The sequence below is a fragment of the Bacillus sp. R86525 genome (assembly GCF_042466195.1).
Classification (GTDB): domain Bacteria; phylum Bacillota; class Bacilli; order Bacillales; family Bacillaceae_G; genus Bacillus_A; species Bacillus_A nitratireducens.
On record NZ_JAXHPX010000007.1, the window covers coordinates 4,491,660 to 4,549,330 of the forward strand.

Annotated in this window: 45 protein-coding genes, 1 pseudogene and 1 riboswitch (2 of these 47 cut by a window edge); of the genes and pseudogenes, 15 read left to right on the plus strand and 31 right to left on the minus strand. The window is 35.8% G+C overall.

The features are described from left to right. On the minus strand, positions 1–675 hold the 5' portion of the coding sequence (locus tag SJY24_RS25900) for a M42 family metallopeptidase (protein ID WP_377866693.1). It extends 375 nt beyond the left edge of the window; 675 of the gene's 1,050 nt are visible here — the first part of the coding sequence; it begins with the start codon at positions 673–675; its stop codon lies off the left edge, out of view. Between the two features lie 127 nt (positions 676–802). Here SJY24_RS25900 and SJY24_RS25905 point away from each other — a divergent pair, with 127 nt between their 5' ends. After that, a complete protein-coding gene (locus tag SJY24_RS25905) occupies positions 803–982 on the plus strand; it encodes a hypothetical protein (protein WP_377866694.1) in 180 nt (59 codons plus the stop codon). A 20-nt stretch (positions 983–1,002) separates the two neighbouring features. On the opposite strand, the gene SJY24_RS25910 is transcribed toward SJY24_RS25905, so the two are convergent. The 3 genes from SJY24_RS25910 to SJY24_RS25920 all read right to left on the minus strand — a co-directional run bounded on the left by SJY24_RS25910 (position 1,003) and on the right by SJY24_RS25920 (position 2,593). Then, positions 1,003–1,329 carry a nucleoside triphosphate pyrophosphohydrolase gene (locus tag SJY24_RS25910; RefSeq protein WP_098765947.1) on the minus strand — a complete coding sequence of 109 codons (327 nt, stop codon included), beginning with the start codon at positions 1,327–1,329 and terminating at the stop codon, positions 1,003–1,005. 17 nt (positions 1,330–1,346) lie between these two features. Then, a complete protein-coding gene (locus SJY24_RS25915; RefSeq protein ID WP_000720157.1) occupies positions 1,347–1,667 on the minus strand; it encodes a hypothetical protein in 321 nt (106 codons plus the stop codon). A gap of 137 nt (positions 1,668–1,804) precedes the next feature. Then, positions 1,805–2,593 (minus strand): enoyl-CoA hydratase, encoded by a 789-nt coding sequence (locus tag SJY24_RS25920; RefSeq protein WP_002150258.1) that lies wholly within the window; start codon positions 2,591–2,593, stop codon positions 1,805–1,807. A gap of 330 nt (positions 2,594–2,923) precedes the next feature. Between SJY24_RS25920 and SJY24_RS25925 the strand changes: the two genes are divergently transcribed. Further along, positions 2,924–4,318 carry an O-antigen ligase family protein gene (locus tag SJY24_RS25925; protein WP_377866695.1) on the plus strand — a complete coding sequence of 465 codons (1,395 nt, stop codon included), beginning with the start codon at positions 2,924–2,926 and terminating at the stop codon, positions 4,316–4,318. On the opposite strand, the gene SJY24_RS25930 is transcribed toward SJY24_RS25925, so the two are convergent. From SJY24_RS25930 to SJY24_RS25945, 4 genes are all read right to left on the minus strand, one after another. Continuing rightward, positions 4,288–4,566 (minus strand): putative quinol monooxygenase, encoded by a 279-nt coding sequence (locus tag SJY24_RS25930; RefSeq protein ID WP_377866696.1) that lies wholly within the window; start codon positions 4,564–4,566, stop codon positions 4,288–4,290. The genes SJY24_RS25925 and SJY24_RS25930 overlap by 31 nt on opposite strands. Continuing rightward, on the minus strand, positions 4,538–4,675 hold the full coding sequence (locus tag SJY24_RS25935) for a hypothetical protein (RefSeq protein WP_377866697.1): 138 nt from the start codon (positions 4,673–4,675) through the stop codon (positions 4,538–4,540). The genes SJY24_RS25930 and SJY24_RS25935 overlap by 29 nt, the downstream gene beginning before the upstream one ends. A gap of 126 nt (positions 4,676–4,801) precedes the next feature. Then, positions 4,802–5,833, minus strand: coding sequence for a hypothetical protein (locus SJY24_RS25940; RefSeq protein WP_377866698.1), 1,032 nt, complete (start codon positions 5,831–5,833; stop codon positions 4,802–4,804). Between the two features lie 9 nt (positions 5,834–5,842). Further along, positions 5,843–7,300 (minus strand): MBOAT family O-acyltransferase, encoded by a 1,458-nt coding sequence (locus SJY24_RS25945; RefSeq protein WP_377866699.1) that lies wholly within the window; start codon positions 7,298–7,300, stop codon positions 5,843–5,845. Positions 7,301–7,528: 228 nt separating this feature from the next. Here SJY24_RS25945 and SJY24_RS25950 point away from each other — a divergent pair, with 228 nt between their 5' ends. Both SJY24_RS25950 and patB1 read left to right on the plus strand, forming a co-directional pair. Beyond that, entirely contained in the window at positions 7,529–8,944 is a 1,416-nt protein-coding gene (locus SJY24_RS25950) for an MBOAT family O-acyltransferase (protein WP_377866700.1), read from the plus strand. A 176-nt stretch (positions 8,945–9,120) separates the two neighbouring features. Then, positions 9,121–10,311, plus strand: coding sequence for a secondary cell wall polysaccharide O-acetyltransferase PatB1 (gene patB1 / locus SJY24_RS25955; RefSeq protein ID WP_377866701.1), 1,191 nt, complete (start codon positions 9,121–9,123; stop codon positions 10,309–10,311). 105 nt (positions 10,312–10,416) lie between these two features. Here the strand turns inward: patB1 and SJY24_RS25960 are convergent, their stop codons facing one another. The 4 genes from SJY24_RS25960 to SJY24_RS25975 form a co-directional block, all read right to left on the minus strand. Beyond that, the gene (locus SJY24_RS25960; RefSeq protein WP_377866702.1) at positions 10,417–13,014 is read right to left on the minus strand and encodes an S-layer homology domain-containing protein; all 2,598 of its coding nucleotides are present in this window, start codon (positions 13,012–13,014) and stop codon (positions 10,417–10,419) included. 710 nt (positions 13,015–13,724) lie between these two features. Next, positions 13,725–16,175 carry an S-layer homology domain-containing protein gene (locus SJY24_RS25965; protein ID WP_377866703.1) on the minus strand — a complete coding sequence of 817 codons (2,451 nt, stop codon included), beginning with the start codon at positions 16,173–16,175 and terminating at the stop codon, positions 13,725–13,727. A gap of 745 nt (positions 16,176–16,920) precedes the next feature. Continuing rightward, positions 16,921–18,024 (minus strand): polysaccharide pyruvyl transferase CsaB, encoded by a 1,104-nt coding sequence (gene csaB, locus SJY24_RS25970; RefSeq protein ID WP_377866704.1) that lies wholly within the window; start codon positions 18,022–18,024, stop codon positions 16,921–16,923. A 164-nt stretch (positions 18,025–18,188) separates the two neighbouring features. Then, positions 18,189–19,709, minus strand: coding sequence for a putative polysaccharide biosynthesis protein (locus tag SJY24_RS25975; RefSeq protein ID WP_377866705.1), 1,521 nt, complete (start codon positions 19,707–19,709; stop codon positions 18,189–18,191). Positions 19,710–19,978: 269 nt separating this feature from the next. On the opposite strand from SJY24_RS25975, the gene secA2 reads away from it, so the two are divergent. Then, the gene (gene secA2, locus SJY24_RS25980) at positions 19,979–22,348 is read left to right on the plus strand and encodes an accessory Sec system translocase SecA2 (RefSeq protein WP_377866706.1); all 2,370 of its coding nucleotides are present in this window, start codon (positions 19,979–19,981) and stop codon (positions 22,346–22,348) included. Between the two features lie 11 nt (positions 22,349–22,359). Then, positions 22,360–23,241, plus strand: coding sequence for an accessory Sec system S-layer assembly protein (locus SJY24_RS25985; RefSeq protein ID WP_377866707.1), 882 nt, complete (start codon positions 22,360–22,362; stop codon positions 23,239–23,241). A gap of 69 nt (positions 23,242–23,310) precedes the next feature. On the opposite strand, the gene SJY24_RS25990 is transcribed toward SJY24_RS25985, so the two are convergent. Together SJY24_RS25990 and SJY24_RS25995 are read right to left on the minus strand one after the other, a co-directional pair. Beyond that, positions 23,311–23,682 (minus strand): hypothetical protein, encoded by a 372-nt coding sequence (locus tag SJY24_RS25990; protein ID WP_377866708.1) that lies wholly within the window; start codon positions 23,680–23,682, stop codon positions 23,311–23,313. 234 nt (positions 23,683–23,916) lie between these two features. Further along, positions 23,917–25,395: a SulP family inorganic anion transporter gene (locus SJY24_RS25995; RefSeq protein ID WP_377866709.1), complete on the minus strand. Its 1,479-nt coding sequence runs from the start codon at positions 25,393–25,395 to the stop codon at positions 23,917–23,919. 314 nt (positions 25,396–25,709) lie between these two features. On the opposite strand from SJY24_RS25995, the gene SJY24_RS26000 reads away from it, so the two are divergent. Continuing rightward, positions 25,710–26,180 (plus strand): hypothetical protein, encoded by a 471-nt coding sequence (locus tag SJY24_RS26000; protein WP_016119669.1) that lies wholly within the window; start codon positions 25,710–25,712, stop codon positions 26,178–26,180. Positions 26,181–26,315: 135 nt separating this feature from the next. On the opposite strand, the gene SJY24_RS26005 is transcribed toward SJY24_RS26000, so the two are convergent. Continuing rightward, positions 26,316–27,143 carry a MerR family transcriptional regulator gene (locus SJY24_RS26005; protein ID WP_377866710.1) on the minus strand — a complete coding sequence of 276 codons (828 nt, stop codon included), beginning with the start codon at positions 27,141–27,143 and terminating at the stop codon, positions 26,316–26,318. Positions 27,144–27,222: 79 nt separating this feature from the next. Here SJY24_RS26005 and SJY24_RS26010 point away from each other — a divergent pair, with 79 nt between their 5' ends. Beyond that, positions 27,223–27,855 (plus strand): GNAT family N-acetyltransferase, encoded by a 633-nt coding sequence (locus SJY24_RS26010; RefSeq protein WP_377866711.1) that lies wholly within the window; start codon positions 27,223–27,225, stop codon positions 27,853–27,855. Positions 27,856–28,031: 176 nt separating this feature from the next. Continuing rightward, a complete protein-coding gene (locus SJY24_RS26015; protein WP_377866712.1) occupies positions 28,032–28,637 on the plus strand; it encodes a DedA family protein in 606 nt (201 codons plus the stop codon). Between the two features lie 157 nt (positions 28,638–28,794). Here SJY24_RS26015 and SJY24_RS26020 read toward each other — a convergent pair whose 3' ends face one another. The 4 genes from SJY24_RS26020 to SJY24_RS26035 all read right to left on the minus strand — a co-directional run bounded on the left by SJY24_RS26020 (position 28,795) and on the right by SJY24_RS26035 (position 37,381). Beyond that, positions 28,795–30,351 (minus strand): fatty acid--CoA ligase, encoded by a 1,557-nt coding sequence (locus SJY24_RS26020; protein ID WP_377866713.1) that lies wholly within the window; start codon positions 30,349–30,351, stop codon positions 28,795–28,797. Positions 30,352–30,599: 248 nt separating this feature from the next. Then, on the minus strand, positions 30,600–32,090 hold the full coding sequence (locus SJY24_RS26025) for a coproporphyrinogen III oxidase (protein WP_377866714.1): 1,491 nt from the start codon (positions 32,088–32,090) through the stop codon (positions 30,600–30,602). A gap of 141 nt (positions 32,091–32,231) precedes the next feature. Next, entirely contained in the window at positions 32,232–36,113 is a 3,882-nt protein-coding gene (locus tag SJY24_RS26030; RefSeq protein WP_377866715.1) for a SpaA isopeptide-forming pilin-related protein, read from the minus strand. A gap of 395 nt (positions 36,114–36,508) precedes the next feature. Next, positions 36,509–37,381, minus strand: coding sequence for a Cof-type HAD-IIB family hydrolase (locus tag SJY24_RS26035; protein ID WP_377866716.1), 873 nt, complete (start codon positions 37,379–37,381; stop codon positions 36,509–36,511). A gap of 134 nt (positions 37,382–37,515) precedes the next feature. Between SJY24_RS26035 and SJY24_RS26040 the strand changes: the two genes are divergently transcribed. After that, a complete protein-coding gene (locus SJY24_RS26040; RefSeq protein WP_377866717.1) occupies positions 37,516–38,130 on the plus strand; it encodes a DNA-3-methyladenine glycosylase in 615 nt (204 codons plus the stop codon). Between the two features lie 179 nt (positions 38,131–38,309). Here the strand turns inward: SJY24_RS26040 and SJY24_RS26045 are convergent, their stop codons facing one another. The 6 genes and pseudogenes from SJY24_RS26045 to SJY24_RS26070 form a co-directional block, all read right to left on the minus strand. Continuing rightward, positions 38,310–39,419: a glycosyltransferase gene (locus SJY24_RS26045; RefSeq protein ID WP_377866718.1), complete on the minus strand. Its 1,110-nt coding sequence runs from the start codon at positions 39,417–39,419 to the stop codon at positions 38,310–38,312. A 50-nt stretch (positions 39,420–39,469) separates the two neighbouring features. Then, a pseudogene (locus SJY24_RS26050) lies at positions 39,470–40,549 on the minus strand (tetratricopeptide repeat-containing glycosyltransferase family 2 protein). 203 nt (positions 40,550–40,752) lie between these two features. Beyond that, positions 40,753–41,511 (minus strand): alpha-acetolactate decarboxylase, encoded by a 759-nt coding sequence (gene alsD / locus SJY24_RS26055; RefSeq protein ID WP_377866719.1) that lies wholly within the window; start codon positions 41,509–41,511, stop codon positions 40,753–40,755. Between the two features lie 16 nt (positions 41,512–41,527). Continuing rightward, on the minus strand, positions 41,528–43,216 hold the full coding sequence (alsS, locus tag SJY24_RS26060; protein WP_377866720.1) for an acetolactate synthase AlsS: 1,689 nt from the start codon (positions 43,214–43,216) through the stop codon (positions 41,528–41,530). A gap of 222 nt (positions 43,217–43,438) precedes the next feature. Continuing rightward, the gene (locus SJY24_RS26065) at positions 43,439–43,795 is read right to left on the minus strand and encodes a YlbF/YmcA family competence regulator (RefSeq protein WP_377866721.1); all 357 of its coding nucleotides are present in this window, start codon (positions 43,793–43,795) and stop codon (positions 43,439–43,441) included. 143 nt (positions 43,796–43,938) lie between these two features. Beyond that, positions 43,939–45,075, minus strand: a complete 1,137-nt coding sequence (locus SJY24_RS26070; protein WP_377866722.1) for a DUF445 domain-containing protein — start codon at positions 45,073–45,075, stop codon at positions 43,939–43,941. A gap of 134 nt (positions 45,076–45,209) precedes the next feature. On the opposite strand from SJY24_RS26070, the gene SJY24_RS26075 reads away from it, so the two are divergent. Together SJY24_RS26075 and SJY24_RS26080 are read left to right on the plus strand one after the other, a co-directional pair. Further along, positions 45,210–46,262, plus strand: a complete 1,053-nt coding sequence (locus SJY24_RS26075; RefSeq protein ID WP_377866723.1) for a YheC/YheD family protein — start codon at positions 45,210–45,212, stop codon at positions 46,260–46,262. Between the two features lie 19 nt (positions 46,263–46,281). Further along, complete coding sequence (locus SJY24_RS26080; RefSeq protein ID WP_377866724.1) at positions 46,282–47,742, plus strand: YheC/YheD family endospore coat-associated protein; 1,461 nt, start codon at positions 46,282–46,284, stop codon at positions 47,740–47,742. Between the two features lie 16 nt (positions 47,743–47,758). Here SJY24_RS26080 and SJY24_RS26085 read toward each other — a convergent pair whose 3' ends face one another. Beyond that, the gene (locus SJY24_RS26085) at positions 47,759–48,004 is read right to left on the minus strand and encodes a hypothetical protein (protein WP_000510461.1); all 246 of its coding nucleotides are present in this window, start codon (positions 48,002–48,004) and stop codon (positions 47,759–47,761) included. 426 nt (positions 48,005–48,430) lie between these two features. Between SJY24_RS26085 and sasP the strand changes: the two genes are divergently transcribed. Continuing rightward, on the plus strand, positions 48,431–48,634 hold the full coding sequence (gene sasP, locus SJY24_RS26090; RefSeq protein WP_000013349.1) for a small acid-soluble spore protein, SasP family: 204 nt from the start codon (positions 48,431–48,433) through the stop codon (positions 48,632–48,634). A 51-nt stretch (positions 48,635–48,685) separates the two neighbouring features. Here sasP and SJY24_RS26095 read toward each other — a convergent pair whose 3' ends face one another. From SJY24_RS26095 to SJY24_RS26115, 5 genes are all read right to left on the minus strand, one after another. Then, a complete protein-coding gene (locus SJY24_RS26095; protein ID WP_097809523.1) occupies positions 48,686–49,420 on the minus strand; it encodes an amino acid ABC transporter ATP-binding protein in 735 nt (244 codons plus the stop codon). A gap of 28 nt (positions 49,421–49,448) precedes the next feature. Then, a complete protein-coding gene (locus SJY24_RS26100; RefSeq protein WP_215574467.1) occupies positions 49,449–50,147 on the minus strand; it encodes an amino acid ABC transporter permease in 699 nt (232 codons plus the stop codon). Next, positions 50,134–50,931, minus strand: a complete 798-nt coding sequence (locus SJY24_RS26105; RefSeq protein WP_000732862.1) for an amino acid ABC transporter substrate-binding protein — start codon at positions 50,929–50,931, stop codon at positions 50,134–50,136. The genes SJY24_RS26100 and SJY24_RS26105 overlap by 14 nt, the downstream gene beginning before the upstream one ends. A gap of 307 nt (positions 50,932–51,238) precedes the next feature. Then, complete coding sequence (locus SJY24_RS26110; protein ID WP_377866725.1) at positions 51,239–53,239, minus strand: ABC transporter ATP-binding protein; 2,001 nt, start codon at positions 53,237–53,239, stop codon at positions 51,239–51,241. Further along, the gene (locus SJY24_RS26115; protein ID WP_377866726.1) at positions 53,236–54,996 is read right to left on the minus strand and encodes an ABC transporter ATP-binding protein; all 1,761 of its coding nucleotides are present in this window, start codon (positions 54,994–54,996) and stop codon (positions 53,236–53,238) included. The genes SJY24_RS26110 and SJY24_RS26115 overlap by 4 nt, the downstream gene beginning before the upstream one ends. A gap of 645 nt (positions 54,997–55,641) precedes the next feature. Here SJY24_RS26115 and gapN point away from each other — a divergent pair. Further along, on the plus strand, positions 55,642–57,081 hold the full coding sequence (gapN, locus tag SJY24_RS26120; protein WP_377866728.1) for an NADP-dependent glyceraldehyde-3-phosphate dehydrogenase: 1,440 nt from the start codon (positions 55,642–55,644) through the stop codon (positions 57,079–57,081). 178 nt (positions 57,082–57,259) lie between these two features. After that, a riboswitch (Lysine riboswitch) is annotated at positions 57,260–57,441 on the plus strand. Positions 57,442–57,587: 146 nt separating this feature from the next. Continuing rightward, positions 57,588–57,671, plus strand: partial view of an amino acid permease gene (locus SJY24_RS26125; RefSeq protein ID WP_377866729.1) — the 5' end (the start) only. 1,341 nt of this gene lie beyond the right edge of the window; 84 of the gene's 1,425 nt are visible here — the first part of the coding sequence; it begins with the start codon at positions 57,588–57,590; its stop codon lies off the right edge, out of view.

A 57,671-nucleotide genomic window follows, 5' to 3' on the forward strand; every position in this document is an offset into this window, starting at 1 on the left:
ACCGTACCCAATCTCTTCATTATTAGAAATTAAGAAATGTGTTGTATACGGTAATGTTGCCTTTTCATCTTGCAATCTTTTAATTAATTTTAATAGAATCGCAACACTTACTTTATCGTCTAAATGACGTGATTTTATGTATCCACTCTCTGTAATTTGAACGCGTGGATCAAATGAAACGAAGTCTCCTACTTCAATTCCTAACTCACGTACTGCATCTGCTGAAAAGACACGCTCATCAATACGCACTTCAATATTTTTCTCATCGCGCTTCGCTTCCCCTGCATCTTTGTACACATGGACAGAAGTTTGATGCATTAAAATTGTACCTGTATACTTCTTACCGCTTGACGTTTCAATTTCGCAATATTCCCCTTCTACAGAGTTCCAGCGAAATCCACCAATCATAGATAGACGAAGACGACCGTCAGGCTTAATTTCTTTCACCATCGCACCTAACGTATCAACATGTGCAGTTAATAAACGATGCTGATCATCATTCTTTCCTTTAACCGTTAAAATAAGAGCGCCTTTATTATTGCGCTTCGTCTCTACATTCCACTCACTTACATAGTTTTCAATAAAATTAATAATTTTCGCCGTGTTTCCAGATGGACTTGGAATAGAGACAAGCTCCTTAATAAGTTCCATCGTTTCTTTCGTATGATGTGCCATTGTCGTTTCCTCCTCATTTTCTCTACTATTTAGTATAGCGAAATTACGATAAAACCTCTACTCATATATTCTAATTTTCTAAATTATAGTAAAATTTAGTTTAGTAAGTGAAAAGGTGATAACAAAAATGAATGTAACGAAAAAACATGTACATATTGCACTTATTTGGCTTTTATCATCTTTATTCTATTTACAAGTCTCTTATGTCGTTCACACTACTACTTCTATTACAATCGGCTGGACATTAACAGTTATCTTCTTAATCGTTAGCCTAATTGCAGGAAAAAAGCACAGCGCTACTAAGTAAGCTGTGCTTTTTCTATAAAACTACTCTTCCGAAACGTCCATCAAATAAATTCCTCTTGTAAATCCGCCGCGCTCTTCTTCTTTTTGCTTACGAATACGCTCTATATCTTCAATTGTTGCACCTTCCGCACGCGCTAATGAAATGATAACTTCAAGTGCATCTGCAAGTGAATCTAGTGCATGTTCACGCTCTTTCATTGAAGCAAATTCACGAATTTCTTCTGTACCAATTTTCGCTAACGCCTGTATGTAAGCTTGTCCTGTTAATTTTTGTGCTGTATATGTTTTTCCAGACATTAAAATTTTCTCCGGGACACGGTCTCTTACTAATTTGTTATAAGTTGACATCACTGTTCCTCCTATTTTTAATAACACCCAAGCTCTGCCTTATAGAAAAACCACTCTTTTTCCACACAAGCACTTAACATATCAATTCCCGATCCGTGCGCCCTTACTACCGGAAAGAAGTAATGCTCTGGTTCTTCTTTCTTATCGCCATATAAGGTCCGGTACTCATCAGGAATCGCCTCTTTTTTCACATCCCGTTCTTTTTTCACTTCACCAGAGAAAGCAACAGTTGGATGTCCCTCAAAGAATAATGCAGTCCGTACCGCAAGAGATGGTGTACTATGCAAAGCATAATATGTAAGTAAAATCATAACGATAACACCGATAATTTTCTTCATTTATTACTCCTAAAAAAAGTGCTAACACAATTATACTAAAATGTGTTAGCACTTTCTTCCCTTTATCTCGAATTAACGGGCAGTAAAACTAATAATCCGCGGGGGATAAACAAATCCCCACGGATTACAGCTTCACTTTATTCCCCTTTAAATGCTGGTAAACGTTTTTCTAGAAAAGCAGCAATACCTTCTTTATGGTCCGCTGTTTGTCTCATCGCATATTGACCACGCTTTTCAAGCTGAAGCGTTTGTTCTAAATTAGAACGATTGACTTCACATAAAATTTGTTTCGTTTGAATCATCGCCTTGATTGGTTTGTGTAACCATTCATTAATTTTTTGCTTCACAGCCGTTTGGAAATCCTCACCGATTACTTCATCAATTAAACCGATATCTAGCGCTTCTGTCGCTGATAATTTCTTCCCTTCCCAAATGATTTTCTTCGTCATATTTTCACCGACGCGCTTTTGAAGGAAGAAATGACCACCACCGTCTGGAATTAAAGCGATTCCAATAAAGTTCATCGCAATAACTGATGATATATCTGCCATAACATAATCAGCTGTTAATGCAATACTTAATCCCAGTCCAGCAGTTGGTCCATGAATTGCACTAATAACAAGCTTTGGCATCGTATATAACGTCACCACGATTTCAGAAATTGTATTCATGATACCTTCAAACTTACTTTCATCATTACTTGAAAGCATTGATTTAATATCTCCACCCGCAGAAAAACCACGGCCACTGCCGCATAACACAACAACGTGAACAGAACTCTCCGCCACTTCTTTCAACTTTTGTAATAACTCTTTTAACGTTGGTTCATCTAATGCATTTAAAACCTCTGGGCGATTGACCATAACCGTTGCTACGCGCCCTTCATATTTCACAACAACAGATTCTGTTTTACTTGTTACTTCCATTATATATACCCCTCTTTTCTACATAAAGATTATACTTCTATAATTATAGAAAGCATGTTAAAAACCCTTCTTTTTTCTTAATTTTCTGTCTAATATTCTCGTAATTTGTATATATATCCGTATAAAACATACAATTTCGTTAAAAAATATAGAAATTAAAGTCGGTTTATCATTGCTTTTCATCTATTTACCATTGCAATGAAATGGTGTATTCTTAAGTTTGATGCAAAAAACAAACATTGAAATTCATTCACCTTACTATGCCAAAAAAAGGCTTTTATACCCATCTCTCGGGTGTTGAAATAAAGGAATGAAGAAATGGAGGAACATATGGTTACTAAGTTGAAACAAACGGATAACTACTTCCCGCATTTCCTATTGCTATTCATTGTGTTTCAACCAATTTTAGATTTATTAACGTCTTTTTCAATCTATGTATTACACATGAGCGCAACAGTTGGAATCGTAGTCCGTTTCGCCTTTATGCTTCTTGCATTAGGTTATCTACTTCTTCATAGAAAACAACATGGAGCGAAAAAGTACATTCTCTATTTATGCCTACTCGGGATCGTACTAGCAATTGGTCTTGTAAATAATATGATGGTCAAATCTCCAGTTTCATTTGGCGAAGAAGTGAAATTTATTTTAAAAAGCATATATCCAATTGTGCTACTGTTTGGATATATTATCGTCTTTAAAGAGTTAAAAAATAAAGACTATACGTTTCATAAAATCATTACATATTTCTTATATGCAACTTTAATTTTCAGCATCACACTGATTGTTGCAATGCAAACTAGTACAGATTTCCCAAGTTACCCTCACTCAAAGATCGGTTCAAGAGGTTGGTTCTTTGCTGGAAATGATTTAAGTTCTATTTTTGCAATTATGTTCCCAATCTTAGTGTTATATTCGATTCATAAAACAACTTCTTTCTCGAAAATCTATTACTGGATTCCAACAATACTTGCGATGTATGCAAGTATTATGGTCGGAACGAAAGTAGGATATGGTGCAATTGTTCTAACGCTTGGCGTGGCACTTTTATTCTCATTCATTGAATATATGATTCATCGCAAAAAAGAAGGAAAAGGATCCACATATCTCGTAAATACAGTTGTTGCCGCTATTGTCTTAGGAGGTTTAATCGCACTTACACCGCATACTCCTATTGCAAAAAATATGGGCATCCATATGCAAATATACGAATACAAAAAATCAGTACAAGAAGAAAAAGATAGAAAAGAAGGAAAAGTAATTAAAGAAGATCCAGACGCAGAGAAAAAACATGCAAAAGGTGAGCTAACAGACTCTGAGGTCAAAAGTTTAATTTACAGTGATCGCGATAAGTTTTTAAAAGTATACAAACAATACTATAAAGACGCACCACTATCACAAAAACTATTCGGAATGGGCTACGCTGGTAACTATACGGTTAAAATTAAATTAATCGAAATGGACTTCCACGACCTATTCTTTGCATTCGGAATCGTCGGTTTCCTTATTTACTTAATACCGCTTCTATACTTCGGTATTAAATTATTCATTCGCATCATAACAAACTTTAAGAAAATAATAACCGTGAAATATATGCTATTAGCTAGCACCGTTGTACTCTCACTTGGAATCGGCTTTATGTCCGGACATGTATTAACAGCGCCATCCGTTAGTATTTTCTTCGTTGTTATACTCGCTTACTTAATTGTTGATTTAGAGGCGGAATAAATGAATAAAAAAACGCTTAGAGAAATAATGCTCTGAGCGTTTTTTTGTCCTAACACTCCCTTACCACCTCTAGTATTCAAAGTACTAATTCTTTCTGCTCCAGTAATAAGTGGTTTTTCTCTTTTAATTAAATTTTGCGTAGACTCTAAAGTTAAAGATGCCTGGTGCGCATCTTCGCTATCCCATACCTCAAAAACATACACAGCATTCGGTTCATCATCAGAAGTACTTACAATATACACCCTCACACGTGTCCAAGGACTTCATCGATTCCGCCGCCTCTAACAAAATATCCACTAATACATCTCGATTACTTTCTTCTACAGTGAATTTTCCATACAACCCGAATTTACTCATTTTTTCTCCTCCTTAATTCTGCCACTCCCTTACCCAAACTAATATTTCTACGTCATTATGTATGTTTCCTGTAAAAAAAGACCGAATCACATTATGTTTCGGTCTTTGAAGCAAAACTATTTCTTTCTATTGAAAAGACGCCCGAATCTCCTCCAACACCTCATCAATATTATCCTTCGTAATAACAATACCGAAGTCTTTCGGGACGTTGCTATCTTCCTCATTTACAACTTTATGCGCAATCAACTTTCCAACTTCCGGTCTGAAATGATGCCCATCCATATAGTTATCTAAATTCGTTGTAACGGAATTAAGATACATGAAATGGTGCACTTCTCCAAATACATCTACAGCGTCATGAAGCCATCTTTTATAATCTTCCCATCGCCCTGATTGAATCATCGTACGGAACAGAGGCTCTGAAACAGGCGTTGTAAAAATATAAAACTTCGTGTTCGGATTATGAGCCTTTACTGTTCCTAATATTTCTTTCATATTTTGATACTCATAATTCCCGCCATAAATCTCTTTACTAAACTTATCTACTTGCGCCGCTATTTGCGCATCACGTTCTTCTTTCGTATAATCGCGCATCGATTTTATATTCTCTCGATTGTACCGGTCAAGATTCGTACTATGATGGGTGGAATTTGCAATTGTATTCTTTGAATAAGTAATCCCGTCCATACTTACATACGATTTAATCGGATACAATAAACTTTGCGCCTGCTTAATATACGCTTCTGGTTTATCAAAACCAATTTCCCTATTTTTGTTCGTTCCAAGGAAATCTAAACCAAGTACAATAGACTCGAGTCCACTACCTTTTTGTTCTTTTGCATATTCAATATATGCATCATACTCACGCGGATCTGTACTGCTTACCGCATAATTAAATGCGTTTAACCCGGTGAAGTCATTCTCGTTAATAAAAGTCGTTCTACTACTTCCAAGTATAACCCCATCATATGTAAACGGACGGTACGTTATATAATTCGTTTTCTGTTGTCTCTCGTTAAACCCGTACTGCACATCATTCCACTTATTTTTATGCGGGAATAGCCAAAGAGAATCTATATAGCTATTAAATATCCCGACACCTGCCAGAGGAACAAAAACACATACAAAAACGAAAATAAGCCAATGTTTGTTTTTCATATTCTCCACCTAGAAATTAAAGTATAAAAACTCACTAATACTCGTTAAATGTAACACGCTATATACGACCAATATTGCAGTAAATAAAGCAGTCCACACATTTGGACGGAATGAATCTTTTAACTGAATTGAATTTTTTAAGAAGAAACTAATACATAACGCCCCGAAAATATACGCTACCATTTTCGGATCTAATAAAGAGACATGGTACCCTTCTGTAAATGAAACACCGTACTCTTTTAAAAATTGTAACTTCTCTATTATAAATGCTGGGAATACACTATTTGCTAATTCGATTCCATTTAGTCCGAACATTCCTTTTAACACTTTCACCGCATCATGCATAGATGTTGCCCTAAAGAATACCCACGTTATATTAATGAAGAAAAACGTAACGAGCCAACCAGCAAAGGCCGGCATACGCCCTCCTGCTTTACTCCATAAACGGTGAATAACAGAAGCCAAACCGTGCAAGAATCCCCAAAAAACAAATGTCCAACCAGCTCCATGCCAAAGTCCACTTATTAGAAATACAATCATAATATTTACGTATGTACGCGTAATCCCTTTTCGATTTCCTCCTAAAGAAATGTATACATACTTCGTTAAAAACTGGCTAAGCGTCATATGCCAACGATGCCAAAAATCTTGTATATTCACTGCTTTATACGGTGAATTAAAGTTTTGAGGTAATTTAATATTAAACATTAAAGCGATTCCAATTGCCATATCACTATATCCACTAAAATCAAAATACAATTGGAACGTAAACGCTAACGACGTAAGCCACGCTTCAACAAATGTTAATGAGTGCTGCACATCAAACCCTTCATGTACAAGGGGGGATAATACATCTGCAATACCTACCTTCTTGAAAATACCAACTGCAAATACGAAAATACCAAGAACGATATACTTCGATTGCCAGCGCTTTTTACTATCGTCAGCAAACTGCGGCATAATTTGCGCATGATGTACAATCGGCCCTGCAATAAGCTGCGGGAAAAATGTTACAAACAATGCGTAATCAAGAAAATGACATGCCTTCGTTTCCCCACGATACGTATCTACTAAAAATGCAATCTTTTGAAACGTATAGAAACTAATCGCAAGTGGTAACGTTAAAGATAATAATGTAAAATGAGTTCCAAATAATGAATTCACATTTTGTAAGAAGAAATCATAATACTTGAAATAACTAAGCATTCCTATATTAAATATTAATCCTACCGTTAAAAGAAGTTTACTCTTATGTTTTACGAGCCTCATTCCGATAAAGTAGTTCACAATGAGCGACACTAACATAAGCGGTAAATATTTCACATTCCAATAACTATAGAAAAATAAAGAGGCTGCAACGAGCCAAGCTTTCGCTAATGTAGCATGTCCAAATTTATTTAATAGAAAATATAAAAGAAATGCTATCGGTAAAAATAAAAAAATAAACTCAAATGAGTTAAATAACACACCATCTCTTCCCTTCTAAACAAATCACACCTTATTCATCTTATCTTATCCAAATAGTGAGTGTCAAAAGGATTCCGCTCCCCTTTTCTTCTATTATATATAATAATCATTTTAATCGAATTATTAACATGATAAAATATTAAAGGCGCTTTTATTTAAAAGAATATATAATAGAAATGTCGGTTTTTTTGCACGAAATGTATTTTTGAAAAAAGTGAGGAGAGTCCTTTGGTATTTAGTAGTTCTGTTTTCTTATTTATCTTTTTACCTCTCGTATTATTTTTCTATTTTATAGTGCGTGCCGAGCTACGTAATTTCGTATTACTTGCATTTAGTTTAATTTTCTATGCATGGGGAGAACCACGTTTCGTTCTTTTAATGCTCGTTTCTATTGTATTAAACTACTGCTTCGGCCTACTCGTGCATCATTATGATAAACGAAAAAATATGAAAGTCACATTTTTAATTATGGCTGTGGTCGGAAATATTTTATTACTTTCTTATTTTAAGTATATTTCCTTTTTCACAGATATTTTGAATCAAACTTTACATTTATCTATTCATGTGGAACCTATTCCACTACCAATTGGAATTTCATTCTATACGTTCCAAGCGATGTCATACGTCATCGATATATACCGTAAAGATGGCGCAGTTCAAAAGAATCCACTTAACTTAGCACTATATATATCAATTTTCCCGCAGCTTATTGCCGGACCAATCGTTCGTTACAATATCGTTGCTGATCAAATTAAAACGCGCATCCATTCTTTTGAACGATTTACAGAAGGTATCCAAATTTTCGTTTTAGGATTAGCGAAAAAAATGTTAATCGCCAATCAAGTTGGATTTGTCGCAGATAAAATCTTTGCCTTACCACCATCTGAAATGAGCGCTGGAACGGCTTGGATTGGTATTATCGCCTATACACTTCAAATCTATTTCGATTTCTCAGGATACTCTGATATGGCAATTGGACTTGGAAAAATGTTCGGATTTGATTTCCCGAAAAACTTCAATTATCCGTACATCTCAAAATCTATTTCAGAATTTTGGAGAAGATGGCACATTACACTAGGCTCTTGGTTCCGCGACTATATATACATTCCGCTCGGCGGAAATCGTGTTTCCAAACTAGCAAATTACCGTAACCTCTTCATCGTATGGGGATTAACCGGTTTATGGCACGGAGCAAGCTGGACATTTATCGCCTGGGGATTATATTACGGCTTTATTATCTCGATTGAAAAAGCTGGATTCGAGAAAATATTAAATAAGCTATGGAAGCCGCTACAACATGCATATGTACTAATCATCGTTATGATCGGTTGGGTCTTCTTCCGAGCTGATAACTTCGCCTACTCGTTCCAATATTTAAAAGCGATGTTTGGCATGCAAAGGCACTCTTTCATTGATGACAATACAATGCTATATATACATGAATACATTGTCATATTTATCATTGCCTTTATCGCAGCGACACCAATTTTGAAACGTGTTAAAAACATATTAGAACTTGCACCAAAAATGTATATATTCACGATGCAAGTTGCACGTCCTATATTATTACTAACGTTATTTATGATTTCGATTATGTATTTAATTAATTCGACGTATAATCCATTTATTTACTTCAGGTTTTAACTTATCCCGCTATTTGCCGGGCAGTAAGACCCCCACCTCAAAATTCAGCGAAAGCAAAGAAGTTAGGTGGGGGCGGGCTGCCCGTAAAAGCCCGATTGGTTCAACTAATCATCAGTGGAGATGAACAAAACCCCCACTGATTAAAGTTTCACTTTATGTAGGAAGGAAAAGTTATTATGAAAAAATTGGGGAACATCGTCCTATTTATCGGTTTTCTCACCATTATCTTTTCATTTGGCATATTATCGCTTCTCAAAACTGACCGAGCAGTTTCGCCCGTTGAAAATCGTCCGCTCGCTCAAAAACCAGCTCTTACAAAAGAAGCTCTCGCAAACGGTAGTTTCTTTAAAGACTTTGAGACATATACAAACGATCAATTAATCGGAAGAGATGATCTCATAAAAAACTATACACTTACCCAAATTAAAATGGGCAAGTCTCTCATTAACGATATTATTCTAACTGATGATAAATGGCTTCTAAAAAATCCTGCTTGGACTACAAAATATAATGAAATTGACCAATCCATGCCAGCTATAAACGACTTATCTCAGTTTTTAAAAGAACAAAATATTGAGTTTTACTTTGCCTTACCACCGTCCAAAACGAATGCATTATCATTTAAATTACCTTCTCATATTCATACATATGCACAGGAAAATTTAAATTATTTTCTAAATAAACTTCCAGCTGACGTAAAACCAATAAAACTCATGGAACACTTTAAGAAAAACTATACAAATGAAGAAATACAAAGTATGTACTTTAAAACAGACCATCACTGGAATATGGATGGTGCCTTCTTAGGCTATCAATATATAATGAACACAATCGCGCAACAATCTTCTATATATAAAGGAAAAGAAATAAAAAAAGAAGATTACACTCGTACGTGCGCTCCAAATAAACATCTAGTCGGAAGCTTTAACAACCAGCTATACCAACTAATCGATGCAACTGGAGAAAAACTATGCTACTACACACCGAAAGACGGTTTCAACTTTACGAGCGTAGCCGCAAAAGATGTAAACGGTACTGTATATCGCACATTAGATGAACTATATGGCGTAGAAAAACAAAAAGACACAACATCATACGCCGGCTATTACACAAACGACTATCCAGAAATCGTCATCGAAAATAACAATGCACCAAATGATGTACGAGCTCTAGTCCTAAAAGACTCATTCGCAAACGCAATCGTGCCTCATTTAGCACAAAACTTCAATCACACATCCATCCTTGACCTTCGTCACTATCACGAAAAGGATGTATATCAATACATTAAAGACAACAACATTAACATGGTATTGTTCGTGTATAGTGATTCGAATTTGAGCGGTGAGATGTTTAAGTTTAAACAATAAAAGAAGCCTCTTGTAATTTTTACAAGAGGCTTTTTCTCGCTATTTGCGGCAAAAAAATCAGTGGGAGTTCATTCCCACTGATTTTCCACTCTATCTATAATCAACTTATAGATTTGGGTTGTTAAGAACGTTCACTTGTACAGCTTGTGAACCAATTTCACTTGTTACTACGTTCTTATCTTTTAATACTTTGAATACTAATGTACCTTTGTCAGTATACTTAGTTGTTAAAGTATTATAGATATCAGCGTTGAAGTTATTGAATACTGAATCACTTGATGCAGTTACTGTTACATCACCAAGTTTTACATCGCCAGCATTAAATTCAGCATCGCCGTTTCTATCTAGGTAAATTTTACCTTGGTTGTCACCTGATTTCACAACACGTACTTTATGTTGTGTTTCTTTCGTTAAGTTAATACCTTTTACAACATCATCAAGGTTACTTCCTTCAAGTTGTAATACAGTACCAACGTTAATTTTCTTCTCAACGAAGTTTTCTGTTTGAACTGGCTTGAAGTTCACAGACTTAATTTCGATTTTCTCTTGAACGATTTCAAGTGTTGCTTTACCAGCAGTTGCACCATTTTTCGTTAAGTGGATATCAACTTTACCTGGTTGTAAACCTTTAACAACAACTTTATTTCCAACAAGTTTTGCTTCAGCTACTGCTGGGTTTTTAGATTCAACTACATAACCGTTACCTTCTAAGATTTCAGCATCAGAGTATACGCGATCTGAAGTGTACTTAGATAATTGATACTCAACTGTATCAGAAACATTTAGGTCAAGTTTTGAATCAGGTGATTCACCGTATCTACCTAATTTAGATACAAGTTCAAAGTTTTTAAATGCAACGTTACCTTCTGTTACGTTCACATATAATGAACCTAAAGTCTCGCCGTTAAGGTTTTGGAAGTGGATTGTACCTTCTCCAACTTCATTACCTGTAATTTGGAATGTCTTAGTACCAATTGAACCCGCATCAGTTGTAGTTACATTTAATCCACCTTCTGCAACTACACCAGTTTTAGGAAGAACTTCTTTAATTACATCTTCATCTGCACCAAACGGATCGCCATATTGGTCAGTTGTTACAAATGTAACAGGTAATGCTTTATCTTGAACAACTTGTAATTTATCTGGATTAGATTTCACAGATTTTAATTGACGTTTTTCTTTAGCAACAGTGAATTTAACTGTTTTCGTTACATCGCCCACTTTAACAGTAAGCGTTGCTTCACCACTTGCTTCAGCAGTAATAATACGGTTATTTACTACAGAAATAATACCGTTATTTGAAGAATTAATACTAATTGAAGCTGGATCAACTACTTTATCTTCCCCAGCAATTGTAGCAACTAATTTATTAAGAGATGCTTTTTCACCAACAACTAAAGTTTGGCTATTTAAAGCAAAATCTTTACCAGAAAGCTTGCTACCATAATTTACAACACCATCTTTATCTGCATCTACTGCAAATACAACATTTTTAATTGCAGAAGCTGGTGTATCAAGGTTTTTCACTGTAATAATACCAGTGTTAGAAACTGTTAAACCACCACGTTTTGTAACTTGTACTTCTACTTTGTAGTCACCGTGCTTAATGCCAACAGCTAGTTTACCTGTAGTAGAAGTAGCTTCTCCACCTTCAAAGATGTTTGCTGGTGAACCATCTAAGTTATTTGCTACAAATTTGACGTCATGGTTTGCTAAGTTTAAGTACTCAACATCAGCGTTACCTTTTTCGTCGTTTAATTTGAAGACAATTGCTTGACCAGCACGATCATCATCAAATGTTAATTTTTCTACAGCTAATTTTTTAACTTCGTATACGAATTTCGTTACGAATGATTGATTTTTCACTTTAACAGTAAGATCTTTATTTGGAGCAACTTTACCACCAAGTGTTACAGTTGCAGATTTACCGTCAGCACTTGCTTCAATCGCAACTGCTTTGTCACCTTCAAGAGTTACATCATCAGCAGAAAGGTTATTTAAACCAGTTCCTGTTAATGTTAATTTCGTAGGTTCAGAAATCTTCACATCAGTTACATATGCTTGTGTGCTATCTGGTTTTGCGAATTTTTTATCTGTTAATGCGATAAATTGAGCTGCTTCTGCACGAGATACAGATTTATTTGGCTCCCATTTGTCGCCAGTACCTACAGAGATTCCAAGGTTAATTAGGATGTTAGCTTTTTCTTCACCCCAATGTTTTCTTAAATCATCAAATGTTGTAACTAACTCGCCGTTAACTTTATCTTTTAAGTTATAAGCACTTACTAACATAGATGCGAATGAAGCACGGTCAATCTTTCCTTCTGGATAGAAGTTTTCTTTTCCATCACCTTTAACGATACCTGCTTTTTCTACTGCTGCGATATATTTAGCAGCCCATGTATTTTTAGCATCTTTGAAAGATGGCTGAGCATTTTCATCAACTGGTAAACCTAAAATTTTAGTGAAAATAACAGCTGCAGAAGAACGATCGATTGACTCGTTCGGACCATATGTACCGTCTGGTTTACCTGTAATTGCGCCTTTTTCTACTAAGTAGTTAATAGAACCTTCTGCCCAATGACCGGCTGGAACGTCTGGGAATGATTTACCTGCTGCTGCTACTGGAGATACAACTCCTGCTACCATTGCTGCTGTCATTGTACCTGCGATTACTTTTTTGTAAGAGTTAGTCTTTGCCATTTTATTATTTTCCTCCTTCAGGAATATGCTACTAGTTTCATATCATATGTAATTTGAAAACTAGCTAGTTAGAAAAGCCATAAAACAATAAAAAACATAAAATACCATAAGAAAAGTAGTTCACATAATAAAATGATATAAACTGAAGAATGTAAATATAAGGTTTAAATACCATTTTTTGAAACAAGTTCATCATACTATACAAAACTATTCGTTATCAAGAACTTTCTCAAAAGAAGATTCGACAAATTCTGATAATTCAGTCTTTTAATCGTATTATTAAGATATCAATAATACTCGAATATAGAAATGAACAAACTGTTTTCATATAAACTACTCTCACTGCGCTTCGTATATTTTTCATATCGAATACACAATTGGAATTATAGCACATATTTCCACTTCATCACCTAAATGTTTTTTACAATAAATACAATTTTCAGACTACATTCGACTAAAATTATTGTGATTCGACATTTTTTTCTTCTTTTCGAATGTTTTTTTAACGAGAAAAGGTGTGGATTTACAAAATATTTACATATTAATGGGGTGTTTTTCTATTTTTGAAAACGTTGTCATTTTATTTCTCAATAAACTAACTATCAATCTTCAAAATATGATCTATTTCTCAGAGATGAGTTTATATAAGAATTAAACCATAAAAAAAGAGCCCACATAGTGTGGACTCTTTCTATTGAAATAAATTTCAATTAGCGAGCTGCTGTTACTGGTTTGAAAGCAACAAGTTTGTTGCCTGCTTGGTCAGCAGTTGTGAATACATGAGGAGCATTCTCTGCACCTTGCTTAGCTTTAACTGTTACTGTACCAGTTGCTAAGTTAATATTTGATGGTTCTGTAACTTTAAGCACTACTTCTTTAGCCACTTTATCATCAGCTGTTGTTGTTAACGCTACGCCATTTAAGTCGATTGCGAAGTCATTTGCATCAACTTTTACAGCTTCAGAGAATGTTAAAGTAATTTCTTTAGCGTCAACTTTTGTAATTTTAGCTGACTGGAATTCAGGAGCTTTTGTATCTACAACGTTTAATAATAGGTTTTTCGTACCCATTTTCACTCCGTCTTTGTTTGCAACATTAGCTACTGTAAATTTAACTGTTTCTGATTTTTCGAAAGTAAATGTAGATGGTAACTCAATAACTGCATTTGTACCGTCTAATACGATTAGAGCACCTTCTGGTAATTTAGCACCAGCTAATGTGTAATTGTTTACATTAGAAGCTGACTCAGCTACTTGGCCACCTTTTACTTCTTTATCAAAGTTTACTGTAATTTTATTTGTAGCTTTATCAAAAGCCACGCCTGTTACTGCTGGAGCTACTTTATCTGTTTCTTTTTCAGATTCTTTTTCTACAACTTTCACTTCTTTAGTAAATGCTGCAGACTCATTACCAGCTGCATCTTTTACAAGACCTTTTGTAGCAGCTACTTTGTAGTTACCTTTTGCTGGGAATGTTAATGTAATACCTTTGCTGTTGTCTTTAGCTGCTTCGATTGTCACTTCACCAGTTACATCTCTGCTTGTATCTAAATTGATTACACGAATTTTTCCGTCTTGTTTAGTTACATCTTTATCAAAAGTAAATGTAGCTTCTTTATTTTGATCTGCCACAACTTTAACTAAGTTAGGAGCTACAACATCTTTTGTAACTTTTACTGCTTTAGATACTTTAGTACCTACATTGTTTGCTAAATCTTTGTAGCCAACAAATTCAACTGTAAGATCTGCAGCTGTTTCTTTATCTGTAAGAGCACCCGGTACTGTAACAAGCGCTTTTGTTTTATCTTGATCAAGAGCAATTGTAGCCTCTTTTACTACTGTATTACCTTTTTTTACAACTACTGTACCTTGTGCAGAAAGTTCTTCTGTAAATGTAGCTTCTAATGTAGCTGTGCCATTAGCAAGGTCTTTTACTTTAATTTCTTTTACTTCTGGAGCTGTAACATCTTTTTCTACTTTGTAAGTAGCTTTGCCTTCGTACATTTCCATAGTGTTCTCAGATAAATCTGTAGCACCAGTTACGATGATTGAGAATTCTTTACCGTTCTCAAGATTTAAAGCTTTATTAGAAGTGAAAGTATTATTTTCAACTTTACCTTCTACTTTTTGACCGTTAACAATTACAGTTACAGCTTTTGCTGTATCTAATTTTTCACTAAATACTACTTTAACTTTTCCGTCTGGAGTAGATACTGTAGATACAGTTGGAGCTACTTCATCATTAAAGAAGATAACTTCTAATGCTTTTGGAATTTCTTTACCATCAGCAGCTTTTAAGCCTTCAACAGTTAGAACGTAAGCTTCTTTATTTTTAAGTTTTGCATCTCCATCTAAAGTTAAGATTACAGATTTTTTATCTTCACCGATTTTTGCAGTAACTGCTGTTGCATTAGTTCCTTGAGAAAGAGTGAATTTCGCGTTCTTCACATCTTCTTCTTTCACTGTAGCACCAAGTTTAACTTCGATCTCTTTAGCATTGATTGCTTTAATAGACTCAACTTTAGCTTCTTCTTTTTGTCCGAACTGCTTGTCAGTCTTAGCAATAAATTGAGCTGCTTCTGCTTTAGTTACAGATTTATTTGGCTCCCATTTGCCGCCAGTACCTACAGAGATTCCTAATTCAACTAGGATATTAGCTTTGTCTTTACCCCAGCTATCTTGTAAGTCGTCGAATTTAGTTTCTGGAGTACCAGTTACTTTAGTGTCTAATTTGAAAGCTGGTACAAGCATTGCTGCCATAGAAACGCGGTCGATTTTTCCGTTAGGATCGAATATGCCGTTACCTTTACCTTTAACTACACCAGCTTTTTCTACAGCTGCGATAATTGGAGCAGCCCAGCCCTCTTGAGCGTCAGTGTAAGATGGTTTAGCATTTGGATCGATTGGTAAGTTTAAGATTTTAGCCATCATTGTAGCCGCTTCTGCACGAGTGATTTCTTTTTCAGGCTCGAACATTCCTGTGCCATTACCTGCAATTGCGCCTTTTTCTGCTAAGTAGTTAATAGAATCAATTCCCCAATGATCAGCTGGAACGTCTGGGAATGATTTACCTGCTGCTGCTACTGGAGAAACAACACCTGCTACCATTGCTGCTGTCATTGTACCAGCGATTAATTTTTTGTAAGAGTTAGTCTTTGCCATTTTATATATTTCCTCCTTCAGGAATGTAATACTAGTTCCATAATGTTTTAAATAGATATTCTATTTAATGTTGAAACTAGTAAATATAAATGTAGTTAAGATCCTATATATAGAAATGATTCCACAATATAGAATAATAAACATATTACACCATTTTTACCCGAATTTAAATCCTTAAATTCGACAAAAAAGTGAATTTTCATAATTCTAACGTTCATTTTATTCGACTTTTATTTTAAATAACCAGATTATAAAATCAGAATATTTAAAATGTACGAAACGATGCGTCAGAACTACATTTGTACAATATTTATATAACCATTTACAACTATAGCAGAAAAACGCTTGCAATTTCAATATCTAGTTATAAAGATATTACGACATTAATCGACACAAACTTTCTATAAGTTTCGACAACATTCTTAAATTCATTTTTTTGAACAAAAACCACCTAGTGGTCCAAGTTTTTTTGTATAAAACGCTTTATATCAATATTCCTTATATACTAATGTTAAGATTTTAAGATAATAAAACCTTAAAAACATACATATTCAGGAAAAACAAAACTCAAATCTTTTGTTTTTTTCGACATTATTCTACATTTTTATATTTTTTGTCGACATTTTATTTTTCCTTTCATACGCTTCTCTTTCAAATTCTTACTTACATAGCAAAAAAAAGAACAGGTGATCCCTGTTCTTTTTTCTACTCAATTATTGAATTAAAAGAGGAATGGCCTCTCCTACTAAGATTCCATTCCTCTTTTTATAGACTCTTTTGCATGTAAGTCATTAATAATATATTTGGACGCTATGGAAATTTGCTCTCGCAATTCCTCTACCCTTTGTCCTAACGTTTCTTGTACATATTCTGTTTGCTCTAATTGTTTAATCGCCATACTATGTAATGTTTCTGTCGTCCAGTCTCCATCAACATTCCCAATAATCGGCTGATTTACTTGTTGTAAAAACGAATCGATCTTTGGATCATATGAAATTCCAATCATAGGCGTGTTTGCAACTGCCGATAATATAAGAGCATGAAGTCTCATTCCAATTAAAAGAGAGCATTCTGATAAAATAGAGATTTTCTCATGAATATCCATTTTATAAGGGAGCATGTGCGCTTCTTCTCCCATCAAATTAATGATGTCCCTTGATGCATTTTGATCAAATGGCCCATGCATCGGTACAAATAAAATATGGTATCCCTCTTGCTTAAGCTTTTTCAGCGTATCTGCTAACTTCTTCATATAATCTTCTTTTGCATCCCAGTACCTTACACTAACCGCAACGACTTTTCCTTGCAGAGAATGTTTTTGAAGCCAATTGGATTTCTTTTCTTCTGGCTGACAAGCTAATACTGGATCTGGAACAAGTTCGATGTCTTTCTTAATACCAATTTCTTTTAGGTACAAAAAAGAGTCTTCATCACGCACTGATATATATTCTGCCTTTGATACATGCCATTTTACTAATAAACGATTTTGCTTCTTCGTAATAGGTCCGATTCCTTGGGCGTAAATATAATACGGCTTTTTTAAAAAACGGGCAAGCCGCATAATACCCGTATAGTATAGAATACTCTTAATACTCGTCTTATCTTGCAAGAGACTTCCGCCTCCGCTAATTAAACCATTACTTCTCTTTATTTCTCGGTAAATCGCTCTTATATCCCAGCGATTTACTGCTTCTACACCGTACATTTTCCTTGTATAGTCGGGGTCATTTGAAAGTACAACAAGCTCAAGAGTAGGATCCTCTTCATGTAGCGCTTTAATAATTGATTGCAAAATTGCTTCGTCCCCAACATTATAAAAACCATAATATCCTGATAAAACTAACCGCACTCTTAATCTCCTCCAACATTTCGCAATCAACTTTTTTGTAATTAAACAAATTGTTATCCATTCCTTGCCGAGAAAGGTTTGATAACTTCAAATTGATTTCTTTCACAAACATCTAACAAGTCATACCCATTTATAATATTGTTCATTTTCTATAACAAATGATTTTATTTACGTGAAAATGGAATTTGTTCTTTCGATATCCAGTTTAGTTTAAGTGCACATATGCCATATAATACTGATGCTACACTTAGCGCTACAGCACTATATATCATTGCTAGAATTCTGGAATCTGTCACATTAATTAATGTAGACACAAAGTATAATGCTATACCTAAAATACTAGATACTCCAATGACAGCCCAAAACTTCCCTATATCCATTGGATAAGAAAGATCTTTTCTAATATAAATATGATTTGCGATACAAATCATTATATAAATAATTAGAGTACTATACGCTGCTCCATTTATACCGAATTGGTTTACTAGCGCTACATTTAATATAATTTTTACGAAACTTGCACCGATGACAATCCATGCTGCTTGCATCGAACGATTAATCCCTTGCAAGATTCCTATTGATAATACCATAAGTGATGTGAAATATGAGCTACCAATTAAAATAGCTAACATACCACTTCCTTTTGTATCTGTAAATAATGCAACATTAAGCGGTACTGTGAGCGCCATAAGCCATATCGTTATCGGCATTGTTAAAACGTGCGCAAACTCATTTGTACGTTTTACTGTCAGTTTAGCTACAGCTATATCTTTTTTTGTTAACGCCGCTGTTAATAATGGAATTAACGGAAATACTATCGCACTTGCAAATACAACAATTAATTGCGTAAATGCAAAACCACGGCTATATATACCAAACTGTTCCTGAATCGTTGTAGAAGATTCATGTAACACATGTGGAATGGTTATAGAATCAACTAAATTTAAAACAGGCATCGATAACGCTCCAATTGCAATCGGAATTGAAACATGGAGTATGTTTTTCGCATTTTTCTTAAAGTCTTTTAATGAATATGTTTCACTCTTATAGCGATACGTGCTTTTCACATATTTCACTCGCAAATATATGAGTGACGTAATAACACCAAAACAAGAACCAATCATCGCTCCGCCTGTTATGATATCACTACTTTTATTCCAATATACAAATATATAAGCAATTGTTAGCATAAAGAACACGCGAATCAACTGTTCAATTACTTGTGATACACCAGTAGGTATCATATCTCCGAACCCTTGGAAATATCCACGGTACACTGCCATATATGGTGCGATTAATAAAGCAAACGAAGTAACAATTAATGCTAGCCTCGTCTCTTGCCCACCAAGCATATTTGCAATGCCACTTGACCCAATGATAATAATTAAAAATCCGAGCACCCCAAATATAACACCGATAATAGACGCGGACGTAAACAATTTAGCTATTCCGTCCCGATCATTCTTTTCATGAAGCTCAGCTATTAACTGAGATATTGCTAGCGGGACTCCCGCTACTGATAAAGTTAAGGCTATCATATATACAGGAAAAACAAGGCGAAAAATCCCAAGTACTTCATCCCCTGCTATATTTTGCAATGGAATTTGGAAAAAACTCCCCACTACTTTCGATAGAAACGTTGTAACGGTTAAAATCGCAGCGCCTTTTACAAACTTTTTATTCATCTTCTATCTCTTTTCTTTCAATATATAATCTACATAAAATATTAAATCAGTATTATTCATTCATCTTGAGAATCATCACTTTATCTCATTTAGTTATCATACCAAATTTCTTATATATTGAATACTCTCTTTCTTTTTATGTTTTAAATATAATATGTGCCATATATACGTTTTTTTATCCATATTTTTCTTCAATTTACTACTTCTACTTGTTCAAGATAAACATGTGCTATAATGTAGCTATTGTCAGTAAGAGGAGTGTTTACAACATGCTGAATTCGGTAAAGAAATTGTTAGGAGATTCTCAAAAGAGAAAGCTAAAAAAGTATGAACAACTTGTTCAAGAAATTAATAATTTAGAAAAACAAATGTCTAGTTTATCTGATGAAGAATTACGTCACAAAACTGTCACATTCAAAAGTATGCTTACGGACGGTAAAACAGTCGATGATATAAAAGTAGAAGCATTCGCTGTTGTACGTGAAGCCGCAAAACGTGTGCTTGGCTTACGTCATTACGATGTACAGTTAATTGGTGGACTAGTATTACTAGAAGGTAATATTGCAGAGATGCCAACTGGTGAAGGAAAAACATTAGTTTCTTCTCTTCCAACATATGTACGTGCTCTTGAAGGCAAAGGCGTTCATGTTATTACGGTAAACGACTACTTAGCAAAGCGTGATAAAGAGTTAATTGGCCAAGTTCATGAATTTCTCGGCTTACAAGTTGGATTAAATATTCCTCAAATCGATCCTTCTGAAAAGAAACTTGCATACGAAGCTGATATTACATACGGTATTGGAACAGAGTTTGGTTTTGATTATCTTCGCGATAATATGGCTGCTTCACAAAATGATCAAGTGCAGCGCCCATACCATTTTGCTATTATCGATGAGATTGACAGCGTTTTAATTGATGAGGCGAAAACGCCACTTATCATTGCTGGGAAGAAATCAAGTAGCTCTGATTTGCATTATTTATGTGCAAAAGTTATTAAATCGTTCCAAGATGCCCTTCACTATACATACGATGCAGAATCGAAATCAGCTAGTTTTACAGAAGACGGTATTACAAAAATAGAAGATTTATTTGATATCGATAACTTATATGATTTAGAGCATCAAACTCTATACCATTATATGATTCAATCATTACGTGCCAACGTTGCTTTCCAGCTTGACGTTGACTATATTGTGCATGATGAAAAAATACTACTTGTAGATATTTTCACGGGACGCGTTATGGATGGTCGCTCTTTAAGTGACGGCTTGCATCAAGCACTAGAAGCAAAAGAAGGTTTAGAAATTACAGAAGAAAACCAAACACAAGCTTCTATTACAATTCAAAACTTCTTCCGTATGTATCCAGCATTATCAGGTATGACAGGTACAGCAAAAACAGAAGAAAAAGAATTCAACCGTGTATACAATATGGAAGTTCTTCCAATTCCAACGAACCGTCCTGTTCTTCGTGAAGATAGAAATGACGTAGTATATGTAACGGCTGATGATAAATATAAAGCTGTGCGTAAAGAAGTTCTAGAACACCATAAGCAAGGACGCCCTATTTTAATTGGGACGATGTCTATCTTACAATCTGAAACAGTTGCTCGTTATTTAGATGAAGCAAACATCAAATATCAATTATTAAACGCTAAGAGTGCAGAGCAAGAAGCCGATTTGATCGCAACTGCTGGACAAAAAGGTCAAATTACAATCGCTACCAATATGGCAGGCCGAGGTACTGATATTTTACTAGGCGAAGGTGTCCACGCCCTTGGTGGATTACATGTAATTGGAACAGAGCGTCATGAATCTCGCCGTGTTGATAACCAACTTAAAGGACGAGCTGGCCGCCAAGGTGATCCGGGAAGCTCTCAATTCCTTCTATCTTTAGAGGATGAAATGCTAAAGCGCTTCGCTCACGAAGAAGTAGAAAAGTTGGAAAAATCACTAAAACCTGACAAAACGGGACTTATTAACACATCTAAAGTTCATGATTTCATTAACCGTACACAATTAATTTGTGAAGGTGGTCATTTCTCAATGCGTGAATATAATTTAAAATTAGATGACGTAATTAATGATCAACGTAATGTTATATACACACTACGTAACAACCTTCTAAAGGAAGAAACAAATATGATAGAACTTGTTATTCCAATGATTGAACACTCTGTGGATGCAATTGCTAAGCAGCACCTTTTCGAAGGAATGCTTCCTGAAGAATGGGATTTCACTAGTTTAACAGCATCTATTAAAGAAGTTTTAGCGGTTGAAACTTTGCCACTATTATCTGCGAACGACGTACATTCGCCTGAGGATTTACAAATCGTTTTAACAGATACAATTTCTAGCTATATCGAACGTGTACAAGAATTAAATGACCATGCGGATTTACAACAATCACTGCGCTACGTTGGTTTACACTTCCTAGATCAAAACTGGGTAAATCACTTAGATGCAATGACTCACTTGAAAGAAGGTATTGGCTTAAGACAATATCAACAAGAAGATCCAACTCGCCTTTACCAAAAAGAAGGTTTGGATATTTTCTTATACACTTACGGTAATTTTGAAAAAGAAATGTGCCGATATATCGCGAGACATTTAGCAGTTCCAGAAAACGTACAATCATGAGGTGAAAATTTATGTTATCATTCCTGAAAAAGGCAAAGAAAAAAGGAAAAGATACTACTGTTTCTAGTAATCAATTATTTGGACAAGAAGAAACTACTTCTCAAAACAAAACGGTAAAGCCAGTTCTTTACTTCCATCCTAGCTGGGGTGACGTAGCACAAGAACAAAAATACATTTATCAATTTTTACATAAAGAATTACCACGTTTACAAGAATACCAAATTTCTTTATCAGGAATTGAAATTGAAAAACGTGATGGCGCATACGATGTAGCTGCATTCATTCGCAGCAGTGTCCCAAAACCGATTTCTTTCGAAGAAGTTACATTACTTCTATTAAACAAAGATAAAAAGCTTTGCGCACGTAAAACATTTAACCTGTCTGCTCTTGGTGATATTCCTGAAAACGTAAATATGCCGTTCGTATTTACATTCGAGAAAGAAACAATAACTGAAGCTGAACTATCTCAATCAGATTGGGAATTAGCTTTCGAACTTGAAAGTAAGCATCAACTAAATTTAGATTCATCTTGGGAAGCTCAGTTACCTGAAGCAAGCAAAGAAGCTTTACGTAATTTTGTAGACAATTTAACGCCTCCAAGTGAAGGTGAAATTAACTTCCTAGGTTTGCAAGCCGCACTGAAAGAGAACGGCGATTTACATACAACACTTCTAATTCGTAACGGCTGTAAAGATAACATTCAACTAGAACAACTTCCTCTTCATATTGAAGATGCTTCTGGAGAAGTCGTTGTTAAAGGTGCTTTCACGTTACCGAATCTTGAAATTAAAGCAAATACTACAAAACCATGGTCATTTGTTTTCCCTGCCTCATCCATCTTGAAACAAAACATGGATTTATCTAGCTGGAAAGCATTTGTACCACAAGACTAATATACAAAAAAGCCTATCCTAAAAGATGGTCATCACACCTTTAGGATAGGCTCTTTTTTTATGTAAAATCTATTTCGTTACTAATAAACGTTCAATATGATACTCCGCTTCTAGTTTACACATTTCATCTACATGCTCTAAGTTTCTCTGTTTTAACAACTCTAATTGTTCTTCGCTCGGCTGCTCACTAATAAGCTCATTAATTTTTTCATTTACTTTCATCGCTAATGCTTGATGGAAATCTGGATGTCCTTTCAACTCGTCGTCTACTTTATTAATCCAAGTTGATTTTGTGTATAAATATTGTTTCCACTGTTCAACAAATTGCTGCATATCAAATTTTTCTTCATTCCATTCAATTTCTTTCATATACTTCTCAAAAGAAACAACAATTGATCGTGTAATCCCGATCTTCACTCCATGTGGTAACTGTTTGTACATCAAATATTCCCTCCAGCTTAAAGCTCTTCCTTCTGAATATAAAGGAATCTCAAAATTCATATACTTTCTTATAATAGCACATTGCTAATCTAAGATGTTACTATACTGCGTAGAAAATCAATTGTCAACAGACGTATAACATCTAGATATAATGATTTTATACATAACAAACACATAGACAAATAATAAGAACCTTCACACTCTATAACGCAATTCATGTGAAGGTTCTTATTGTTATATTGCCTTAACTTTTAAAAACTGCAGTTTCTCTTTTTGCTCATCATTCGCCATCATCACTATCGTCTTTTCAACATGTGGTTGTACATGTTCAAGCGTCACACTCGCTCCTGCTTTATCCGATTGCTCAACGAAATTTAATAATGCCATAGCTCCTGATACATCCATATAGCGTACATCTTTCATACGTAAAATAACTGGTGACTTCACATCTTGTAAAGAAGCAAAAATACGATCTACTGATAGAAATGAAAGTGGTCCCTGAATTGTATACGTCGCTTCTTTTTCTTTTATTATAGAAGCTTTGCGTTCTTTACACTTCACCATGTATATAATGAAAGAAAGAATAATGCCAAACGCAACAGCAACCATTAAATCAAATTTCACTGTCACAAACATCGTTACGAGCATTACAACTACATCGCCTCTTGGTGCTACATGCATCTTCTTCATACTTTCCCAATCAAACATTCCAATACCAGTTAAAATTAAAATACCTGATAATACAGCAAGCGGAATATATTGTACCACTGAACCGAGTCCCATAATGAAAATGAATAAGATGACACTATGCATACAAGCTGAAAGTGCCGTCTTCCCCCCACTTCTTATATTGACGATGGATCTAACAGTTGCACCTGCTCCTGCTAATCCGCCGAACAAACCACTCGCAATATTACCAATACCTTGTCCGATTAACTCTTTATTACTTTTATGACGCGTCCCCGTCACATTATCCATTACAACAGACGTTAATAATGAGTCAATTGATCCTAGTAAAGCAATACTAAGTGCTGGTAATACAAGTGCTAACATGCCATTTGCGTCTAAAGTCGGTACGTGAAGAGATGGCATCGCTTCTGGAATTGCACCTATCTTTTCAATCATCTTATTTAAAGAAAGAGTTCCTACAACTGGTAAGTTTACCGTAATTCCTTGTAGCATAGAAGAAAATAACGGCAACGTTACTGTAACACCTACTAACGCTACTAAACTTGATGGAATGGCCTTAATCCATTTTCCAGAAACAATCATTACAATGATCGTTAATAACACAAGTAGAAAGCTATTTTGTACGTGCTTCATTTCACCTAAAATAATAATCAGTGCAATTCCGTTCATAAATCCTGAAACAACGGGATATGGAATGTAACGAACGTAAGAGCCGAGCTTACATACACCAAATAAGATTTGAAATAACCCTGCCATCATAAATGCGATAAAACTTGCTTCTAATCCGTGAGTTGCAATAACGCCTGTTGCAATAACTGTAATCGGCCCAGTAGGACCCGTTACTTGCCCCGGTGTACCACCAAATAACGCGGCAAACAAACCTGCAAAAATCGCACCATACAATCCGACTAGTGCTCCCTCAGACGTTCCCGTTGCGGCAATACCAAATGCAATTGCTAGCGGCAAAGCAACAATCGCAACGGTAAACCCTGCTAAACATTCCTTTGCTATTTTTTGAAACATATAAATAACCACCTTCATATAATGTGAAACTTTAATCAGTGGGGGTTTTGTTCATCCCCCACTGATTATTAGCCCGACTCCCACCTAACTTCTTTGATCCACCTGAATTTTGAGGTGGGAGTTTTACTGCCCGCAAATAGCGGGATAAAGTCCATTTTCCATTGTACACCTAAAAGGATACATTCGTTAGTGTACTTTTTACAGTATCGTGACGTAAACGGATTCAATGAAAAGTTTCCCCCTTACCTTTGGAAACAATTGCAACTATGCTATAATGAACAAATTAAATCTTTTACTATATACTTGGAGGCACTATGCTAACTTTTGAAGAAAAATTATCGATTATTGAATCTTTCCCAGAATTAGAAAGAAAGAACGTATCATTAAAACGCGTAAACTTTCACTTTGAAGAAAGTCGTTTAGATAAAAAGAACGTTGTATATCATTTACATCCAAACGGAAACGGGTTTGTATATGCAAACTTCATTAAAGGTTATAAAACAGATGATAAAGGCATGATTAACATCCGTGAGTTTTCAGAAGAAGAACTGCGTTCATTAATTGAAAAAGTAATTGAACGTCTATCACAGGAGCAAGAGGAAATTGTAGCACCAATGGAACCTGCTGCGGAAGAAGAATGGCGTAACGAAGACGGTCATATCCTAACTCTTATTCAAGAGGATGACATGTGGAACGTTTACGCTGGCGTAAACTTAGACGGTACATTCAACTCTTATCCAGAAGCTGCAGAATACCTTGATGAAGAAGGTTTCTCACGTAAATAATACGATCCAATGAGGCCGGCCCAAAAGTTTTTTGGGCCAGGCCTCTCTTATTAATAGGCAGGTTATTATTGTCGTATTTTGCAGTTAAGTCGATATATTTAGGATTAGGCTTTTTGGATAGTTCCATCCCTAAATTTATGGTATCAAAATTTGAATTTGACAACTATACGTCTCCGCATTAAAAATATCACTCACTAACTCCACTTCAATAAAACTCTCTACTTCTATATTATTTTCTTTTATGTATTTAATTATGGTATTTCGGCGTTCTTCCTCATTTTCTTTACTGTACGCTAATGTTATATATTTCCCGCCCGGTAATACTTTTATATTTGGCATCTCTTCCATATGTACATCATCTCGTACTTTATTAAAAACATACTTCGGTTCTACATCCCAATTTTCATTGACATTGTATAGGATCCCCATTTCCATTGACATTTTCTCTTCATAATCTTGAATAGTTTTCTCTAAATCAGAATAATAAAGTAACTCCTGTAAACGCCCTACTTCTTTACAAGGTGCAACAACGACATAACGCTGTTCAAAAAATTCAATAGAGATTTCATCATTCTTTAATATTTCCTGTGAACTCCCTACTTTCGCATTTAAGTCATCAATCGTTTCCATTACCTCTTTCATTTTCTTTATATGCTCTTCCGCTTCTTCTCTCTTTAATTGTAAAAATCGCAGCAATTTATCCGTATTACATTCCTTAAAAATCTCTTGAAGTTCTACTATACTAGTGTTCAACTCTCTACAGCTTTTTATAATATCAATGTGAATGAATTGATCTATGGAATAATATCTATATCCTGTTGATTCCTCAATATGCTTCGGAATAAGAATCCCCATCTTATGGTAGTACCGTAATGCTTTTATCGTAATATCCTTTATTTTTGCAACTTCTCCAATAGAAAATAATGTTTTCACCTGAATCTCTTCCTTTTTATTTTTTTCCATGCAACTATTGACTCTCCCCTAAGAGGAGACCTTACTATTTATAATAAGTTATTTACATTGATAAAGGGAGTATATAATTATGAACACAGTAAAATATAGAAATCTTGTTAAGGAAGACTATGAACCTCTAAAACATTTAATTGGTGAGGCATTTGGATTCAATGAATTCATTACAGATAAAAAATTTTTAAACTCAATATTAAACTTCTATCTACACAGTTGCATTTTAGGAAGTTCTTTTAGTAAGGTAGCCGAAAAAGATAATAAAGTTATCGGTGTTATTTTAGGCGATTCCGAAAAAGATAAAAACCGTTTAAAGCAATTCCATAATACTGTTAGCTTTGCCTTTAACACGATGAAACTATTCATAACGAATAAAGAGAATAGAGAATTTTTAAAAGCATTTATAAAAGTTCAAAAAACATATAAAGAACTCATTCAAGGAAAAGAAGATCATTTTCAAGGCTGTATACAATTATTCATCGTATCCGAAGAATCGAGAGGTCTTGGAGTTGGAAAATCTTTATTAAATCATTTATTCCAATACATGACAAAAGAAGATGTAACATCTTTATATTTATATACAGATAATGAATGTAACTATAAATTTTATGACAAACAAAACTTCCAACGTATACAAGAAAAAGCAGTTAATTTTGGGCCAAAAGAAGAAGATTTCAACGTATTTTTATACCGCTATGACTTTAACTAATCGTAGCATGTACACTTCGAAGCTCTTTGCTACTTAGCAAAGAGCTATATTAAATATGATCAATCATACTAGCCTAGATCCTCCAGCCAAACTCTACTACTACTATTAGTTCAGTTCGATTAGTGCAAAAGAGAGGAAGATGTATAACAACTTCAATATAAAAAGGAGCGCACAATATGGAATGGATTCACGAATTATTTCAGCAATATGGGTATTATGTCGTACTTGTCGGATTACTATTAGAATATATCGCTCTTCCGTTTCCAGGGGAGCCAACATTAGCCTATGCAGGTTTTTTATCACATCAAGGTGATTTAAATTTACCAATTTTAATTGTTTTATCCCTTATTGGGACAAGCGCGGGTATGACATTCCAATACTTTTTAGGGAATAAACTTGGTATGCCTTTCATTCAGAAATACGGAAAATATGTATTTTTAACAGAACGAAAAATTAATTTAACGAAAATGTGGTTTGATAAATACGGATATTTTCTAATCTTTATCGCTTTTTTCATTCCAGGCGTTCGCCACTTCACAGGCTACTTTGCAGGAATTATCAACTTACCATTTCGCCGCTTTGCGATGACAATTTATGCAGGCGCCCTATTTTGGGTATCATTCTTCTTAATCGGTGGTTACTGGTTAGGGGAAAACTTAGAAAATATATTCCTAGTACTTGAACAACACATTTGGAAAATTTTTTTCGGTATTATTATCATTACACTAATCACCCGATTTCGCAAAAAAATAAAACATGTGATTTTAAAAGGTATAAATTAAATCTTTCATCAACAAGCTTATATGCGTACAAGAATAATAAAAAGCGGGGACACATAGTCTCCACTTTTTATATACAGCCCGTTCTCAAACTAAAAACACAAGAGCTTGACACTATTTCCTTATTAAGAAAGATAATCTTATTTGTAAAGATAGCCCCCTATTTCTTCGCGCCTTTCAACGACTCTCTCAGGACAAATTTTTGTAATTTTCCGCTCGCATTACGAGGAAGTTCATCTACAAATAAGTAATGACGCGGACGTTTATAATCTGCTAATTCATCACTTTCTTTACAATACGTTTCTAAATCAGCTTCTGAAATATTTTCATCTTTCTTTACAACGACCGCAACGACACGCTCTCCCCATAATTCGTCTGGCTCACCAAGTACTGCAACATCTAATACACCAGGGTGACTATGAAGGAAATCTTCAATTTCACGTGGATAAATATTTACACCACCGCTAATTACCATATCATCAACGCGATCTGCAACGAATAAATAGCCGTCTTTATCGAAGTAGCCTAAATCACCAGAATGATACCAGCCTTTATACATCGATTTTGCATTTGCTTCTTCTCGGTTATGGTAACCAGCCATCATAGTCGGGCCGCGTAAAATAATTTCCCCCACTTCATAAGGAGGTAATACATCATCTGGCTCTGCCGGTGCATCTTCGTTCGGTTTAACAATTCGAATTTCATGGCTAAAGCACGGTGTTCCAGCTGAACCAGCTTTCGTAATTTGATCCTCTTCTACGAGAAACGCGACAACCGGTCCCATTTCTGTCATTCCGTAAATTTGGACAAGATCAATATAAAGACGCTCTTTACATTCCTTCACTAACGCCGGAGCCATCGCAGCCCCGCCATATACACCAATCTTCATTGATGTTAAATCATACTTAGCTAGATCTTTTTGTAATAACATATTCCACATCGTTGGTGCTGCAAAAAACGTCGTAATTTTCTCTTCTTGAATGGTATGTAATACTCTATCCGTATCAAAATGATGCAAAATAACATTCTTTCCGCCAACTTGAATGCGCGGTATGATTCCAGCATTTAACTCCCCACAATGATATAAAGGCGCTACCACAAGTCCGGCGCTATCCCTGTTATATTTTATGAAATACGTACAAATCATACTATGCTCCGCCATATCACGATGGCGATGTAGTACGCCTTTCGGATGACCAGTCGTACCGCTCGTATAAAGCATAGAACAATAATCCATTTCATCTACTACAATATCTACTGTTTCAGCTGATGCTTCATTTACTTTTTCATGGTAAGAACTCGCATAGGAAGGGGTATCGTCTTCTACATACCAAAAAGACGAATTTGGAAAATCTCTTTCAATCATAGCAACTGTTGATTCGACTGCTTTTTCAAAGATAACTACTTTCGAGGCTGCATCTTGGAGGATATACGATAATTCTTTTGCTTTTAAGCGGAAATTAATCGGGTTAAAGATCGCCCCAATTTTGGCACAGGCTAAGTAAACGTTTACAAATTCACGACAGTTATATAAGTAAACAGATACAGAGTCTCCTTTTCTTACTCCTTCTTTCAATAGAGCTTGCGCCGTTTTATTTATTTGCTCATCCCACTGTTTATATGTCCAGCGAATATTTTTTTCTGGTTCTACTAACGCCTCTTTATTTGGATACTTGCCAACTGCTAAATCAAAAATTCTCCCTATAGTCATGTACATGCCAACAATTTCCCCCTTTTCTCTTTCATAAATCTATCATTTCGTCTATAAGTAGACATTGTCCTCTAATAATATGACTAATTTTTCTGATTATTATCGACATAGTTTTACAAACAGTGCGGCATCTTGGTAATTGAAATTATGTCGTCGATATTCAAAATATATCGAGTTACCAACAAAAATGGTGGGCAATAGCCCCTATATTAAAAAGAGGCCATCCCAAAATTGGGATAGCCTTCTTCTTTTTCTTACGCGAATAGCTCTTCTAAAATTTTCAGTTTATCTTCTGTATATTTCACAAAGCCATCGTTATATGATTTTGGATCTTTCGGATTCGCAAAGTGTGTAATTGCTCCTGTTTGTGGGTGAACAAATTTACTTGATGCCCCGCAACCAAGTCCGATAATCGATTGTACTTCTTCCATAATAACAATATTGTAGATACTTTCTTGCGTAGGTATTGCATACCCAACGTTTTCTAAGTTACCTAAAATATTTTTTTGACGATATAAATAGTATGGCACGTAATTGTGGTTCTTCGTCCACTCTTCCGCCTCATGCATCATCGCAGTGATTTCTTCGCGACCTGCTACTTTATATTTACGTTTGTTTTGCGTCATTTCAGAAGCACGTTTAAATGATAACGTATGAACTGTTAACGATTCTGGCATTAACTTTTCTGTTTCATCTAATGTATGCTTAAAGATGTCTAATCCTTCACCAGGAAGACCAATAATTAAGTCCATATTAATATTGTTCATTCCCATTTCACGTGCTAAATGATACTTCTCAATTGTTTCTTCTACAGTATGATGACGTCCAATTGCCTTTAGTGTTTCTTGGTGGTATGACTGCGGATTAATACTAATACGGTCAATATTCCATTTATTTAACACTTCTAGCTTCGCTGGTGTAATCGTATCTGGGCGACCTGCCTCAACTGTTACTTCACGTACATCTTTCACATCAGGGAACGCTTGGTACATTTCTTCATACAGCATATCCATCTCTTCTGCTGTAATACTCGTCGGCGTACCACCGCCGTAATAAATCGTCGTAACTTTAACGCCTTTTTCTTTTAAAAACTTACCAATTTCACGAACTTCATAATGTAAACCGCCTAAGAATGAATCAACAGATCCTTGGCGTCCATTAATTGCGTAAGCAGGGAACGTACAGTACGCACATTTTGTAGGACAAAACGGAATACCGATATAAATACTTACTTCTTCTTTCAAGCGGTATAAATCTGGAACCACCGCTAATTGGCAATCAACAATACGCTGAAGAAGTTCAATTTTCTCTTCATGAATTAAATAACTTTCACGAAGTTCTTGGTGCGCTTCTTCTTTTGACATACCATTTTGAAGCAGTTTGTGAAGAAGCTTCGTTGGGCGTACCCCAGTTAAAATTCCCCAGCTCTGTTCAAGTCCAGTTAGCTGTTGAAGCACAGAAAGATATACGTAAGAAACAACATGTTTCACTTGCTTCATACGTTCTTTTTCATCTGTAAAAGCAGATAAATCTTTCGAGAATGTTTCTTCATACACATTTCCGGTTGCAACATCTGTTAAACGAGCTGATGCTGCCACATTACCTTCTATCTGTATATCAACGATCAGATTTGCTTCTTCTTTCTCAAACCCTATCGTGCTCTCTTCAAAAAATAAACCGCCAATATTTTGTAGCGGACGTAAAAAACGATCATCTTGTAACGTTTTAATTGAAATTAACAACATTATCACCTTTTCATTTGCAAACTCTCTTTAGTTTACTTGAAGGGCGTTTGCAGGTCAATACAGAAGCTTTTACCTTATTTCTTCTATTAATAACTTAAAGGCATAAGAGATAACATTCCTCTTATGCCTTTTATACATCTATTAACTATTTTTAGTCATAAATCTTAAACGTATTCCTAATAACAGAAGAACAAAACCGACGAATGGAAGATAATTCATATCATGCCCTGTAGCTGGCAGTTGTTGATTATTAGAAGAACCCGGTCCTTTTTCTGGTAAATTAGGCTTTCCTGTTTCTTCACCTGGCTTTTCTGTTCCTTCGCCTGGCTTTTCTGTTCCTTCACCTGGTTTTTCTGTTCCTTCACCTGGTGTTTCCGTTCCTTCACCTGGTGTTTCCGTTCCTTCACCTGGTGTTTCCGTTCCTTCACCTGGTGTTTCCGTTCCTTCACCTGGTGTTTCCGTTCCTTCGCCTGGTGTTTCCGTTCCTTCACCTGGTGTTTCCGTTCCTTCACCTGGCTCTTTTTGATTTGTAATTTGAAGTTTTATAGCTTCAATTTTTTGATTAGAAATCGTAAATCTGATTTCTTTATCAGATAAAGTGTATCCTTCTGGAGCCTGAACTTCTTTTAAAATATAATCTCCTGGCTCCAATTCTTTCGAAGTTACTTTACCATTTTTATCTGTTGTTAATGTGTCTATTTTTGTTCCGTCTTTCAAAATTTCAAAGACTGCGCCTGCTAATGTTTTATCTGTATCATTAGCATCTACCTTTGTAATTTCTACTTGGCCTGTAATTTTTTCTTTCACTTTTTCATTCAATACTTCTTGTTTTGCTACTTCATTTGCAACCACGTTTACTTCTACTGTTACTTCTAGCGCTTTATAACCTTCTGGCGCTTTCGTTTCTTCTAACGTGTATTTTCCTGGTACAACGTTTTCGAATTTCACAACACCATCTTTATTTGTTGTTTTCGCTTCTCCAACTACTTGACCAGCTTCGTTCTTTAACTTAAATTCCGCACCTGCTAGAACTTTTCCACTTTCTGCATCCTTCTTGATTACTTGTAAGCTTCCTAGTTCTTTTGCGTTTTCCACTTGTACTTGTACTACTTTGTTTGCTTCCACAACGACTTCAATCTCTTCTTTTAGTAACTTATATCCTTGTGGTGCTTTCGTTTCTTTTAACGTGTATTTTCCTGGTTCTAATTTCGTAGATATTACTTTACCTGTTTTATCTGTTCGTAATGTCTCTACTTTTTTACCCTCTTTATACACTTCAAATTCTGCGTCTGATAATACTTTCGCTTTATCATTTGCATCTACTTTCACGATTTCGAATTGACCAAGGCTCTTACTATTCGTTACTTTTACATCAATAACTTTTTCACCATCAACTGTTGCATGAATTACTTGTTTTGTTAACTCATAACCTTCTGGCGCTTTCGTCTCTTCTAACGTATATTCACCCGGCACTAGTCCGTCTACTTTAACAGTTCCAGACTCATCTGTTGTAATTCCTTCTTTTACAACATTGCCTTTCACATCTTTCAATGTAAATTCTGCGCTTGCTAAACGTTTCGCTTGATCTTTATCATCCGTTTTAATAATTTGTAGAGAACCTAAGACTTTTTCATTTTCTGCCTCTACTTTTACTATTTCGTTCTCATTTTGAATTGTTACTTTCCATTCTTTATTAGAAAGCTTGTAACCTTCTGGTGCTTTCGTTTCTTTCACTGTATATTCACCTAATGGTAATTTCGGTGACATCACTTTTCCACTCTCATCTGTTTTCAGTTCCGCTACCTTTTTGCCATCTTTATACACTGCGAATTCTGCACCTGATAACACTTTCGTTTTATCATTCGCATCTACTTTCACGATTTCAAATTGACCTGTTACTTTTTCATTCGTAACTTCTTGTTTTACCATTTCATTCGCTACAACGTTTACTTCTACTGTTACTTCTACTGTTTTGTAGCCTTCTGGTGCTTTCGTTTCTTCTAACGTGTATTTTCCTGGCACTAAGTTTTCGAATTGAACTACACCATCTTTATTCGTTGTTTTCGCTTCTCCAACTACTTGACCACTTTCGTTCTTCAGTCTAAATTCCGCGCCTTCTAGAACTTTTCCACTCTCTGCATCCTTTTTGACTACTTGTAAGCTTCCTAGCTCTTTTGCGTTTTCTACTTGTACTTGTACTACTTTGTTCGCTTCCACAACGACTTCAATTTCTTCTTTTAACAACTTATATCCTTGTGGTGCTTTCGTTTCTTTTAATGTGTACTTTCCTGGTTCTAATTTCGTAGATATTACTTTACCTGTTTTATCTGTTCGTAACGTATCTACTTTTTTACCATCTTTGTACACTTCAAATTCTGCATCGGATAATAGTTTCTCTTTATCATTTGCATCTACTTTCACGATTTCAAATTGACCTGTAGCTTTTTCAACGATCTTTTTATTCAACACATCTACAGTCACTGTTTTATTAGCAGCTACATCAACATGAACTAAACTAGATGATAGTTCATAACCTTTTGGTGCTTCAACTTCTTTTAATGTATATGTTCCAACTGGAAGTTGTTTTGATAAAGCTTCACCTTTACCATCTGTAATAATTGTTTCGACAACGTTCCCATCTTTATCTATAACATCAAACTTTGCACCTGGTAGAAGTTGACCAGATTCACTATCTTTCTTCAATATTTTAAATTGACCATTCTCTACTTTTTTCGTATTCTTCATAACAATTTCAATTACCTTTGTATTATCAATTGTTACTTTTACTGGTGTATCAACTTTTATATATCCTTCTGGTGCACTAATTTCTTTTACAAAATAGTCACCAAGTGGTAAATCTTTAACTTCCGCAATACCCTTTTCGTTTGTTGTAACAGTAGCCACAACATTATTCTCTTTGTCTATAACATCAAATTTTGCGTCTTTTAAAACAATGTTTTCATCGCTTTCATCAACTTTTTTAATTTGTAAGTTTCCTTTTTCAGCTGCCGGCTTTTTCCACTTCGGCCAGTTAAATTTAAAATTATGAACCTCAAATCCATCTCTTTGGTGTAATCCTCCAACAAAGGCTTGTCCATTAATAGAACCACCTTTTGTCTCTACAACAGCATTAGGCGCAAACACACTACCTACTACACCATATCCTTTAGTTGTTATCTTTGTAGCATTAGGGAACACCCAAATGACCTTACTAGCTAACTCAGTAAAAGATGAATTAGGATCATATGCTTGAGATGTATTAATTAAGTCTGTTGCCATCCCAGTATTTCTTGTATCATACAAAATTGCACCACTAGCAAAATTAACTGTTTCCGCATCTGAGTAAATAACAATAAAATCCTTGTTATCTACATTCGGAAGAAAAACATCTTTTACATCAAACGTTTTCTCTCCTGTTAACCCTGAAGAAACATAAATATTAGGATTTTTTACATCCTCACCAATTCCAAAGCTCATATTCGGTTTTGGTTTATCAGTGTGTAATTGGCCCGCATCCCCAATTACGCCATCAACGTCTTTTCTAAATTCTTTAAATTTAGCATCAATCTCCGTTTGCTCTTTATAAGCGATACGGTCATATGATGTTTTCATTGCGCCTTCTGGGTCACCGTCTTTTGTCATCGCCACTGTTCCATCTTGGATAATTACTTGTCCTGCTCCCGCTTTCGTAAATTGACCACCTAATAATAACGATGGATATCCTTCATCTACCCATGTTGCTCCAGCTAAGTTGTTCGCTCCAGTTGCAGCCGCTAAGACTGTATAACTTGATGCATTCATATTTTTTTGAACAGCCATCGCACCTTCAATATCCGCACTCGTTGCACTATGATCTCCAAAAATGATGGCGTTGTAATAAGATACGTCACCTAAACCTTTTAATTCTGTTGTAGCCGCCTCTGCTTTAAATGGTAAATGGATTAAAAAATTCATACATACTAGTAATACAACTATTAAACTACTACTTATTTTCTTTACTTTTTGATTAAATGATTTCCTCAAGAAATTCATTCCCCCCTTTTAAACTTTTTAAAACCACAAAAAGAAGCACATTTTATATGTACCAAGTCTTACTCACATTAACTTAAAATAATCCATTTAAATAAAAAAAAGAAATTCTACAACTAATTAATAAAATTACTACAATTCATTTTTGAAATAATACATGAACTAAACTATCATGCGGAAATGTTTTTACATACGGGAGCCCAATAAAATTAATCTGAAGAATATTTCACGTGGTGTAACTACTTTGGCAACATCATCCACTTTACAACATTTTCCTAGAGTATTCAAGTGAGTTGTATAGACTTCATACACAATTCACATTTTAAAATGCTTTCATTCATTTTAATAAGTTCAACAAAAAAACGTAGCCAAAAAGCTACGTTTTTCTTTTATCGTTTCGGTGTATGTTTATGATTCTTTAAAAAAGGAAGCGGGAATTGCTTACGAAAATGCTCTTTAATCATGTACTCTACGCCGTTCTCAGTATTAGAACGTGTAATCCAGTCCGCCGCTTGCTTTAATTCTACAGGAGCGTTCCCCATCGCTACCCCGAGCCCAACATTTTCAATTACCTCTAAGTCTTCTACGCTATCTCCAATCGCAACCATTTCACTAAGGTTAATATTTAAATGCTCCCCAAGTAATTGTAAACCACGTAGTTTTGATACATTTTGAGGGAGAATTTCTATACGTCTCGCATCACATTCGACGTACTCTACGTCTTGAAATGCCTTTCTTAACGTATTCATCCCTCTTTCTTTTTCACCTTTCGTATGGAAAACAATATCAATTTTCGGTGCAGCTACTGGATGATCACGCAGTGCATCCCCTAGCGAATCTACAAATTGAACCGGATAAAATAATGGATCTGCGCTTGATAATACAGTACGCGCAATTAAGTTTGGTGTATTTCTCTCACGATTCCCAATTGAATATCGTTCATGAGAAATGCGAACATTACAATCAAAATGCTCTAACACTTGCACGATATTAAAGGTTTTCTCTTCAGATAATCTCCTTTGAGCGAACGGCTTATCTAACGTTGCTGAAACGAAAGCACCACCATGTGTAACTAATATAGAATCTAATTTTAACGCCTTCGCTATTTTATGAGCAGATTGAAAATTACGATTCGTAAATAATGTAACGTATACATCTTTTCTTTTCACAAAGTCAATTGTCTCCCGTAACCCTTTTGCGATTTTTCCGTTGTTGTATAGTAGTGTCCCATCTATATTAAGAGCTAGTAAGCGATAAATCATGTCGCACTCCCCCTCTTCGCTGTTGTACTCTATCCATAATTTATGAAATAAATGTAGTAAATAGAACGAGTTAGAATTACTACTCAAAATTTGGTTTACTATATACATATACAACTGGCAAAGGAGATAGTACAATGCAGGCACCACCTTCTTTTTATGAAGGCGATACGTTAGTGGTCGCAAAGAAGTTACTCGGACATAAACTCGTTCATATTGTAGACGGCATAAAGCGGAGCGGAATTATTGTAGAAGTAGAAGCATACAAAGGTCCAGATGATAAGGCCGCTCATAGTTACGGAGGCAGACGGACTAATCGAACAGAAGTAATGTTCGGTGCACCAGGACATGCTTACGTATATTTAATTTACGGCATGTATCATTGCTTTAACGTAATTACAGCACCAATCGGCACCCCGCAAGGAGTTCTCATTCGTGCTCTTGAACCTGTAGATGGAATCGAAGACATGAAACTAGCGCGCTACAATAAAACTGACATTACGAAAGCTCAGTATAAAAACTTAACAAATGGCCCCGGAAAACTATGCGGCGCGCTCGGAATCACTTTAGAAGAGCGCGGCGTATCACTTCAAAGTGATACGTTACATATTGAATTAGTTCCTGAAGAAGACCATTTATCATCCACACATAACATACTAGCTGGTCCTCGTATTAACATTGATTATGCAGAAGAAGCCGTTCACTATCCATGGCGGTTTTATTATGAAAAGCACCCGTTTGTTTCAAAATAAAGAAGCTATCCTATAAGTAAGTGAAACCAACTTATAGGATAGCTCTTTTTTCGTAATTCATCACACGTCGAAAAGCCGAAATCCGGGATCGGATTTCGGTTTTGTTTCTATAAAAGAAACCGTTGTTCCTCCAACATTGCCAAATACAGTTCATCTCCAAAGAGAAAATCTTAAAAGCATTATTTTTTTAATGCATAATAATTTTCCAAATTGAATTTCGACATAACGAAAGTTCCTGTTGGCGTTAAAAGTTGTGCCATAGATTGTATGACATGCGGTAATTTCGCTGGCTCAATGGGATGTGATAGTAGGATGTACTGAAATTTTTCATCTATAAATACTTCATGTAACTTGTCATACGCAGCAGAAGTTGTAGGAGCTACCCTATTTGCAAGAGCTGCCGCTTTTTCATTACTTTCCGCTCCGAATAAAGAAACTGCCTGATAACACCCTTTCATTTTTAATAAAGTGGCACCACATCCAGCTCCTATATGAAGAATATTTACTTTATCAGGCGCAAATCGCTCTAAAATCGCTAGTAAGTCACAATGAATGTATAAACTTTCACCATAAAATCCCCATTTTTCATACAATTTTATATTATTCGCATGTAAACAAATAGAAAATTTAACACTATCTTCTTTCCATGAGACACTTCCGTAGTGATGAATAAATGTATCTTTACATAAATACAATTTATATCCTTTTTCAAACATTCTTAGTGACAAATCATCATCTTCATAATTCCCCGGTGTAAATCGTTCATCTAATAATCCAACTTCATCTAACACTGATTTTTTTATAAGCATACAGAATCCGATTAATTTCATACGTTCTTCCCATTTATCTTTATCACTTTGATTATATAAAGTTGCAAACTTCTGCATTCCTTCAATATCTTTATAAAAAGTTTGTATAGCAGTATAGTAAGCGGCATTATTAGTTACGGGCCCTACCGCTCCAGCATCCTTACTTTCATATAAACACCGAATTAAGTTGCTTAGCCAATTTTCAGTTACGACCACATCATTATTCAATAATAAAATATTGTCACCTGTTGCCTCTTTAATTCCCTGATTGCATCCCTTTGGAAAACCCATATTCTCCGCATTTTCCACTAGCATAATATCCGATTGTTTTTGTAACCATTCTACAGTACCATCTGTTGACGCGTTGTCCACAACTATTAACTCATACTCTTGTTCCACTGTATAAGTTCTAATACTTTGGATGCATTCTTTTGTATACTGTAATTGATTATGAGTCAATATAATTATACTTGTGAGCATGAATCAAACTCCTCTCAGCAGCCAAAATGATTATCTAGCATTATTAAATATTATTTTTCCGATAAACTATCAAAATATTTTCTATTATATTCAATGCTTGGATTATTAGGTATGAACTGTGCAGCTTGTTCGTTATGATAAATTGCCTTTTCATATTCTTTTATTCGATCATAACAAATACATAGTTGAATATGCGGCAACCATGTATGACACTCTTCTCGGACAAACGGAGAATCCTTTGGTCGTGGCCCGTTAATTGCTGCATGGTACCAATATATCGCTTTAGAATATTCCCCTTGTTGCAAAAATACACGTCCTAAGTGGCAACAAAGTTCTCCTCTAGGCGTGTCATACGTAAATGATTGCAAACAAGACTGTATAGATTTTTTTAAGTCCCCCAATTCTAAATAACATTCGGCTCTTTTTAAACAAGCTTGAATATTATCTTCAACCCAACCCTTTTCTTCATCTAAAAATTTCGAATACCCCTTAACAGCCTTATCAAATAATCTGTGATCCCTACATTCATTTGCATAATAGTACACATCACGGGGACTAAATTCTTTTCCACTCTCAAGATGTTTTTCATATATTTTTAAATTACGATTAGTATATGCTTTTATTTTTTTATGACTTACCCCTACATCACTATTTATAAGATTTCCATACACCTCTAAATATTCATGAACAAATCCATGCCATTGAAAATTTCTACTTCTGTTGACTAATCAATATCGCCTTAAAGAATGTGTTGGATTTCCTTCTATGTCAAAAGTTAAATAATATTTCATAGATACTGCATCCGTACTACGATCTAACGTACTTTTTAACTGTAGAAATTTCTTTATATCTTCCGTATCTATTATGTCATCTGCGTCTAACCAAAGAATATATTCTTTTGTAGCTTTAGAAAATGCAAAATTTCGTGCCGCTGAAAAATCTTCAATCCATTGAAAATCATAAACTTTCGCATCATACTTCTTCACAATTTCTTTTGTAGCATCTGTGGAACCTGTATCTACAATAATAATTTCATCCACAACACTTTTGACTGATTCTAAACATTCCGATATAGTTTGTTCCTCATCTTTTACAATCATGCATAAACTAATAGTAATCGAGTTTCCCATCATATCCCCCCTATCCTTTTGATGTATATGTTTGGGGAGAAATTTATATTTCTTTTGCTTCAAAATTGAGTTTTCATTTTACAAATGAAAACTCAATGAAGCGGTAGAGAGGAATTTCACGAGAAGATTGCGCATCAATAAAAAAAACGAAGCCTGAACAAGACTTCGTTTCTTATATAGAGAATACATGATTTCGATTCCTTTTACTCCGCACCTTCCGCAGTCGCAATATTATCCTCTAAGTTTTCTCTTGATAATTCAGCCGCCATAAAATCAGCTGTTTCTGGAAGTGCTAAGTGCATATGAGCTTTTTGACAAATTTGGATCGTACAGTTTTCGATAACATAGTCGAAAACATGTCCGCCCCCGCTTCTTTCATCATCAATATAATGTAAGTGGAAACCAGCTACACCAATACCTTGCGCGTAATCTGGTGTCCAAAATCCAGCAAGTGTACCTTCTGTATTTTTAAATGAAAAAATCGGTTGTGATTTTGTCACTTCAACGAGTGGTGTATACGGTTTTTCTTGTCTTGGAACAGTCCTCGTTCTTACTTCACGGAACGTACCGTCCATTCGAATACCGTAAAATAAGTTTTTGCTCGGCATTAATTCATGTAATAATGCTTCCACTTCTTCACGATTCATCGGACGCTCTACCGTATAACTCATTTCTTTTTCAAAAAACGTTACAGTCGCAAACGGTGTTGTTTCTTCCGGTTCTACTTTTTCTGCTGAACCGTCTGAACGCAAATGATAAAATTCGTTATCAAATGCGATCATTTCACCATCTAATTGATCAAATGTGCCGATGCCGAAATCACCACGTTCTTTCAATTCCTCAAAGCTAATCACACCATCATATATACCATCTAATAGCGCAAGCATTGTAGATGTTTGATATACTTCATTATTTGTTTTCGTTTTTTTTGTATCAATATTAATTAATTGCGCAACACTCATCTCAACCATGCCTCCATTAGTTTAATTGGTTTGGTAATAGTTTTTCACTTAACTTAATGTTGTCACGATAGTCAATTGGAATATCAATAATGACAGGACCATCTGCTTCTAATGCCGTTTTCAATACATCTTCTAATTCATCTGGTGTATTGACACGAAGACCCAACGCCCCGAAACTTTCTGCATATTTCACAAGATCGACATCGCCAAACTCTGTAGCTGATGTTCTGCCGTATTTCATCATTTGTTGGAACGCAACCATATCATATGTACCATCTCTCCAAACGAGATGGACAACAGGCGCATTTAAACGTACCGCTGTTTCTAATTCCATCGAAGAGAATAAGAAACCACCATCACCTGACACTGAAACAACTTTCTTGCCCGGTTCAACTAAAGTAGCGGCAATTGCCCAAGGAAGTGCAACACCTAACGTTTGCATACCGTTACTAAATAATAGTCTACGTGGTTCATAAGAACGGAAACATCTTGCCATCCAAATAGAATGGGAACCGATGTCACATGTAACGGTTGTATCGTCACTAATTAAAGAACGAAGTGTACGAATGACTTGAAGTGGATGCGTAACACCTTCTGAAGCACGGTTTGGAACTTCTGCTTGCTCTGATAATTTCGAGCGTAATCGTTCTAAAACTGCTTCTGATTTCGTATTTAATACAAGCTTCGGTAATTTCTCTGCAATACTATTTACAGTTAAAGCGATATCGCCAATTAATTCACGCTCTGGTTGGTAATCATGATCGATATCCGCTTGGTGGTCATCAAGATGAATAATCGTTCTGTCTCCAAGTTTATTCCAGAATTTTGGATCATACTCAATTGGGTCATAACCGATTGAAATAACAAGATCGGCTTTTTCTAGTAAAATATCACCTGGTTGGTTACGGAATAATCCAACGCGACCGAAGAAATGATCTTCTAACTCACGTGAAATCGCGCCAGCTGCTTGATATGTTTCAACGACAGGAAGTTCTGTATCAGCAATTAATTCACGAACCGCTTTCGTTACTGCATTCGTGCTCGCTCTCATACCGAGTAAAATAACTGGTAATTTCGCTGATTTTATTTTTTCTACTACATATGTAATTTCATGTGTGGGAGCGATTCCAAGCTGTGGCTTAGAAAGCGCACCGATAGACTCTACAGTCGTTTCCGCAGTCATAACGTCTTGCGGAAGACTTACTAAAGTAGCTCCTGGATTTGTGGAAGTCGCACTTCGGAATGCATTTGATAGCGCTTCTGGCACATTATCAGGATGCTCTACTTCTACGCTATATTTTGTGATTGGTTCGAATAGTGCAGCATTATCCATAGATTGGTGCGTACGTTTTAATCGATCCGTACGCGGAACTGCACCAGCTAAAGCAACAACGGGATCACTCTCCGCATTCGCAGTAACAAGACCTGTCGCTAAATTCGATGTCCCTGGTCCTGAAGTTACAAGACACACACCCGGTTTCCCTGTTAATCTACCAATAGCAGCTGCCATAAATGCTGCGTTTTGTTCATGACGACAAACAATTAACTCTGGTCCTCTTTCTTGCAGTACATCAAATACAGAGTCAATCTTTGCTCCTGGAATACCGAAAACATGTGTAACACCTTGTTTAATTAAACAATCAACAACAAGATCTGCTCCTTTTGTTTTTGTCTTCACGTCGTTTGCTTTTACACCTGTACTCAAACTAATCATCCCTTTATTTCATAATGTGTGTAATAAAGATTTTTATTTTATATACTTCACCACATTAATTAACATGGTGTAATATATCTCGATTATCATTATAGTACAAATGCATTATTTTTCCAACGATATGAATTTGACAGTTTTTTGACAACCAAAAGGAAAACCCTTACATTTTTCTACAATAAAAAAGACGCCCCTATACTAGGAGCATCTTCATCATTATGCTTGTTGTTGCGCGTTATATAATTCTTCAAGTGGCTTCATGATAATTTTGTTAACGTCAGTGATAACGATGTTTAAACGTTGCTCAGTTTCCATTAACTTTGTAATTTTAGCATCTTGTTGAATGCGAGCTACAACTTCTTGTGCTTTTTGGTTATCTTCTTCAGTGATTTCTTGACCTTGCATCATTTTTTGTTGTAGGCCAAGTTGCATTGTACGGAACTCATCGAATAAGTTCTTTGACTGTGCATCTCCTTGTACTGCTGCGTAGCTTGCTTTTAAAGTTTGGAAATCTTCGTTTTCAGCGATTGTTTTTTGTAATTCATATGCAACATCATGAATGTTTTTTGTCATTTTATTTTTCCTCCTTTAGAAGGCTAGCGCTTTTCGCTCGCACTGCCTTTTAAGTGCATTTACATACGCACCTCTTCTTACCATATCAAACTATGCAAGAGATGTGAAGAAATTTCACTTTTATTTCTATGTATTCGCTTTTATTACCTAAGGAACAGAAGTAACACCCCTTGCATGAGTCCAATCATTCCCCCTAATAATGCCCCTAAATACGTAATCATTTTCAATTCATTTTTCGTTATGGACAAAACTAAATCCTCTAGTCTCTCTGTTGAAAATGTAGACACTTCTTGCTGGACAATTTCCGCAAGGTGTAGATTGTTTAGTATGCTCTCTACATTTTCTGTTCCCCACTTCAAGCCTTTCGTTACTGCACTTGGGACGATCTTTTCAATGATTGTTTCTCGGACCGGTTCACATACTTGCTGAACAGACTGATTTAAAAATTTACTCACTGTTTCCTCTACTTTAACTGCTGACAGTATGGATTTCACAATCATTTCTTTCTCTACAAACGTTTCTAATTCTTTTACATCTCTTCCTTTTAACTTTTCCCACTCTTTTTGCAGTACATCAGTTAAAAGCTTTTTCGTGCCATCTTGCCCTAAAAACTTAATGACTTCTGGCTGTACTCGATCCACTAAACTGACATTCCCTAAAAACATTCCGACTAAGTTAAGTAGCGTTCCCCTAGAAGCAAAGAAATCATCAATCATTTTTGAAAGACGACCTTTCCCTTCTTCACTTTCAAAAAAGCGAATTCCTCGATTTAAAATAAACGCCGATACATTCGGAATCATATTCTCTACTTTTTCATGTATAGAATGAGGTAAAGCTTGTTCCCATGTATATGTATAGTACTCTGCTAAAAATGCCTGAATTTTTTCTGTAATTACATGTTCAATTTTTTGAGTTGCCTCTTCTTCTACATGTGCCAAGTTCCATTTTTCTAACATATATCGCAACGACTGTTCATTCGTAATTGCTTGATCCACTTCCACTTGCGCCCAGCGAATTAAACTCGCTTGAAACTCTTCATTTGTTAATTTCTTTCCGATCCCTTCCGGTGTTAACAAATGTTCTACAACCATTTTCCCTAATTGAACAGCAAGCTCCTCGCGACGCTTCGGAATTAACCCTGGCGTAAATGGAACTTGAAACTTTCCAATATAAATCGGACGATGAGGACGGAATAACATTTTTATTGCTAAATGATTTGTGTATCCCCCAATAATCGCCCCGAGTCCTGTCGTTGTTAACATATTCAACCATATATTCATCATAATCAACCTTTCACTTCTCCAAAACTATAGCATATCGTCATACGGACAAAAGTATAATGGTATAAAAATGTATTTGCAATAAATAGCTTCGCCTATTATGCAAACATCTTGTTAATAAAGGAGTGATTTCGTTGGTTCTTGGTCTTTTAACTTCTAAATTTCATCACGAGCAAATGTATTACACCGAAATCGCTAAGCGAGCTCGTCTGTATCATAACGTCGTTGCTCAATTCACACCGTTTAGCATTGATTCAAAGACAGATCTTGTTTCTGGTCTTATTTACGATACAGATACAGGAAATTGGATAAATCAAACCTTTCCCATCCCTTCGTACATATATGATCGCTGTCATTTCAAAGAAGATAAAGAATTCCAACAAGCAAAATCGATTATTCATTCATTACACAAACGTTCCTCGACTACTTTTTTAAATAACACACTTATTAATCCAAGTGATTTACACAACCTTTTTCTTACTAATAAACGTCTTTCCCCTTACATTCCAAAAATAAAAAAAGGAACGGTACAAGGAATTTTCAAATTACTACTAGAAACAAGAGATATCATTATAAGACCAATCAATATACATTCTAATGAAAATTTATATCGAGTCACTTACCAACATAAAACATTTCATATCGATACAATAAATGAACAGCATCGTACTTCTACTCAATTCAAACGGACAGATGACTTTATATCATGGTGCCAATCAAACATACACTCATCGCGTTACATGATTCATCCAATGTTACATCCTCCAAATCAACTATCATATCCGATTCATATTCGAACCATTATGCAAAAAAATAAAGAACAGAATTGGGTAGTGCTCGGTCAATTCATACAAAAAGCTTCATTCCCAGCACAATTTTTACTTTCCGTAACAGAGCGTTCCATGCTACATCCATTTTCCAAAATTAAATATTTGCTTTCTTCAACTGGTGTTCAATTATTGAAAGATGCTTTGCATGATGTTGTAAATGAAGTGTTCAAAACACTCGATCAGTCCTATTCGTCATTATTTGAATTAGAGCTTTCTACCATTATGGATCAAAAAGGTGCCATTTGGCTTATGTACGTTAATACGATGCCTTCTTACGAAGTTTATACTAGGTACAACGACGAACTGGCTGAACAAATTTTCCATGGTTCATTAAAATTTAGCCGATTTACACCATAATGAAAGGAGGAGACCCCCGTTGAAAGAGCACATATATACATTAAGTATTTCAGATGAGCATCCAAATAGTATTACTTTACCTTACGTTTTTTCTATTACACCACCAATTACATCCCTTTCCTTTGGCTTACGTTATATTGCATGTGAGAATATTAAAATTCATTATTCATTCACGCGAGAAATCATTATTGGCGAACAAATTGCAGCCGATCTTTTACTACCGCATTCAGCAACAATCCATGCCTTCTTACACAATCAAACCATTGTTTTCGGCCCATTAATTGGGATTTTCACAACTGGCTTTAACGATGATTCTAATTCTCCTTTAGGAAGTCGTTCCATCTCTCTCGGTGAGTTATTAACACCACCATTCACATTGCAGCCATTTGTCTTTGTCTTTGGCCTTCAACATATAAACTGGGAAGAGGAAACAATTGAAGGGTACTTCTTTCAAGATAGCAAATGGGTAAAAAACAAAGTCCCTTTACCAAATGTCATTTACGACCGTTTACCAAATCGCCAAGCAGAAAATTACAAACCTATCATAAGAGCAAAAAAACGATTAGAAAGCGACTATGCGATTCCATGGTTTAATCCAGGGTTTTTCAACAAATGGGAAGTGCATCGCCTTCTAATGAAAGAAGATTCAATGAAACCATTCTTACCAAAAACAGAAGCATTTCAACATTTTGAACAAGTAGAACGACTTCTCGGTACGTATAAGTACATTTATATGAAGCCGATACATGGTAGCTTCGGAAGAAACATTCATCAAATACTCTATTCTCAAACTGACAATCGCTACTATTGTCGTTATCGTGAAAATGAACAAAATAAACTAAGAAAGTATCAATCATTAGAAGCACTTCTTAACCATGTGTTAAAAGGACATGATTTAAAAAAGTTTATCGTACAACAAGGTATCTCACTGCTCCGCTTCGAAGGGCAACCCGTCGATTTTCGCATTCATACAAATAAAAACCATTTTGGTAATTGGGTAGTCAGTGCAATCGTCGCAAAAATCGCCGGCAAAGGTAGCTTAACAACTCATGTAAATAGCGGCGGTGATACAAAATTACTTCAGGAACTATTTCCCGATTCAACAAAGCAAGTTCAAATTGAAAATAAACTAAAACAAACAGCCTTACAAATCAGCTATGCACTTGATCGACAAGTAACCGGGAACATTGGAGAGATTGGTTTCGATATCGGTTTAGATACAGCGGAAAATCCGTGGTTATTTGAAGCAAATTCTAAACCGGGGCGAACTGTATTCCAAGATGAAAAGTTAAAAGAACAAAGCGAGCTTACGCGCCAATTATTTTATGAATATGCCATCTATTTAACTGAACACTCTTTGCGCGATTCGAAAGAAAAAATATCTCAAATACAATCAAATCCTGCACCTAACACTGACAATATCCCGTCCCCTATGATTAACTCACAAATAAAAAAACAAAAACTTCCACCTCACTCATAAGGTGGAAGTTTTCTATTTACACAAGTTTCACTACAACCTCTGTTTCCACATTACACATCCCGCAATAAAAAACATGATTGCAGTACTCTTGTGAATTACTATGTGTTAAACCATCTACTGCACGCAATAATTCTTGATCCATATACGCACTATAATCGTCTATGTAATCTACAGTTTTCCCATAATCTTGGAGTATACCTTGGCAATTTTGACAAGAATATGTTTGTGATTCTAATGCGTTGCAAAGCGGGCAAATTCCCATCATGATTCCTCCATATGTTATCCTTTTTAGATTCTAGCCGTGCATAGGAGCGGTCAGTCAGTACCTTTTCCTGCCCCATCCCGGATTAAAACAGAACTATGAAGTTGATACCAATTTAATTTTTATTTTACTAAGCTGTAAGCACAGCTGATTATATATAGATTTTAAACGCATATGATTTCGCTCTTAGTTTAGCCTTCTTTCTTAAAAATACAACGATTACTCTTATTTCATAATTTACAAAATAGCGAAGATTTTTTTACAAAATTTACAAATTATTATTTTGTATATCTTTCTAGGTAACATCCATACTATGAGTACAAACTTAATTACCGATGGATTAGCGCCAAACGGGGCGATAATCTGGTTCAAATCCAGCTAGTCCAACCAAAAAAATTTTTATAACTCTAAGGAGGATATATTCCTATGGCAAACCAAAGTTCTTACAATCAATTAGTAGTACCAGGTGCAACAGCAGCAATCGATCAAATGAAGTACGAAATCGCTCAAGAATTTGGTGTACAATTAGGAGCAGATTCTACGGCTCGTGCTAACGGTTCTGTTGGTGGAGAAATTACAAAACGTCTAGTTGCAATGGCTGAGCAAAGCCTTGGCGGATTCCAAAAATAAATATATATGGCAAAAAGGTCTCAAGGCATATGCCTTGAGACCTTCCTTAATTTATTGCAACATTTGTAAAAACTTCTTCGTTCGTTCTTCTTTTGGATTTGTAAATACATCTTCCGGTGTACCTTGTTCGACAACGACACCGCCATCCATGAAAATAACACGGTTCGCAATTTGATGAGCAAAGCGCATTTCATGCGTTACAATGACCATCGTCATTCCTTCTTTAGCAAGTTCTTTCATAACCTTTAAAACTTCTTGAACTAGCTCAGGATCAAGTGCTGACGTTGGTTCATCAAATAGTAAAACTTCCGGTTCCATCGCAAGCGCACGAGCGATTCCAACGCGCTGTTGTTGTCCGCCTGATAATTGGAATGGATATAAGTCTACTTTATCCGCAAGACCAACTTTTTCAAGGAAATAGTTTGCTTTTTTCTTCGCTTCTTCTTTCTCCATCTTTTTCACTGTAACGAGCCCTTCCATTACATTTTGAAGTGCTGTTAAATGAGGAAATAGATTATGGTGCTGGAATACCATACCTGTTTGCGTACGAAGATTTACAATATCTTTCTTCGATACTTTTTGAGAGAAATTAAGCTCTTTATTGCCGATACGAATGTTACCAGCATTCGGCGTTTCTAACACGTTGAGGCAACGTAAGAATGTCGTTTTACCAGATCCAGATGGCCCGATAATAACAACCACTTCGCCCTTCTCAACTGATAAGTCTATATGTTTTAATACGGTATTATCTCCGAAACTTTTTTGTAAATGTTGAATTGAAATCATAAAAACAAAAACTCCTTTTATGAAAGGGTTATTTTAGAGTATAACGTTCTGAACGTTTTTCTAATATTTGTTGCACGATAGATAATAAGAAGCAAATTACCCAATAAATTAGACCTGCTTCGAAATAAACAATTAAAAACTCATAGTTCATTGCCGCAATTTCCTGCGCTTTTCGGAACATTTCTGTTACTAAAATTAACGACGCTAATGACGTATCCTTCACTAAACTAATAAATGTATTCGAAAGCGGCGGAATTGATACGCGTGTTGCTTGTGGTAAAATAACACGTTTTAATGCTTGCGGGTATGTCATCCCAATTGTGTAAGCTGCTTCCCACTGTCCTTTCGGGATTGAAAGGATAGAAGCACGAATAATTTCAGATGCATATGCACCAACATTTAATGAGAAACCAATAATTGCTGCTGTATATGGCTCAACTTCAATATTAAGAGTTGGAAGACCATAGAAAATAATAAATAACTGTACAAGAAGTGGCGTTCCGCGAATGATAGATACATAGATACGAGCAATCCATTGTAAAATACGACTACCTGAAATACGTGCGAGCGCTGTTAACGTCGCAAGTATAATACCGATAATAAATGTAATAAGCGTTAACGGAATTGTCGTAAAGACAGCTTCCTTCAGCATAGGCGCGAAGGAAGTCTGCATAATATCTATCCAAGTAGACAATCGATCTGACATCAATGCGCTACTTAGATACATTTTCACCGAACCATTTTTTCGTTATTTTATCGTACGTACCATCTTTTTTCATATCTTCTAACGCTTTATTTACTTCTTGTACAAGTTTGTCGCTACCTTTACGGAATAAGAATCCACTTTGTGACGCTTCTTTTTCTGTATCTACAATTTTAATTTTTGCATCTTTTTTCGTTTCTAAATAGTTTAACACTGATAATTTATCATTGATTGTGAAATCAACACGGCCAGAACTTAATAATTCTGCTGCTTGGCTAAATCCTTCTACACCTGTGATTTCCGCACCATTTTTCTTAGCAATATCTGCGTAGTTACTTGTTAAAGATTGTGCTGCTTTTAATCCTTTTACGTCAGCAAATGTAGCAGGTTTATCTTTATCTTTCGCAATAACTAATGCTGCTGAAGAAGAAATATATGGACTAGAGAAGTCATATTTCTTTTGGCGATCTTCACGAATACCAACTTCGTTCGCAACCATGTCGAAACGTTTTGCATCTATTCCTGCAAGTAAGCTATCCCATTGCGTTTCTTTAAATACAGGTTTTACACCTAAACGTTTTGCAACTTCTTCTGCTAATTCAACGTCAAATCCAGTTAATTTATCGTTTGTATCGTGAAACGTAAATGGTGGATATGTACCTTCTGTACCAATTACAAGCTCACCGCTTTGTTTAATCTTTTGTAATGCATCTTGACTAGCTGTATCTTTTTTCTCTTCTTTACCGCAGCCTGCTACAATCCCGATCGCTAATGTAGTTACTGCAAGCACTGAAAATAATTTTTTCATGATAGTAGTCCTCCAAGTATTCTGATAGGAATTTAAAAACTATATTGATTGTATGCAATTTCGAACAATTTTTCAATGAAAATGTTCTTATTTAGTTTAACCTTTTTCTTCATAATCAAACAAAATGGAAAAATAACGCTACATACAAAAAATAAGTAACATTTTTTAATATAGCATTTATATAGAAAAAGGTAAAACAATACTTACTTATTTATAAGTTTTTCAGTCGGTGAAATGTATTAACTTCTGAGCGGACAATCCAATCAAAAAAAAACTTGCGAAAATCGCAAGTTCTCCCCTCTACATATTAAGCGCTCTGGTTTCCTTCCATTTGCGTTTTGTACATATCGTAATAACGCCCGCGCTTTTTCATTAATTCATCATGAGAACCTTTTTCTAAAATCGTTCCTCTATCAAGCACAATAATTTGATCAGCGCTCTTAATTGTTGAAAGACGATGAGCGATAATAAACGTCGTTCGTCCTTTCTTCACAACTTCTAGTGCTTGTTGAATCATGGCTTCTGTCTCTGTATCAATGCTGGAAGTCGCTTCATCTAAAATTAGAATAGCAGGATCAAAAGCAAGTGCCCTAGCAAACGATATAAGCTGACGCTCTCCGGTTGAAAGCGTACTTCCTTTCTCCGTAATTTTTTCATCTATATTGTTTGCAAACCTTTCAGCACCAACGTCACGTAACGCCTTTATGATACGGTCTTTTGAAATTTTTTCATTTTCTAAGCTTACATTGGATGCCACTGTCCCGCTAAATAAAAACGGATCTTGTAGTACAATTCCCATATGTTCACGAGTTGCTTGTTTCGGCATCTCTGTTACATCGTGACCATCAATCGTAAGCTTCCCTTTTTGAAATTCATAAAACTGGAAGAGCACATTCATAATGGAACTTTTTCCTGATCCAGTATGACCAACAAGTGCCACTGTCTCCCCTTGTCTCGCTTCAAAAGAAATATTTTTTAACACTTCATCTTTTCCATTGTAAGAAAACGAAACATTATCGAATTTCACATTTCCGTTTAAGCGAGGCATACGCTCTTCCTCTACTGCCTCTCCCTTTTCCTCTAGCAATTCAAAGACACGCTCTGATGCAACACGCGCTTGCTCTAAGTTTGCAAGTTGGTTCACCATATTCGTAATTGGCGAGAATAATCTCGTTAAATAATCGACGAAAGCATAAAGTATCCCTAGAGAAAGGATGCCCGAAGCGCTTAATGAAGCACCACCGAAATACCAAATTACGCCTGTAAAAGCGATGTTTCTTAATACAGACACTAAATTATGCGACGTTGCTGCATTTAAATTTAAAATTTTATTTTGATATTTAAAATAATCGCCATTGAGCTCTTCAAATTCCTTCTTCGTTTCACGCTCTTGACGAAATGCTTGAATAATTGGCATCCCTTGAATCGATTCATTCACTGTTCCGTTAATATCCGATAAACGCGAACGCATTTTATGATTGTATACAGACGCATACTTTCTATACATAATCGCCCAAACAATTAAAATTGGGATGATGAGTAAGCATAGTGCTGCCAGTTTTACATCAAGTAAAAATAGCGCAGCGAAAATCCCAATAATATAGATGATACTAGAGATGAATGTCGCAAGTACCGTTACATATAAATCCCGAATTGCTTCTGTATCATTCGTTACACGCGATACAATTTTCCCTGCTGGTAAATGATCGAAATAACGAATTGGTAACGTTTGTATATGAGAAAAGACATCCTCCCTCATAATTTGAATAATTTTGTTTGCTGCCTTCTGTAAGAAGAACTGCTTTCCGTATGCAAATAATGATACAACTACTAATAAAGCGAAATATCCACCGCCGAGTAGTAATAATCGATTTATTTCTGGTTTATAAAACGCAAATACTTCCTCTTTCGTTAAGACCTTCGCTTTATAAACCTGCACTGCCTTACCACTTTGTACTGTGAGCACATCGCCCTTAACAGAACGAGTTCCTTCAAGCGTTATTTTATTCGGTACAAAGTAGTACTGAAAACCAACTTGAATAACCCGGACCTCTTTCCCCTTTTTCTCACCTTCCTCAAAGCGATCACTTCGCTTATACAAGGCGCCATTATATGAAACAGCATCCTCACTCTTTTCTGTTTCATACCAAGGTCTCTCTATTCCAACGATATGCTCATCGATCATCGTTTTTGCGACGAAAGGACCCGCGAGTTCTGCAATAACGAAAACAAATAGCATCGCCATCGCTGCAAAAATCGGCCCTTTTACTTTCATCGCGTATTGAAACAATCGTTTTGAAACACTCATATTTTCACCCCACTATCCGCACTTTCACCTTCACCTTGTTGTCTTTCGAACTGCTCTGCATACCAGCCCCCATTTCGAACGAGCGCTTCATGCGAACCTTCTTCAATAACCTCACCGTTATCCATAACGAGAATCCAATCAGCATGCTGCACTGCTGACAAACGATGCGTTGTTATAATCGTCGTCTTCCCGCTTCTTTCTGTTCTTATATTTTCAATAATCGCTGCTTCCGTACGAGCATCAACAGCTGATAAAGAATCGTCCAAAATTAAAATTTCCGGATTTTGAATAACAGCCCTTGCAATTGAAATCCTTTGCTTTTGTCCACCTGATAAAGAAACACCTTTCTCTCCAACGAGCGTTTCTAAACCTTCCGGTAAAAACTCTAAATCCTTTTTAAACGCAGCTATTTCAATCGCTTTTTCAAGTTCTTCTTCAGTCGCTTCTCTGTTTCCGAATAAAATATTTTCCTTCGCTGTTTTTGAAAATAAAATGTGTTCCTGCGGTACATACCCAATCCAGCCAAGTACGTTATCATTCGGAATTTTATCTAGCTTCACATCAGAAACTGCGATATCCCCTTCTCCAAGTGGATATTGTCGAAGAAGCTGACGTACGAGCGTCGTTTTCCCGCTTCCTGTTTTCCCAACAACTCCAAGTGTCTCTCCTTGTTTTAATGAGAACGAAACATTTTTTAAATTCGTTTCATTTGATGAAGGATATGAAAAAGTAACGTTATCAAATTGAATGTAATCTGGCTCCTGTACAACCTTTGGATTTTTCGGATTCTTTACATCCGGTTCGTAAGCTAACGTTTCATTTACACGATCTAACGAAGCATTTCCTCTTTGCATAACATTAATCAATTCACCAATTGCAAACATTGGCCAAATCATCATTCCTAAATAGACGTTAAAAGAAACGAGCTCACCAAGTGTCACTTTTGATTGGAATACGAGATATGCACCGTACACTAAACCAATTAAATAACTAAGACCGACAAGCATTTTCACAGTTGGCTGGAATAATGCATCGATTCTTGCTACTCTCATATTTTTCTCGTATACGTCATCTCCTAACTGATGAAACCTTTCTTGATCAGCATTCTCCTGTACATACGCACGAATAACGCGTACACCCGCAATTGATTCAAGCACTTTATCGTTCATATCTCCGAACGCATCTTGTGCGACTGTAAATCGTTCATGCAATTTCTTTCCGTATATATTCATTGCAAACGCCATAATCGGAAGCGGTATAAGCGCAGCAAATGTTAACTGCCAACTAATTGAAAAGCCCATCATACAAACAATTGTAAGCATATATAGACTAGAATCAACGAGCGTTAATATACCAAAACCAGCTGTCATGGAGATTGCTTTTAAATCATTTGTCGCTCTCGCCATTAAATCGCCAGTACGGTTTTTTTGATAAAACGTCGGTGTCATCTTGAGTAAATGCCCCATAAATTTTGAACGCATCGTTTTCTCAAGTACGAACGCACCGCCAAATAGTTGGTGCTGCCAAATGAAAGTAAGCACATACCCACCAACCGTTACCCCAAGTAAAATAAAAATATATTGCATAATCGCCTCGTTCGTTAAGGCTCCTGTTTTAATGTTATCAATTGTAATCCCTAATACTTTCGGAGGAATTACCTCTATCACGTTTACAATTAAAAGTACCCCAATTGCGATACTATACCTTTTCCAATGCTCCCTAAAAAACCATTTTAACTTTAGTAATACTGAAAACAATATAACCTCTCCCTTCTCGTTCTCGTTTGATGAAGGCTTCTTTATCCACTATCTAGAGTCATCTCATTTACATTTCGAAAACCATAACATTTCATCACATTTTTCCACCTTCCAAATTCTGATTTTTATAGTAACCATACAAAGTATGGAAACAAGCAAATTAGACAAAAAAAAGCATACCGTCGCTTGACGATATGCAAAGGAATGCATAAAAGCGTACGTTACGATATACGCAACGTACGCTTCTCATAAGACAAAAAAGTCCTATATATCCGCACGGGTTGCGTAATAATATGAATGTTTTCCGCCGTTTAATACAGCTAAGCCCATTACATTTACGATTACAATCATTACGCACACCCCCTTCATTTATTTTCCATTTATAATCTTACAACTTTATTGAGTATTCTGTCAATTGTTTTTTCGCTTTAGAATAAAATAAATCTTTTATCACAAAAAATGAAAGTGATGCATTCTACTTATAATTCAGTTTGAAATAAGGGAATCTTCTGTAAGAAAGGGCATACAAAATAAAAAAATAATAAGAAATCGTTTTCACAAACATTTCATTTGAAAAATATTATCAAACCACCTACAATCACCTTATACTCACTCTTACAAGTTGCTATTTTAGGAGGACTAATCATGACAACTAGCAATACGTACAAATTTTATTTAAACGGAGAATGGAGAGAAAGCTCTTCAGGTCAAACAATCGAAATTCCATCTCCATACTTACACGAAGTAATTGGTCAAGTACAAGCAATTACTCGCGGAGAAGTAGATGAAGCAATTGCATCTGCAAAAGAAGCTCAAAAAGACTGGGCTGAAGCTTCTCTACAAGATCGCGCAAAATATTTATATAAATGGGCTGATGAGCTCGTAAATATGCAAGATGAAATTGCCGATATCATTATGAAAGAAGTCGGTAAAGGATATAAAGATGCGCAAAAAGAAGTCGTTCGTACAGCTGACTTAATTCGTTACACAGTTGACGAAGCACTTCACATGCACGGTGAAAGCATGATGGGTGATAGCTTCCCTGGTGGATCTAAATCTAAACTTGCAATTATCCAACGCGCACCACTTGGTGTTGTATTAGCAATCGCACCGTTTAACTACCCAGTAAACTTATCTGCTGCAAAGCTTGCACCAGCACTTATTATGGGTAACGCTGTTATCTTCAAACCAGCAACTCAAGGTGCTATTAGCGGTATTAAAATGGTTGAAGCACTTCATAAAGCAGGCCTACCAAAAGGTCTTGTAAACGTAGCTACAGGACGCGGTTCTGTAATTGGTGACTACTTAGTAGAACATCCTGGCGTAAATATGGTATCGTTCACAGGTGGTACAAATACAGGTAAACATTTGGCGAAAAAAGCTGCGATGATTCCACTTGTATTAGAACTTGGTGGTAAAGACCCTGGTATCGTTTGTGAAGATGCAGACTTACAAGAAGCTGCAAAGCATATCGTAAGCGGTGCATTCTCTTACTCAGGTCAACGTTGTACAGCTATTAAACGCGTACTTGTACATGAAAATGTAGCAGACGAACTAGCTGGCTTATTAAAAGAGCAAGTAGCTGAACTATCAGTTGGATCTCCAGAACAAAACAGCACAATCGTTCCATTAATCGACGATAAATCGGCTGACTTCGTTCAAGGTTTAATTGATGATGCTACTGAAAAAGGTGCAACAATCGTTATCGGTAACAAACGTGAGCGCAACTTAATTTATCCAACATTAATCGACAACGTAACAGAAGAAATGAAAGTTGCTTGGGAAGAGCCATTTCGCCCAATCCTTCCAATCATCCGTGTTTCTTCTGACGAACAAGCGATTGAAATTGCTAACAAATCAGAGTTCGGTCTGCAAGCAAGTGTCTTCACAAAAGACATTAACAAAGCATTTGCAATTGCAAACAAAATCGACACTGGTTCTGTTCAAATTAACGGACGCACAGAGCGCGGCCCTGACCACTTCCCATTCATTGGTGTAAAAGGTTCAGGTATGGGCGCACAAGGTATTCGTAAGAGCCTTGAGTCTATGACTCGTCAAAAAGTAACTGTATTAAACTTAGTTTAATCTTATATGTAGCAGCTGATCTAATATTTAGGTCAGCTGCTTTTTAGTTAAAACCCTCCACCCCCTCAATAACGAACTCTTCTCTATAATCTGATTATTACTATATCCATTGACGTATAAAAATACATTTGTTACTCTTAAACATGTTAATTTAATACATAAATCCTCATTCGTATCTCGGTGAGGTAGAGGTTGCAGTCATTAAGAGTATCATTTCAGGAGATGTAGTGGCATTGATGAAGAAATGAGAAAGGAATGATTGCCGAAGTAAGTCGTGTCCACCATGCACGCTTGCTGGGTCTGCATTTAATAAGTGCAGAACTGTCACAAACGTTTCGTTTGTGGAGAGCTATCGAGAGGTATGTCGTGGGTTTCTTATAAGATAGAAAGCATGTAGCGGCAGATTACGTGCTTTTTTTGTTTTGTTTGAACCTTCTCTTCCTTATCAGGAAGACATACATATCTCCTCGCTTGACTTGGTTATACTAACTTTGGAGGTATTTTCTATGCAACAAAAAAAATGGGGCTTTTGGGTACTAACAGCTTTCGTTGTCGGTAACATGGTTGGCGCTGGTATTTTCATGGTGCCA

What these genes read in the sequence shown, in the direction of transcription:
- SJY24_RS25905 (WP_377866694.1), top strand. Translation starts at nt 803, where the DNA reads ATGAATGTAACGAAAAAACATGTACATATTGCACTTATTTGGCTTTTA.
- SJY24_RS25910 (WP_098765947.1), bottom strand. Translation starts at nt 1,329, where the DNA reads ATGTCAACTTATAACAAATTAGTAAGAGACCGTGTCCCGGAGAAAATT.
- SJY24_RS25915 (WP_000720157.1), bottom strand. Translation starts at nt 1,667, where the DNA reads ATGAAGAAAATTATCGGTGTTATCGTTATGATTTTACTTACATATTAT.
- SJY24_RS25920 (WP_002150258.1), bottom strand. Translation starts at nt 2,593, where the DNA reads ATGGAAGTAACAAGTAAAACAGAATCTGTTGTTGTGAAATATGAAGGG.
- SJY24_RS25925 (WP_377866695.1), top strand. Translation starts at nt 2,924, where the DNA reads ATGGTTACTAAGTTGAAACAAACGGATAACTACTTCCCGCATTTCCTA.
- SJY24_RS25935 (WP_377866697.1), bottom strand. Translation starts at nt 4,675, where the DNA reads ATGAGTAAATTCGGGTTGTATGGAAAATTCACTGTAGAAGAAAGTAAT.
- SJY24_RS25940 (WP_377866698.1), bottom strand. Translation starts at nt 5,833, where the DNA reads ATGAAAAACAAACATTGGCTTATTTTCGTTTTTGTATGTGTTTTTGTT.
- patB1 (WP_377866701.1), top strand. Translation starts at nt 9,121, where the DNA reads ATGAAAAAATTGGGGAACATCGTCCTATTTATCGGTTTTCTCACCATT.
- SJY24_RS25960 (WP_377866702.1), bottom strand. Translation starts at nt 13,014, where the DNA reads ATGGCAAAGACTAACTCTTACAAAAAAGTAATCGCAGGTACAATGACA.
- SJY24_RS25965 (WP_377866703.1), bottom strand. Translation starts at nt 16,175, where the DNA reads ATGGCAAAGACTAACTCTTACAAAAAATTAATCGCTGGTACAATGACA.
- SJY24_RS25975 (WP_377866705.1), bottom strand. Translation starts at nt 19,709, where the DNA reads ATGAATAAAAAGTTTGTAAAAGGCGCTGCGATTTTAACCGTTACAACG.
- secA2 (WP_377866706.1), top strand. Translation starts at nt 19,979, where the DNA reads ATGCTGAATTCGGTAAAGAAATTGTTAGGAGATTCTCAAAAGAGAAAG.
- SJY24_RS25985 (WP_377866707.1), top strand. Translation starts at nt 22,360, where the DNA reads ATGTTATCATTCCTGAAAAAGGCAAAGAAAAAAGGAAAAGATACTACT.
- SJY24_RS25990 (WP_377866708.1), bottom strand. Translation starts at nt 23,682, where the DNA reads ATGTACAAACAGTTACCACATGGAGTGAAGATCGGGATTACACGATCA.
- SJY24_RS25995 (WP_377866709.1), bottom strand. Translation starts at nt 25,395, where the DNA reads ATGTTTCAAAAAATAGCAAAGGAATGTTTAGCAGGGTTTACCGTTGCG.
- SJY24_RS26000 (WP_016119669.1), top strand. Translation starts at nt 25,710, where the DNA reads ATGCTAACTTTTGAAGAAAAATTATCGATTATTGAATCTTTCCCAGAA.
- SJY24_RS26005 (WP_377866710.1), bottom strand. Translation starts at nt 27,143, where the DNA reads ATGGAAAAAAATAAAAAGGAAGAGATTCAGGTGAAAACATTATTTTCT.
- SJY24_RS26010 (WP_377866711.1), top strand. Translation starts at nt 27,223, where the DNA reads ATGAACACAGTAAAATATAGAAATCTTGTTAAGGAAGACTATGAACCT.
- SJY24_RS26015 (WP_377866712.1), top strand. Translation starts at nt 28,032, where the DNA reads ATGGAATGGATTCACGAATTATTTCAGCAATATGGGTATTATGTCGTA.
- SJY24_RS26020 (WP_377866713.1), bottom strand. Translation starts at nt 30,351, where the DNA reads ATGTACATGACTATAGGGAGAATTTTTGATTTAGCAGTTGGCAAGTAT.
- SJY24_RS26025 (WP_377866714.1), bottom strand. Translation starts at nt 32,090, where the DNA reads ATGTTGTTAATTTCAATTAAAACGTTACAAGATGATCGTTTTTTACGT.
- SJY24_RS26035 (WP_377866716.1), bottom strand. Translation starts at nt 37,381, where the DNA reads ATGATTTATCGCTTACTAGCTCTTAATATAGATGGGACACTACTATAC.
- SJY24_RS26040 (WP_377866717.1), top strand. Translation starts at nt 37,516, where the DNA reads ATGCAGGCACCACCTTCTTTTTATGAAGGCGATACGTTAGTGGTCGCA.
- SJY24_RS26045 (WP_377866718.1), bottom strand. Translation starts at nt 39,419, where the DNA reads ATGCTCACAAGTATAATTATATTGACTCATAATCAATTACAGTATACA.
- alsD (WP_377866719.1), bottom strand. Translation starts at nt 41,511, where the DNA reads ATGAGTGTTGCGCAATTAATTAATATTGATACAAAAAAAACGAAAACA.
- SJY24_RS26065 (WP_377866721.1), bottom strand. Translation starts at nt 43,795, where the DNA reads ATGACAAAAAACATTCATGATGTTGCATATGAATTACAAAAAACAATC.
- SJY24_RS26070 (WP_377866722.1), bottom strand. Translation starts at nt 45,075, where the DNA reads ATGAATATATGGTTGAATATGTTAACAACGACAGGACTCGGGGCGATT.
- SJY24_RS26085 (WP_000510461.1), bottom strand. Translation starts at nt 48,004, where the DNA reads ATGGGAATTTGCCCGCTTTGCAACGCATTAGAATCACAAACATATTCT.
- sasP (WP_000013349.1), top strand. Translation starts at nt 48,431, where the DNA reads ATGGCAAACCAAAGTTCTTACAATCAATTAGTAGTACCAGGTGCAACA.
- SJY24_RS26095 (WP_097809523.1), bottom strand. Translation starts at nt 49,420, where the DNA reads ATGATTTCAATTCAACATTTACAAAAAAGTTTCGGAGATAATACCGTA.
- SJY24_RS26100 (WP_215574467.1), bottom strand. Translation starts at nt 50,147, where the DNA reads ATGTATCTAAGTAGCGCATTGATGTCAGATCGATTGTCTACTTGGATA.
- SJY24_RS26105 (WP_000732862.1), bottom strand. Translation starts at nt 50,931, where the DNA reads ATGAAAAAATTATTTTCAGTGCTTGCAGTAACTACATTAGCGATCGGG.
- SJY24_RS26110 (WP_377866725.1), bottom strand. Translation starts at nt 53,239, where the DNA reads ATGAGTGTTTCAAAACGATTGTTTCAATACGCGATGAAAGTAAAAGGG.
- gapN (WP_377866728.1), top strand. Translation starts at nt 55,642, where the DNA reads ATGACAACTAGCAATACGTACAAATTTTATTTAAACGGAGAATGGAGA.